Source organism: Comamonas suwonensis (assembly GCF_012844455.2).
Taxonomy (GTDB): domain Bacteria; phylum Pseudomonadota; class Gammaproteobacteria; order Burkholderiales; family Burkholderiaceae_C; genus Comamonas; species Comamonas suwonensis.
In genome coordinates, this window is sequence record NZ_JABBCQ020000006.1 from 172,213 (window position 1) to 226,719 (window position 54,507).

Here is a 54,507-nt window from a genome sequence, read left to right on the forward strand (position 1 = left end):
AATACTCTATCCACTGAGCTACAGCCGCGAACCCGTTAGATCGCTTGCACAACCAACAACAATTCAACAGGCGCAATTATGCACGGGTTTGATCACCCAAATCACAAACTCAGTCGAAATCCTAATCCAGACAAATAGACATCCACCGACATCGACCCCGCCTTGAGCAATGAGAAACTGCCTTCGGTCAGGGTCCAGCCATGGATGAGACCCACAAAAAGGGAGTGCAGGCCTAACGCAGCCTCCTCTGGCAACACTTGCAGCTGCACCGACTGCGCCTGGGCGGCTGCTGCCAGATCTCGCGCAAACTTCTCACGAGCTTCGGATGAATTTTTAACGTGTTGCAAGCGGACATCGGCCAGCTCTCCAACATATTCCATCTTGAAGAGCGCCGTTTCAAAGACCTTGCGCCTGCGCACATCCTCATCCAGACTCTCGAATACGTGCTGAATAGAGTGACGAATACGCTCTAGCGGTGGCAACTCGGCATAGCGGTCGTCACAGATTTCATCGAAAGGCAGACATATGCGCCCCAGCATGGAAACAAAGACATCCATCTTGTCCTTGAAATGCCAGTACACAGCACCTCGCGTCGCACCTGCACGCAACGCAATATCCCCAAGCGAGGTTCGGGATACACCTTTTTCAAAAAACACCTCTTCTGCTGCATCCAGCAGCTTGGTGCGCGTCTCATCTGCCTCTGCCTTGGTTCTTCGAGCCATTACTCACCCTTTTCATTACTCGCCTGCAGTAATGCACGACGAGAACCGCTTGTTTTGCCCGCCTTTACGCAGGCTTTTCAATTATACATTTATGCATGTATGTATAATTTCTTCAACACTGATGCACAAAGTTTTCCCTAGGGATTACTCTTAAATGAGCGCTCCAACCCGGACTGCGCTCTTTTCCTTTTTTCACAATGTCAACCGGAAGGACGTTCATGCACCCGATGTATGAAGAACACAAGGCTCTCGACAATCAGCCCAAATTTGCCGCCTCCTGCACACGCTCCATGGCCATAAGCCTTAGCCTGATTGCAGCTTTGGGCCTTGCCGCCTGCGGTGACAAAAAAGAAGATCCTCAAAAGGCACAAGCTGCAGCACAGGCGCAGCCACCCGAAGTGGGCGTGGTTACGGTATCTCTGCAAAGTGTGCCTTTGATTTCTGACCTCCCCGGCCGCCTCGAAGCCTCTCGTATTGCACAAGTTCGCGCCCGTGCAGCAGGGATCGTGCAAAAGCGTCTGTTCCAGGAAGGCTCTGACGTAAAAGCCGGCCAGCCACTTTTCCAGATCGACAACACGCCCTACAAAGCCAACCTGCAAAGCGCCCAAGCAACACTGGCACAAGCAGAAGCCAATCTGGCTCAGGCCTCTGCCACGGCTCGTCGCTACAAGCCCCTGGTTGAGGCCAATGCCATCAGCAAGCAAGAGTACGACACCGCCATCGCCAACGAAAAGGCAGCGCTCGCTCAAGTCGTCGCAGGCAAGGCCGCCGTTACAAATGCAAACGTCAACCTTGGCTATGCCAGCGTAACAGCCCCTATCTCCGGTCGAATTGGTCGTGCGCTGGTGACTGAAGGCGCATTGGTTGGCCAAGGCGAAGCCACGCAACTGGCAACTATCCAGCAGGTCAACCCACTGTATGTGAATCTGACCCAGTCATCTTCTGAAATCATGCGCATGCGTGAAGCGTTGGCTTCTGGCAAGTTAGCAAAAGTAGGTGACAACGCAGCCCGTGTCCACGTCTATTTGGACGATGGCAAGCAATACGCCCACACCGGCAAGCTGCTGTTTACCGATCTCTCCGTAGACCCGACAACGGGCCAAGTCAGCGTACGCGCAGAGTTACCTAACCCCGATGGAATGCTACTGCCCGGCACCTATGTACGCGTGCGCCTGGAACAAGCTCAGATTGAAAACGCGGTACTAATTCCTCAGCAGGCCGTAACTCGCAATGAAAAAGGCAACTTTGTCATGGTCGTTGCCGAAGATGGCTCTGTGGCCCCTCGCCCCGTGCAAATCAGCCAGTCCAACGGTAACAACTGGGTTGTGACATCCGGCCTGAAGAACGGGGAAAAGGTCATGGTCGATGGCTTGATCAAGGTTGGCATGGGTGCCAAGAAGGTCAAACCTGTGGAATTTAATGCCGCCCCGGCCGCTCAGCCACAGCCAGCACCAAAAGCACCAGAAGCACCCGCGCAAGAAAAACCCGCTGCGGCAGCTGAAGGCGCTGGCGACGCTCCAACGGCTAAATAACAGGCATACGATCCATGTCTAAGTTTTTTATTCACAGACCGATCTTTGCCTGGGTGATTGCGATTTTCGTGATCATTGCGGGCGTGATCTCCATCACAAAGCTACCGATAGCGCAGTTCCCATCGGTCGCTCCCCCTACCATCAACGTGACCGCGACCTATCCAGGCGCTACGTCACAGACCATGACGGACTCCGTACTGCAACTGATCGAGCGCGAAATCAACGGCGCGCAAGGTCTGATGTATATGGAGTCCTCGGCACCTGCGGGTGGTCAAGGTACCTTGACCGTCACATTTGCCCCCGGCACCAACCCTGACCTGGCTCAGGTGGATGTGCAAAACCGCCTCGCTCGTGTTCTGCCCCGTCTGCCACAGGTGGTTCAGGCCCTGGGCGTGCGGGTCGACAAATCCATGAGCAATTTCCTGATGATTCTGGCTTTTCAAGCCGCATCCGGGGAAACCTCTCGTGACGACATCGCCGACTATGTCAACCGAAATGTCGTGCCTGAAATCCAACGTCTGGATGGCGTCGGTAAGGCCCAGCTGTTTGCTGCGGGCCGCGCCATGCGCGTCTGGATCGATCCGGCCAAGCTGCAAGGCTTTGGGCTGTCGATCACATCCGTCAATGCAGCCATCGCCGCGCAAAACCAGCAAATTTCTGGTGGCGCTCTGGGCGACCTGCCCAGCACTTCGGGCACAAGCACCACGGCCACCATTGTTGTACCCGGCCAACTGACAACACCTGAGCAATTTGGCGAAGTCGTGTTGCGCTCCAACTCCGACGGCTCAACCGTGCGCCTGAAGGATGTGGCACGCATCGAGCTGGGTATCGAAAGCTACGCCTTCGAGTCCCGACTGGATGGCAAGCCTGCCGTGGCTATGGCTGTACAGCTGACTTCGACTGCCAACGCCATGGCAACGGCCACGCTGGTCAAGGCCAAGATGGCCGAGATGGAACCCTTCTTGCCTACCGGCGTGAAGTGGTCTTCACCGTATGACACCTCCAAGTTCGTGAAGATTTCCATCGAAAAGGTGGTGCATACGCTGATTGAAGCCATTGTGCTGGTGTTCATCGTGATGCTGATCTTCTTGCAGAACATCCGCTACACCTTGATTCCCACGATCGTGGTGCCTATTGCGCTGCTGGGTACCTTTGCCGTGATGTTGATGGTCGGTCTGACCATCAACATTCTGGCCATGTTCGCCATGGTGCTGGTGATTGGTATCGTCGTTGACGATGCCATCGTGGTTGTGGAAAACGTCGAACGCATCATGTCCGAGGAAGGCTTGTCGCCCAAGGACGCCACCATCAAGGCCATGGGCCAGATTCAAGGTGCCGTGGTTGGCATTACCGTGATTCTGGTGACTGTGTTCCTGCCACTCGCTGCATTCTCCGGTGCCACTGGCAATATCTATCGCCAGTTCTCGCTGGTGATGGCAATCTCGATCTTCTTCTCCGGCTTCTTTGCGCTGACGCTGACGCCCGCGCTGTGTGCCACCATGCTCAAGCCCATCCCCAAGGGCCATGCACACGACAAGAAGACCGGCCTGCTTGGCCCGTTCTACAACTGGTTCAACCGCAAGTTTGAAGCAGGTACGCAGCGCTACTCCTCCGCACTCTCCAGTGTGGTCAAGCGCTCCGTACAAGCCTTCATCGTCTATCTGGTTGTCATCGCGGGCGTGATCTTCATGTTCATGCGACTGCCAACCGCCTTCCTGCCCTCTGAAGATCAGGGCTACGTTATCTCGTTGACGCAGCTGCCTCCCGGTGCCACCCTGGAGCGCACCAGCAAGACGGTTGCAGAACTGGAGCAATTTGTACTGAGCCAGCCTGAAGTCGATCACATCATCAGCATTCTGGGCTTCAGCTTCATGGGTCAGGGTCAGAACGTGGGCCTGGCGTTCACCACACTCAAAGACTGGACTCAACGAACCGCCCCCGGTTCGGATGCCAAGTCCTTTGCTGATCGCACCATGGGTGCCATGTCCAAGCTGCGCGATGGTTTCATCTTCACGCTGGTACCGCCATCCATCTCTGAGCTGGGCAATAGCGACGGTTTCACCTTCCGCCTGCAAGACCGCAGCGGCAAGGGCCATGCTGCACTGCTGGAGGCCCGCAACCAGCTGATTGCCAAGGCCAACCAGAGCCAAGTGCTGGCTGGCGTACGCTTTGATGGCGTGGATGACGCTCCGCAATGGAAGGTCGACATCAACCGCGATGCCGTCTATGCCCAGCGCGTCAACATGAGCGATCTGGCCTCTACGCTGGCAACAGCCCTGGGGTCGTCCAACTCCACGGACTTCCCCAACAACGGGTTCATGCAGCGCGTGACCATTCAGGCTGATGCAACTCGCCGCATGCAGCCGGAAGACGTGATGCGTTTGACCGTGCCCAACGCACAGGGCCAACTGGTCGAGCTGTCCACCATGGTCAGCGCCAAGTGGATCAGCGGCCCCATGCAGCTGACTCGCTACAACGGCTACCCCTCCATGAGCATTACTGGTCAGGCCAAGCCCGGCTTTACCAGCGGTGACGCCATGAAGGAAATGGAACAGCTGGCCAAGGGTCTGCCTGAAGGCTTCAGCTACGAGTGGACAGGTCAGTCGCTGGACGAAAAGAAGGCTGGCTCCTCCGCCATGCTGCTCTACGCGTTCTCCATTCTGGCCGTGTTCCTGTGTCTGGCTGCCCTGTATGAAAGCTGGAGCATTCCACTGTCCGTGTTGCTGGTCGTGCCCTTGGGCGTGTTCGGCGCCGTGGCCGGTGTGCTGATGCGCGGCATGCCTAACGACATCTACTTCCAGGTCGCGCTGATTACGGTCATTGGTCTCTCGGCCAAGAACGCCATTCTGATTGTGGAGTTCGCCAAGGACCTGCATGCCGAAGGCAAAACCGCACTGGAAGCCGCACTGGAAGCGGGCCACCTGCGTTTCCGCCCTATTTTGATGACCTCGCTGGCCTTTATTCTGGGTGTGGTGCCTCTGTACATCGCCTCCGGTGCCAGCGCAGCCAGCCAGAAGGAAATCGGTACCGGCGTGTTCTGGGGCATGGTGATTGGCACGCCAATCTCCGTCTTCCTGGTGCCTGTGTTCTTTGTGACCGTGTTCAATCTGTTTGGCAAAAAATCCAAGCAAGACTCCAACGCCAATCCCCCGGCAGCAACTTCTGCAGCACAGGGAGGCTCGCAACATGAATAAGACCTTGCTACCCGTAGCACTGGCCGGCGCGCTGCTGGCCAGTGGCTGCTCCTTCATCCCCACGCTGGATCGCCCTGCCGCCCCGGTGGCAGAGCATTTCTCTGCCGCCAATGAGCAGGCGGGCGCTACAGCCGCAGCGGATATTCCCTGGCAGCAGTTCTTTACGGACCCTCGTCTGCAGCAAGTCATTCAACTGGCGCTGGACAACAACCGCGACCTGCGTGTGGCTGTGCTCAATATCGAGAAAGCTCAGGCCCAGTACCAGATTCAGCGTGCAGCCCAGTTCCCTGAATTCGGCGTTGCCGGCAGCGCCAGCCGCCAGCCCAGCACCATCACGGGCAGCTACGGCAACTCGTACATGGTGGGCTTGTCCATGCCCAGCTGGGAGATTGACTTCTGGGGCCGCATCAGCAGCCTTAAGCAGCAAGCTCTGGCCCAGTATCTGGCGACAGAAGAAGGCCGCAAGGCCGCGCAGATCAGCCTGATTGCCAATGTCGCCAACACCTGGCTCAACCTGCAGGCGGATGAAGAGCTGCTGGCCATTTCGCGCCGCACTCTGAGCACACGCGAGCAGTCCATCAAGCTGACCAAGCTGCGCCTGGATGCAGGCGTGACTTCCGAGCTGGACTACCGCCAGGCTCAGTCGCTGACCGAAAGCGCACGCGCCACCCTGGCCCAGCAGGCTGGTCAGCGCGAGCGTGATGTCAACGCCCTGACCCTGCTTGCAGGCCAGTCCCTGCCTGCCGATCTACTCATCAGCATGCAAGACAAACAGCTGCGCGAGCTGCCTGCACTGGCCGATGTGCCATCGGGCCTGCCCTCTGAGCTGCTGCTGCGCCGCCCTGACATCCGTCAGGCCGAGCAAAGCATGATTGCCGCCAACGCCAGCATTGGTGCGGCACGCGCGCTGTTCTTCCCGAACATCTCGCTGACCGCATCGGCGGGTTTTGTGAACTCGAAAGTCTCTGACCTGCTCAGCTCTGACTCTGCCGCCTTCACCATTGCGCCTTCGCTGTATCTGCCTATCTTCAACGCTGGCCGCAACCGCGCCAACCTGAAAGTGGCAGAGACCAACGAGAAAATTGCCGTGGCGCAATACGAGGGCTCCATCCAGTCGGCCTTCCGCGAAGTGTCTGACACGCTGGTGAACCGCCGCTCCCTGAAAGATCAGCTCGATGCCCAGTCGCGCCAGCTGGAAGCCGAGCAAGTTCGCTACAAGCTGTCTGACCTGCGCTACACCAACGGCGTGGCCAGCTACCTGGACTTGCTGGATGCACAGCGCTCGCTGTTTGCACTCGAGCAATCCGTGGTGCAAGTGCGCTTGGCGCAGCTGCAAAACCAGGTCAACCTCTACAAGGTTCTGGGTGGCGGCTGGACTGAGCCTGTGGCCAGCAGCAACGCTGCTGCCCCAGCGACGGGCACCCCATAAGCCGCAGTTTTTGCTGCCATCCACAAAGGCGTCTTCGGACGCCTTTTTTCATGGTCACCACAAATTGCCCTAGGTTGATCCAACTCAACTCCTTTATGCAGCGATCGTCAACCCGTATCGTCGTGCAGTGGCATTCTTAACCCTCACTTCTATAATGGTTTGTTAAACCCTATCCCACGATCTCAGAGGACTTCATGAGCGAGCAACACCACGAAGAAGCCCATACCGGCCCCATCAAAAAACCCAAGCAGCTGTTGCTGGCTGTCCTCTTCTCGTTTGTGGTGCCCATTTTTGTAATCATCGGCCTGGTCAAGTTCGTGACCTCCTCAGAGACAACAGGCCCTGGCACCGGCAATCCCGAAATGGCCAAGGCCGTGCGCCTGCAAAAAGTGGGCACGATTGAGATCCGTGATGCCAACCGCCCCCTGCGCGGTGGTGAAGAAGTCTACAAATCGCAATGCGCGGCCTGCCACGCCACTGGCGCAGCCGGTGCTCCCAAGTTTCAGGACACTGCGGCCTGGGGCCCACGTCTGAAGCAAGGTCTGGACACACTGGTCCACTCAGCTCTGGCTGGCAAGGGTGCCATGGCAGCCCAAGGCGGTGGCGAATTCAATGACACCGAAATTGCCCGCGGCGTGGTCTACATGACCAATGCCGCTGGTGGCAGCTTCCCTGAGCCCAAGCCCCCTGCCGGTGCGGCGGATGCCGCCAGTGGTGATCCAGCAGCCGCCGAACCCGCTGCAGCGCCTGCCGCTGAAGCCGCTCCCGCAACGGCTGCACCAGCGCCAGCTGCTGCATCGAATGTAGGCAAGAGCATCTATGACACAACCTGCATGGCCTGTCACAGCAGCGGCGTGGCCGGTGCACCCAAGTTTGGTGACAAGGCGGCTTGGGCGCCCTTCATCGCCAAGGGTATGGACGATATGGTGAAAAAAGCCACACAAGGCGTGGGTGCCATGCCACCCAAGGGCGGCTCTACCGCTTCTGATGCAGACTTCAAGGCCGCCATCCAGTACATGGTGGACGCAGCCAAGTAAACAGCGCCACAGTGGCTTAGCGGCTCACGCTTCAAACCATAAAACCGGTCTTGCGCCGGTTTTATGGTTTTTGGTCTCTAGCGCTTGATAGATAAGCGCAAGCAGCTATCAATTTTGCATAGCCTCTGGACTCAGCACAAAGCCAAACTGTGCGGGCAACAAGGCGCTGCTCGCCTCCTGCACCTCGGGCAAATCACCGCGTTCCAGCGCATTGGCGGCATCCAGCATGTCAAGGCTGTGCACCATGCCCAGACCTTGCGGCAGGGCGAGGAACAGTCGCCCCAGTTCATCCATCACTACCTGCTGCACCTGCGCCACTGACAGCTCCTGTCCGGTGTGGCTGTGCAGCTGCAGACCTTGCTCTGTGCTGCGCAAACGCCATATCCACGGGGCAGATTCCAACTCCACATACACGCGCTGGGGACCATTCTGAAAGTACCAGCGCCCATCAGCCTCGGCCAGATAGTTGCGGGCAATAAAGTCCGCCAGCTTTTCATGGCGCAGCGCATTGCCCTTGGCACCGGGTTGACCGCTGTTAAAAGCACCACAGGCCTGCGCCTGATCGTCACGCAGCCACCATTGCCCGCGTGCATCCAGGCCCAGCCAGCCACTGCAGGCGGGCACATTGGGCCACTTGGCCATGGCCTGCTTCACGATGTCATCCATTGGCTATCTCTCCTTGTTGTGTTGCGGCGCGGTGACCCACTGTGCCAGCCACTGGGTCACCGCCTGCGACATGGCCTGCACATGGGCCGGCCATGCGCCGCTGGCAAAACCTGCATGCCCGCCATGGGGTGGCTGCCACAGCTGCACCGATGCACTTACGTCACTCACCGTGGGCAGACTGTGCGCGGGCACAAACGGGTCATTCAGCGCATTGAGCAGCAGCAGCGGCACAGCCACCTGCTTGAGCAGGGGCTTGGCCGATGCACGAGTCCAGTAATCATCCGCGTTTTTGAAGCCGTGCACCGGTGCGGTAAACACATCATCAAACGCATGCAGCGTGCGCGCGCGCAGCAGTGCGGCCTTGTCAAACGCCCCCGGCGACTGCTGCCATTTACCCAGCGCCTTGGGCACCAGCGTGCGCATGAACATGGGCGTGTAAATCCAGCGGTTCAACCCCCGCCCCAGACTGATGCCACCCGCCACTAAATCGAGGGGAGCGCACACCACCGCAGCCCCTTGGATAAGCTGCGCCGCCGCCTGCTGCTGCACCCCAGCCCAGCGCGCCAGTGAATTGCCGCCCAGCGATATGCCCATGGCCAGCAAATCGCCGCTAGCGCCTTGCTGCAGTCGCCTCAAAATCCAGTCCACCTCATCCACATCCCCCGAGTGGTAGGCGCGCAGCAGTCGGTTGGGCTCGCCGCTACAACCGCGAAAATGTGGCACCGCCAGTCGCCAACAGCGCTGCGCACAGGCCAGCGCTGTTGCCTTGGCATAGTGACTGGACGATGAGCCTTCCAGCCCATGAAACAGTACCAGCGTGGGCGCATTCGCAGCCACTGCATGGCTTGAGAAATCGACATCAATAAAGTCACCGTCCGGCGTATCCCATCGCTCACGCCGCCACGGCTGTGGCAGCGCGCCCTTGGCCTGATAGCGAGCGCAGAGCGATGCCCAGATGGTCTGAACATGGCCCCCGGGCTGCCACCAAGGGGCACGGAATTGTTCAAAGCTCATGCCTGCCCCAGCCAGTCCCGCAGCTCTGGCTGCAAGCCATTCTTTGGCGCCGCACGCCAGATAAGCTCTGACGGCACGACCTGAATACCCGGCGGGCACCTGATGGGGAAAAAGTGAACATGCTTGCAATGCTAGCGCCACGCGGCGTCGGACAGGAGCACAGGTTCTGGGCGCACGTGCCAATATCAAGCCCTTATGCTATGGTTTCCGCATCTATTTCGTGACTGGAAACTCCATGAAACGCTGGCTCCTGATCATTGCGACTGCTGCCTCCATGCTCTCCCTCACGGGCTGCGGCTATAACGACTTTCAGCGTCTGGACGAAAAATCCAAGGCCGCATGGGGCGAGGTTCTGAACCAGTACCAGCGCCGCTCAGACCTGATTCCCAACATCGTCGCCACCGTCAAGGGCGAAGCCAGCTTTGAGCAAGACACGCTGACCAAGGTCATCGAAGCGCGCGCCAAAGCCACCTCCATTCAGGCCACGCCCGAACTCATCAACAACCCTGAAGCCTTCAACAAGTTCCAGCAGGCTCAGGGCGAACTCTCAGGCGCACTGTCTCGCCTGATGGTGGTGGCAGAAAGGTATCCAGACCTCAAGGCCAATCAGGCTTTCCGCGATCTGCGCGTGACATTGGAAGGCACGGAAAACCGCATCACCGTGGCCCGCAACGAATACATAGGCACCGTGCAGGCCTACAACATACTGGCGCGCAGCTTCCCAACCAACATCACTGCCAAGGTGTTCGGCTACGCCGTCAAACCCACCTTTACTGTCCAGAACGAGGCTCAGATTTCTCAGCCACCGGCTGTGGACTTCTCTCAGCCTGCGGCTCCAGCCACCGCCAAGTAAGCCATACGCGCTCACAAGGTTTACATGCAAAACAAGGCTCTAACCCTTATCCATCAAGCGCTTACAGCTCTTGTTTTGGCATGGCTTACGCTTTTTGCAGCCCTACCCGCACTGGCCCAAACAACGAACGGCGGAGTAGGATCACAACTCAAACCCGTGCCGGAACTCTCAGGCCGGGTCATCGACCAGACCCACACCCTCAGCAGCAGCGATGTGCAAGCGCTGAGCGAAAAGCTCAAAACACTGGAAGACGAAACGGGTGCACAGGTAGCAGTGCTGATGGTGGCAACCACCGCGCCTGAAGATATTGCTTCCTACACCTGGCGTGTCGCCAGCAGCTGGAAGCTGGGGCGCAAAGACATTGGCGACGGCAGCCTCATCGTCGTGGCAAAAGACGACAGGCGCATGCGCATCGAGGTAGCGCGCAAGCTGGAAGGGGCGATTCCCGATATTCAGGCGGGCCGCATCATTGATGGCGCCATGAAGCCGCACTTCCGCGCCGATGATTATGCGGGCGGGCTTTCTGCCGCCATCGATCAAATGAGCCTGCTGATTCGCGGTGAGAAGTTGCCAGCCCCGGCCCAGCAGCAAAGCCAGAGCAGCTCTTTGTCGCAAAACCTGGACTTTCTGCTGCCGCTGCTGTTATTCGGCTTCCCCATCGGCATTGCCATTGCCCGTTCTCTCTTTGGCCGGGGACTGGGCTCGCTGATTATGGGTGGCATCACCGGTGCAGCGGCCTATTTCATCACCACCAGTATGCTGGTGGCGGGAGTGGCCGCCTTCATCGGACTGATGTTTACGCTGTTGTCCAACCTCTCGCGAGGCGGCGGCGGTCCTTACATCAGCTCTGGCGGCGGAGGTGGCGGGAGCAGTGGCGGTGGTTTCAGTTCCGGGGGCGGCTTCAGCTCTGGTGGTGGTGGCAGCTTTGGGGGCGGCGGCGCTTCGGGAGATTGGTGAGATGAGCAATATTTTCCATCGCCTTGCACGTCTGGTGCGCCATCGCTGGGCCGAGCAACATTTGCGCAAGTCCCTGCCCGCCTCCACCCTGCGCGAGCTGGAGCTGCTGATTGCCAAAAGCGAGCTGGGCCACAGCGGCCAGGTACGCATTTGCGTTGAAGCAGGCCTGCCCTGGAGCTATATCTGGCGCGATGCCACGCCTCGCCAACGGGCGCTGTCGCAGTTTGCCAAGCTCCGTGTCTGGGATACCGAACACAACAACGGTGCCCTCATCTATTTGCTGCTGGCCGATCACGCCATCGAAATCGTCGCCGACCGTGCGCTGGATCGCACCATGAGTGCCGAGCAGTGGCAGACCCTGATCAGCGATATGCAATCGGCCTTCAAGGGCGGGCATTTCCATGTGGGGCTGGTCACGGCGCTGGAGCGGGTCAGCCGCCAGCTACAGACGCACTTTCCACGCAAATCCAGCCATATCGCTGACTCACGCAATCTGCCCGATGCGCCGGTGGTCGAGCGCCACCTGCCACACCGAGATCGCTGAGGCCTGTCAAGATTCAAACTTCATAGCTGTCAGCGCTTATTTATCAAGCGCTAGAAGCTAAAAAGCTGTTTAACCCAGCACATTACGCCCATAAGGCGAACACAACCACAGCACGGCAGCCACATTGATCAGCACCATGAGCCAGAACTCCTGCTGGAAACGGGTTTTGCTGCTTTTATGACGCAGCCACTGCTGGGCCAGCAAAGCGCCAGGCCAGCCACCCACCAACGCCATGGTCTGCAGCATTTTCTCTGGCGTGCGCCACTGGCCTTTCTGGGCAGACCATTTGTCTTGCCAGTAAGCCATGAAGGTCAGCACGCTCAAGCCCGCATACACCAGCCAGATGAAGCGCGGCACGCTCCAGATGCTGGCCGCGGTCAGCATCAAGACCAACCACAGAAGCAGCACGCCGTAGCTGAAACGGCTGGAGGCGTGCCAGCCCTGGGGCGCTCTGGCTTCTGAACGAGATGCGGGGCGACGGCTACGTGGCGCGGCTTTTGGGGCAGCGGCCACCGAAGTGGCAGCGCGCCACGCCACCCTGAGCGCACGTTTTTTGCCTTGCTCCATGCCCACAGCAAACTCCAGCCGCAGGCCGGGCCTGGGCCGCTGATCGGCAGAAGGACGCGGCTCAAAGGCACTGATATGCACAAAGAGCCGCCCGCCGTCATCGGCCTCGATCCAGCCAAAGCCCCGGTCATCGTTCCATTGACTCAAAGTGCCGCCATAGCGCATGTCTCTCATGTCTTTCCCTTGTTGTTTTGCCGTACTGAATTCCGCGCCATCGTCAGAAGGCTGGCCTGTTCTTCACAGAATCAAGTCAACAAACCCTGCGCCTGTGTTAGTTTCAGGGCAGTCGTCTCTTTTAAGAAAGCACATCGCATGAAGAAATCCTTGTTCTCTCTGGCCATCGTCAGCGCCGCCTTGGCGCTTAGCGCCTGCTCCTCCATCAGCCCCAAGGGCGCGGAGACACCAACGGCATACGACTACGCTTTGAGCTGCAAGCTCAAGGAAGATGACCCGAAGAAGTGCGAAGCCCAGATACGCGCCCTGTGCGATGACCCCAGCAAAGCCGTAGTACGCAAGTCACGCCATGTGGATCCCTTGGACAACTCCGTGGTCTACGCCTATCAGGCGGCTTGCAACGGCTAATTCACACACCTGCCGCCGGAATTTTGGTTATTTTTGAGCTCTAGCCCTTATATATCCAGCGCTACGCGCTTCCATATCAAGAGCAAACAGACATAAAAAAAGCCACCGCATGCGGTGGCTTTTTTGTGCCGAAGTTCCATGCCCGAAGGCATGTTCATCAACGCTTCTGGCGGAACTTGCGCAGAGCAGCCACTTGGGCGGCCAGCACGGCCAGCTCGGACTGAGCCTTGGCCAGGTCCAGTTCGCTCTTGGCGTTCTTCAGAGCTTCTTCTGCCGAGGCCTTGGCCGCGTTGGCCTTTTCCTCGTCCAGATCCTTGCCGCGGATAGCGGTGTCGGACAGCACGGTCACGCAGTTGGGTTGCACTTCCAAAATGCCACCGGCCACGAAGACAAATTCTTCGCTGCCATCAGGCATTTCGATGCGCACCGAACCCGGCTTGATGCGGGTGATCAGCGGTGTGTGGCGGGGGAAAATGCCCAGCTCGCCCGCTTCACCGGGCAAAGCGACAAAACGCGCTTCACCGGAGAAGATGGACTCTTCGGCACTGACCACATCAACGTGGATGGTGTTCATCTTTGCTCCTAGAAAAGGTTAAAAACTGGTCCTAAAACCTCCACGCCCCCAAGCCAGAAACGCCAAGCAAGGGCCGCCCCGCAGCGAGGGCGTTGTCCCCCTCCTTAAAGAGAGGGGGAAGCGGCAAAGCCGCTCAGGGGGTGAAAGTCAATTAGGCTGCCAGCTTCTTGGCCTTCTCGAAGGCTTCATCGATGGTACCAACCATGTAGAAAGCCTGTTCGGGCAGGTGGTCGGCTTCGCCAGCCACGATCATCTTGAAACCACGGATGGTTTCAGCCAGCGACACGTACTTACCGGGGGCGCCAGTAAACACTTCAGCCACGTGGAAAGGCTGCGACAGGAAACGCTGAATCTTACGAGCGCGGGACACGACCAGCTTGTCTTCAGGAGCCAGCTCGTCCATACCCAGAATCGCAATAATGTCGCGCAGTTCCTTGTAGCGCTGCAGCGTACCTTGCACTTGGCGAGCCACCTTATAGTGCTCTTCGCCAACCACTTGAGGGTCCAGCTGACGGCTTGTGGAATCCAGAGGATCCACCGCAGGGTAGATACCCAGCGAAGCGATGTCACGGGACAGCACCACGGTGGAGTCCAAGTGAGCAAAAGTCGTTGCAGGCGAAGGATCGGTCAAGTCATCGGCAGGCACATAAACGGCCTGGATGGAAGTGATCGAGCCCACCTTGGTAGAGGTAATACGCTCTTGCAGCTTACCCATTTCTTCAGCCAGAGTAGGCTGGTAGCCCACGGCGGAAGGCATACGGCCCAGCAGAGCGGACACTTCGGTACCGGCCAAGGTGTAGCGGTAGATGTTGTCCACGAAGAACAGCACGTCCTTGCCTTCGTCACGGAAGGCTTCGGCCATGGTCAGACCGGTCAGCGCAACGCGCAGACGGTTGCCTGGTGGCTCGTTCATCTGGCCGTAAACCATGGCCACTTTGGATTCGTTCAGGTTGGCTTGGTTCACGACGCCGGCGTCCGACATTTCGTGATAGAAGTCATTACCTTCACGGGTACGTTCGCCCACACCAGCAAACACCGACAGACCACCGTGGCCCTTGGCGATGTTGTTGATGAGTTCCATCATGTTCACGGTCTTGCCCACACCGGCGCCACCGAACAGACCCACCTTGCCGCCCTTGGCGAAAGGAGAGATCAAGTCGATCACCTTGATGCCGGTTTCCAGCAGTTCTTGCGAAGGCGACAGTTCGTCGTACGCAGGAGCCTTGCGGTGGATAGGGGCCGTCAGGGTCTGGTCCACATCGCCACGTTCGTCGATGGGGTTACCCAGCACGTCCATGATGCGGCCCAGAGTCGCCTTGCCCACGGGCACGGTGATGGGGTTGCCGGTGTTGGTGACCATCAGGCCACGCTTGATACCGTCGGAAGAACCCAGGGCAATGGTACGCACCACGCCGTCGCCCAGCTGCTGCTGAACTTCCAGGGTCAGGGCTGTACCTTCCAGCTTCAAGGCGTCATACACCTTGGGCACCTGGCCGTGGGCAAATTCCACGTCCACCACGGCGCCGATACATTGAACAATCTTGCCTTGTACTTGAGCCATTTTTTGCTCCAATCTGTTTGTTCGTTAAAGCCGTTTACACAGCGGCTGCGCCTGCCACGATTTCCGACAACTCGGTCGTAATCGCTGCCTGACGCGTCTTGTTGTAGATCAGCTTCAACTCGCCAATGACACTACCTGCGTTGTCGGTCGCGGCCTTCATGGCCACCATGCGCGCCGATTGCTCGGACGCCATGTTTTCCGCAACGGCCTGGTACACGAGGGACTCTACGTAACGAACCAGCAGTTCGTCGATGACGGTTTGAGCGTCAGGCTCGTAGATGTATTCCCAAGCAGTACCGGTCTTCTCGGCTTGCATCTTGTCGGACGACAGGGGGAGCAGCTGCTCCACCACCGACTCCTGCTTCATGGTGTTGATGAACTTGGTGTACGAGAGGTACACCGCGCTCAACTTGCCTTCAGCATATTGGTCCAGCAACACCTTGACAGGCCCGATGAGCTTGTCGAGATGAGGCGTGTCGCCCAGGCCTGTAGCGTGGGAGACCACCTTGGCACCGACTCGGTTCAGGAAACCCATTCCCTTGCCGCCAATGGCCACTGCCTCTGTCGCAATGCCCGCATCCTGCATTTCGCGCAACTTGTTGGTGACGATACGCAACACGTTCGTGTTCATACCGCCGCACAAACCCTTGTCGGTCGTCACTACGATGACGCCGACCTTTTTGGCATCGTTCACTTGCATGAACGGATGCACATATTCAGGGTTGGCTTCGCCAAGATGGGCTGCAATGTTGCGGATTTTTTCGCTGTATGGACGGGCTGCCAGCATCCGTTCCTGCGCCTTGCGCATTTTGGATGCAGCAACCATTTCCATGGCTTTGGTGATCTTCTTGGTGTTTTCCACCGATTTGATCTTGCCGCGTATTTCCTTACCTGCTGCCATGATGACTCCTCGCCAGTATTAAGCGAAGGACTTCTTGAATGCAGTAATGGCTGCAGTCAGTTCAGCTTCGTCCTTGCCTTCCTTGTCGAAAGCACGCTTTTCGTTCAGACGGTCGAGCAAGGCGCTGTAGCTCGTCTTCAGCAGCTGATGCAGACCAGCTTCGAAAGGCAGAACTTGCTTGACTTCGATGTCGTCCATGAAGCCCTTGTTCACTGCGAACAGCGAAGCGGCCATCAGAGCGGTCGACAGGGGCGAGTACTGAGCTTGCTTGAGCAGTTCAGTCACACGGGCGCCACGGTCCAGTTGCTGGCGGGTCGCTGCGTCCAGATCGGAAGCGAACTGCGCGAAAGCAGCCAGTTCACGGTACTGTGCCAGGTCGGTACGAATACCGCCGGACAGGCCCTTCACAACCTTGGTCTGAGCGGAACCACCCACGCGGGACACGGAGATACCGGCGTTGATCGCAGGACGGATACCGGCGTTGAACAGGCTGGTTTCCAGGAAGATCTGGCCGTCAGTAATCGAAATCACGTTCGTAGGAACGAAAGCGGACACGTCGCCAGCTTGTGTTTCGATGATAGGCAGAGCTGTCAGGGAACCGGTCTTGCCCTTGACTTCACCCTTGGTGAAGGCTTCGACGTAGTCGGCGTTCACGCGAGCGGCACGCTCCAGCAGACGGCTGTGGAGATAGAACACGTCGCCGGGGAAAGCTTCGCGGCCTGGTGGGCGGCGCAGCAGCAGCGAAACTTGACGGTAAGCCACAGCTTGCTTGGACAGATCGTCATAAACGATCAGTGCATCTTCACCGCGGTCACGGAAGTATTCGCCCATCGTGCAGCCAGAGTAGGCCGACACATACTGCATCGCAGCAGATTCAGAAGCGGTAGCAGCCACGACGATGGTGTAATCCATCGCGCCAGCTTGTTCCAGCGAGCGCACGACGTTCTTGATCGAAGAAGCCTTCTGACCAATAGCCACGTACACGCAGGTAACGCCTTGACCCTTTTGGTTGATGATGGCGTCGATAGCAACGGCCGTCTTACCAGTCTGGCGGTCACCAATGATCAGCTCGCGCTGACCACGGCCCACGGGAACCATGGAGTCGATGGACTTGATACCAGTTTGCAGAGGCTGATCCACGGATTGACGTGCGATCACACCAGGAGCAACCTTTTCGATCACGTCCGTCATCTTGGCGTTGATGGGGCCCTTGCCATCGATAGGCTGACCCAGAGCATTCACCACGCGACCGATCAGTTCAGGACCGACTGGAACTTCCAGAATACGGCCGGTGCACTTGACGGTGTTGCCTTCTGCGATGTGCTCGTAAGCACCCAGAATCACGGCGCCGACGGAGTCGCGCTCCAGATTCAGAGCCAGACCAAAAGTGGGCTGACCATCAGCGGCTGCTGGGAATTCCAGCATTTCGCCAGCCATCACGTCCGACAGGCCGTGCACACGCACGATGCCGTCAGTCACCGACACCACGGTGCCTTGGTTACGGACATCAGTGCTAGCAGCCAGACCTTCGATGCGGCTCTTGATCAGTTCAGAAATTTCTGCGGGATTGAGTTGCATGACTCTTTCCTTCTTTCTTGTGTGTTAGCCGAGACCTCAAGCGCATTACGCGGTGAGGGCCGCTTTCATTTGTTCCAGACGGGCCTTGACGGAGGTGTCCAGCACCTCGTCGCCCACCACGACGCGAACGCCACCGATCAGCGATTCATCCAGCTTCACGGTGAGATTCAGCTTGCGGCCAAAGCGCTTATTCAGCGTGGCGCCAAGCTCGGCCAGCGCTGCATCCTCAATGGGGAAAGCGCTGTACACCACGGCATCCGAAGAGCCGCTCTTGCTGTTCACGAGGCTGCGGAACTGCACTGCCACTTCGGGCAGCACGTCCAGACGGCCGTTTTCGAGGGCCACACGCAGAAAATTGCGTGCAGTCTCAGGCAATGCAGACTTGGCCACACCCGTAATGAGATCAAACACTTGCGTGCCGCTCACATTCGGGTTACCGGCCAATTGGCGCAATTGCGGATTGGCGGCAATCGCCGCCAATTCCTCCACCCAAGCGACAGTGCTGTTCAAATCCGCACCTTGATCGGTGCAGGCTTTGAACAATGCTTCAGCGTAAGGGCGGGCAATGGTGGCGAGTTCTGCCATTTCGTTGCTTCCTTACAGCTCTGTCTTCAGGCGGTTCAGCAGATCAGCATGGATACCGGCATTAACTTCCTTTTGCAGGATCTGCTCGGCACCCTTTACAGCCAGTACTGCCACTTGCTCACGCAGGGCTTCACGGGCAGCAATGGCTTGCTGTTCGGCTTCGGCGCGAGCAGCAGCAACAATCTTGTTGCCTTCTTCTGTCGCACGGGCCTTGGCTTCGTCGATGATGGCCTGGCCACGGCTTTCAGCGTCCGCAAGACGCGACGCCGTTTCATTGCGCGTTTGGGCCAATTCCTGCTCGACACGCTTGTTGACAGCGGTCAATTCAGTTTTGGCTTTGTCAGCAGCAGCGAGGCCATCGGCGATTTTCTGGGCTCGCTCATCCAAAGCTTTCGCGATCGGGGGCCACACGAATTTCATCGTGAAGATCACCAGGATCAGGAAAACAATGCACTGAACGAACAGGGTCGCGTTGATACTCACGGCAACACCTTTCTATTGAGTGTTGAACGGCGAGCGATTAAGCGACGAAGGGGTTTGCGAAAGCGAACAGCAGAGCGATAGCCACGCCGATCAGGAACGCAGCATCGATCAGACCGGCCAAGATGAACATCTTGGTTTGCAGTTCGTTGATCAGCTCAGGCTGGCGGGCCGAAGATTCCAGGAACTTGCCACCCATCAGAGCGATACCGATAGAAGCACCGATGGCTCCCAGACCGACGATGAAAGCGCAAGCCAGAGCGACCAAGCCGTTAATGTTTTCCATGATGATTCCTTAAGTAAGCGAAAGTGAAAGTGAAAAGGGAAACCTAGAGGGTTTAGTGAGCCTCATGCGCCTGGCCGAGATAAATCAGCGTCAGCATCATGAAGATAAAGGCCTGCAGGGTGATGATCAGGATGTGGAAAATCGCCCAGAGGGAACCGGCAATGATGTGGCCCAAAGGCAGCAGCATACCGGACAGCGACATGGCGGCAGCACCACCCATGAGCGCAATCAGCATGAACACGAGCTCACCCGCGTACATGTTGCCAAACAGTCGCATCCCGTGCGAAACCGTCTTGGCGAGGTATTCAATGATCTGCATGCTGAAGTTCACGATAGCCATGGGAACAGCCAGCAGAGGATTCTTGGGCATGCCGAAAGGTGCGGAGACCAGCTCGTGAGCCCAGCCGCCTGCGCCCTTGATCTTCACCGAGTACCAGAAGCACATCAGCAGTACAGCCAGAGCCAGGCCCAGAGTGGTGGACAGATCGGCGGTAGGCACAACACGCATGTAAGCATGCGAATCGCCCTGGGACACTTGCCACAGCACGGGCAGCAGGTCCACAGGCAGCATGTCCATGGCGTTCATGAAGAAGATCCACACAAACACAGTCAGCGCCAGAGGGGCGATAAATTTGCGCGATTCAGCGTTCTTGATGTTGGCCTTGGCCTGGGTATCCACCATCTCGACCAGCATTTCAACGGCCGCCTGGAAGCGACCGGGAACGCCAGCGGTTGCCTTGCGAGCAGCCAGCCACAGAATGAACAGACCGATAACGCCGCAAGCAGCCGCGACTACGATGGAGTCGAGGTTGATGACAGAGAAATCAACAATTGATGTCTGCTTGATGTTCTGCAGGTGTTGCAAGTGGTGAACGATGTATTCACTTGCAGTTGGGGCGTGCGCATCAGCGGCCATCGTCAACTCTCTTCTTAAGCTTCAGTTTTTCGGACACCGGATCGCACCAAAAAGGCAATCCAATACGTTTTCATTACAACAATCAAGCCGACCAGCAATGCCAGCCAGCTCAGGTTTGGAACCAGCTTGGGTGCAGCGACCAACATCGCTATACAGAGCACCAGCTTCACCAGCTCCCAACCAAAAATTCTTGCCATCGCAGCTCCGGAACTATCCGGCTGCTGCTTGGCCAAAGCTCTTGCAAACAGTGCGGTAGGCACTAACGCCGACAGAGCTCCATAGCCCGCCGACCAACCCACAGATGCCCTCCCCGTCACCAGCCAGGAAAGCAAGGTCACGACAACAGCGGCCATGGCCTGAACCACCACAATGCGCCAGACAGAAACCTGCGGAAAGCGCGAGCGCCAAACCGAAGCTTCTTGGGCAGTGAGGGGCTTGAAATCCTCAACTTCGTCCTCATCATCGAAATCAGCGGGCATGTTTGTCATGTTTTCTTTCACACCGCTGACCGAGCAAGAACCAGAAAAGACTTTTTATACAGCCTCTGATTATAAGTAAAAACCCCGCCACGAGGTAAGGGTTGATACCGTCATGTGTGAAAGGTCTTTTTCACGACCACAGGGTTGTCGCTAGCAGGCAACATTTTGCAACCCTGCTTCGCAGCGGCGCGAGTGTGCCTGAGTTGAAATACCTGATTACCCTGAATTGTCAGCCTCTCACTGGGGCCTTTGCCATTTCAGGAGGTTCACGCCCCGCCGATTAGGCCCACGCGCGCGAAGCTGTCAGGCGTGGCGCACAATCTTTCGTCTGTATTGGCCGTTTTGAGCGGCTTTTTTTCATCCCCGCCCAAGGATTACTCATGAGCGACACACCAAACACCTCTGCCGCCAACGAGAACGCTCAACCAGAAGACCCACGCAAGGATTCGCTGATTGAGTATCCGAGCCAGTTCCCCATCAAGGTCATGGGTGTCAAAAACGAGCATCTGGTGCATGAAATTACCCAGATCGCCAAGAAGTTCGATCCCAGCTATGACCCCTCCACCATTGAGCTGCGCCCCAGCTCTGGCGGCAACTACCTGGGCATCACCATCACCATCACAGCCACTAGCCGCGAGCAGCTGGACGACACCTACCGCGCACTGACCGCTCACCCGCTGGTGAAGGTTGTGCTGTGAGCGACGGCCAGACGACTGCATTGCCCCCGCCAGAACCCATGGACCTGCGCCTTCTGGGCCGCACAGGCTATGAGGCCTGCGTGGTGGCCATGCAGGAGTTCACACGCAAACGCGATGCGGGTACGCGTGATGAACTATGGATTTGTGAGCACTCACCGCATTTCACACAAGGGCTAGCCGGAAAAATTGAGAATGTTTTGAACGCTGGCGATATTCCTGTGGTCGCGACCAATCGCGGCGGGCAGGTGACGTATCACGGCCCCGGACAGGTGGTTGCCTACCCCCTGCTTGATCTGCAGCGCATGGGCTATTTCGTCAAAGAATATGTATACCGGCTTGAAGACGCTGTGATCCGCACGCTGGACCACTTCGGTGTCACCGGTCATCGCGTGGCCGGAGCACCCGGCATTTATGTGCGCCTTCAAGACCCGCGCAGCCACGCCATGTTGGAGCAACGCCCCCAGCACCGCGAGACGGGCAGCCCTGCTCCAGAGCCGCATTTCGACGGCCTGGGCAAGATTGCCGCCCTGGGCATCAAGGTCAGCCGCCACAGCACCTACCACGGTGTCGCGCTGAATGTAAACATGGATTTGGAACCCTACGGGCGAATCAATCCTTGCGGATACGCAGGACTGAAGACCGTGGATCTTTCTACAATCGGCGTACAGACAACCTGGGACGAGGCCGCACATGTGCTGGGTCGCCAACTGAAGGCGCGTCTCTCTCCCTGAAGGCAAGAACATGAGCACCAACGAAGTCGTGCGCGAAGCGCAATCCCAAGCGGATTACAACCCGCTGGCCAAGCAAAAGGCGGCAGCCAAGCTCTCGCGCATTCCCGTCAAAGTCGAGCACGCCGAAGTGCTGAAAAAGCCCGACTGGATTCGCGTCAAGGCAGGCAGTCCCACCACGCGCTTCTATGAAATCAAGGACATCCTGCGCAAGAACAACTTGCACACCGTCTGCGAAGAAGCCAGCTGCCCCAATATCGGCGAATGCTTTGGCAAAGGCACGGCCACTTTCATGATCATGGGCGACAAGTGCACACGCCGCTGCCCGTTCTGCGACGTGGGCCATGGCCGTCCTGACCCGCTGGATGTGAACGAGCCTCTGAACCTGGCCCGCACCATTGCTGCGCTGCGCCTGAAGTACGTGGTGATCACCAGCGTGGACCGTGATGACCTGCGCGACGGTGGCTCGGGCCACTTTGTGGAGTGCATCAAGAACATTCGTGAACTCTCACCCGAGACACAGATCGAAATTCTGGTACCTGACTTCCGCGGCCGCGATGACCGTGCACTGGAAATCCTCAAGTCGGCCCCGCCCGATGTGATGAACCACAACCTGGAAACCGCGCCGCGCCTGTACAAGGAAGCACGTCCCGGTTCGGACTACCAGTTCTCGCTGAACCTCTTGAAGAAGTTCAAGGAACTGCACCCCGATGTGCCGACCAAGAGCGGCATCATGGTGGGTCTGGGTGAGACAGACGAGGAAATCCTGCAGGTGATGCGCGACATGCGTGCACACAACATCGACATGCTGACCATTGGCCAGTACCTCGCCCCCACCAACAGCCACCTGCCCGTGCGCCGTTACGTGCACCCCGACACCTTCAAGATGTTCGAGGAAGAGGCTTACAAAATGGGCTTCACCCACGCCGCCGTGGGCGCTATGGTGCGATCGAGCTATCACGCCGACCAGCAAGCACACGCCGCTGGCGTTTAAGCGCTGATGGCGTCACAAAAAGCAGCCCTTACGGCTGCTTTTTTCATGCCTGATGCTAGTGGCAAGTTCAAGATCTGCACAAAAATAAAGCTCCTGAAAAAGGAGCTTGTTGCGATTGATAACTATGGGTTGAGTGGTTCATTCAAACTGAAGTCGATGAACAGCTTGCGCTAGCAGCTATGACTTTTGAAGAACCACCAGAGTCCACATCGAGAAAAAATGCCTGGCTAACCGGCAAACCGCTGGCTGGCAAAAACGACTGTGAGCTGAACAAGCCCGACGAGTCGCCCCACGATGAAACTGAGCCATGTAGCGCGGGAGCCCCACCAGAGATCTGCGCTACATGCTGGAATGCATCGTAACATCAAATGAGAATCAATCTCATATAAACCATAAAAAATGCCGGCTTTTTGCACCGGCATTTTTCTGAACACTTTCAATTCCAGCCAACTGGGGCGTGATGCTTGCTGTGCCCTCTCAGGGGAGCATCATTTGTGCCGGGGTGTCGCTGTCGAGCACCTCATTCGCCCAGGGCGCGAGCTTGCAGGAGTCTGCACGCAAAATTTCCTGCTTGACGGCCAGAATCTGCGCGGGGTGCATGGAAAAACTGCGCAGCCCCAGCCCCAGCAGCAGCCGGGTCATGCTCAGGTCCCCGGCCATTTCCCCGCACACGCAAACCTCTTTGCCTGCAGCATTGGCAGCGGCAATCACCTCGGCCACCAACCGCAGCACGGCAGGGTGCATGGGGTCGTAGAGGTGGGCGACGGCTTCATCGGCACGGTCAATCGCCAGCGTGTACTGGATCAAGTCGTTGGTGCCGATAGACAGAAAATCGAAATATTTGAGAAAGCTGCGCACCGTCAAGGCTGCAGCCGGTATCTCAATCATGGCGCCCAACTTGACCTTGCCGTAAACCAACCCGCGCATATCCAGCTCCGCCTGCGCCTGACGCAGCTGGGCCAAAGTTTGCTCAATCTCGCTGCGGTGCGCCAGCATGGGGAAAAGCAGCTTCACAGGCCCATGCACTGCAGCACGCAGAATAGCGCGCAGCTGGGTGCGGAACATCACGGGGTCGGCAAGACTCCAGCGAATGGCGCGCAGTCCCAGTGCGGGGTTGAGGTAGTAGTCCTTGGGCTGGGCTTTATCCAGCGGCTTGTCGGCCCCCACGTCCAGCGTCCGAATAGTGACGGGCATGCCATGCATGCTGCTGATGACCTCGCAGTAGGCGCGGTATTGCTCTTCTTCGCCCGGCAGGTTGCCGCTGCGGCCCATGAACAGAAATTCGGTACGAAACAGCCCCACACCCACCGCACCGGCACGCACGGCAGCTGCGCCATCGCTGGGCTGCTCGATATTGGCCAGCAACTCCACCCTCTGCCCATCCATGGTGAGCGACGGGGTAAAGCGCAGGCGCGCCAGGCGCTCGCGCTCCAGCTCGCTCTGGCGCTGGCGAAAGCTGTATTCCTCCAAAATGATGGGCGTGGGATCGACGATGACTACGCCCTCATTGCCATCAATGATGACCCAGTCGTCCTGGCGAATCAGCTGACTGGCTGCACGCGCGCCAACCACGGCTGGTATATCCATGCTGCGCGCCACAATCGCGGTGTGGCTGGTCTTGCCGCCCACGGCAGTGATGAAGCCCGCAAACACTTTGCTTTTGAACTGCAGCATGTCTGCTGGCGACAGGTCTTGCGCCACCAGCACTAGCGGAGTGTCTACCGTACCATCCAGCGACAGCTGCTGGCCACCAGCTGTGCCGACTACACTGGCAGGTGCCATGGGTGGAGAGATGGGACTTGCAGCACCCTTCATGTGGCGAAGAATGCGTTCGACCACCTGCTCCAGGTCGGCCTTGCGCTCCCGCAGGTACTCGTCATCCATCTCATCGAACTGGCGCGAGATGATTTCCAGCTGCGTGGTCAACGCCCATTCGGCGTTGTAGAGGCGGTCTGAGATCCAGTTGCGAATGGCTTCGGCCAGTGCCTGGTCCTGCAGCAGCATCAAATGCACTTCCAGCAACGCGTCCAGCTCGCCTGGCGCATCCTTGGGCACTTCCTCCTGCAGGCGGCGCAGTTCATCAATCACGGCATTGCGCGCCGTTCGGGCACGCTGAATCTCAGCCTCTACCTGATCTGGGCGAATGAAGTAGTGGACCACCTCCATTCGACTGGAGGCCACAACGACCGCACGCCCAATGGCAATACCTCGGGAAACAGCCAAACCGTGGATGGCAAATGTCATAGCGAATGCCCTTTCGCGAATCTCGCGATTGCTTTTTGCTTGCTTCTTGCTCTTATTTTTGCAGCGTGCAGCGCTTATTCCTACTGCATCACAGCACGAAAGTAGCGCTACCCTACAGTTAGCAGGGCACTCCCTGCTATCAAAAGAACTTATCGTTCAGCCGCACCGTGCGCGGTCAATCAACTGTGCAGGGCTGCAGCGTTTACTGGCCTTCGCCAAATTTGTCATTGATGAGCGCCACCAGCGCGTCCATCGCTTCTTGCTCCTGCTCGCCATCCGTTTCCATCTCCAGCTCAGAGCCAATCCCGGCGGCCAGCATCATCACACCCATGATGCTTTTGGCATTGATGCGGCGCTCGCCCTTGGTCAGCCAGACCTCGCAGGGATAACTGCCTGCCAGCTTGGTGAGCTTGGCCGATGCACGGGCGTGCAGGCCCAATTTATTGCTGATGGTGATGTGGGTCTTGATCATTGGAAGTTCGTGCGCCTTGATTTTGTCTTGAACTGCTGGCGACCTGCATCACGCCCTGACTGCCGCCCACCATGGCGCGGGAGACCAGGGCATCGAGTGACTCGTGCCGGTAACCGATAGAGCGCAAAAGCATAGGCAAGTTCACACCTGCCACCAGCCTTGCCTGCAACAAACCCGTCAGCCGCTGGGCGACATTGCAGGGCGTCGCCCCGAACAGATCGGTCAGCACCAGCGTGGGAGCCTCCAGCCCGCCATGCGCTACCAGCAAGGCCAGAGCACGCTCCAGCGTAGCTTCGGGGGCCTCTTCTGACGGGACATCCAGAGCCAGCAAATCATCAGCGCTATCCGCAAACACGTGCAAAGCGCATTCGCGCAATGCAGCGGCCAGAGGAGCGTGAGTGAGCAATAGGATGCGCGTGGTCATGTGGTCACAGTTCTTAATAGCAAATTATGGCGCGTTGGCGTCGCAAACAAGGTCAATGGGCAATTGAAGAGCAAAGGTCATGATCTAAATACACTCTTACTGCAGTTGCAGGCCTGAAAAGAACATCTCCGCCTCTGCAGGCCGTGCCTTGCTGCCATAAATCACTGCGTGGTAAACCCGCGCGCCAGCGCCCTCCAGCCGGGCAAACCACAGGCCATGCGCTACCACTTTCTGCCCTTTGGCGCTGATGCCCTCAAACGTCATACGCTCGGATTGCGGCAGGTTCAGCGCCCCCTTGGGGACCCAGAGCCCATCGCCCCTGGCATTGAGCTTTGTGGCAACACTTGTTGCGCCACCTTCAGGCCGCAGTTGCGCCAGCACCACCTGCTGCCAGTACATCAGCGCTTCTGCAGCGCGGGCAGGCTCGGTCACCGCAAAGCTGGAGACCGCATAGGTCGCGCCCTGTGCCTCGCAACCCAGGACCGACATTTGCACCTGGCCCAACCCCAGCTCCACCGGACGGCTGGCCGTCTGCGGATCGCAAGGCAGCAGCACTTGCAGTGGCGCATCTTTCAACTGCGTCGTGCGCCAGTTCAGCGCAGGACTACAGGCGACCAGCAGCCCGCCCGTGGCAAGCACAGCAGCAACCCAGAGTCCTGTTTTCTTCATGGCCCATTATCAACAGCCGCATGAGTGCGGCTTGCCCTGCAAGGCTAGGGATGACCCGTGGGTTAAGCAGTACAAACTGAACTTTGCCGCTGTTTTAGACACCAATCCACAAGATCAGCAAGGTGCTGATGTTTTGTGCACAATTCATCACTATGGCAAGCAAACATTGGATCGCAGGCGTTGTGGCCGCCGCCGTCATTGGCGTCGGCGCTTTGGTGTATTCGAACGCAGGGCAGACCACGGCCCCCCAATCCACATTCGTACTGCTGGATGGCAGCCAAAAGACGACCAACGACCTCAAGGGCAAGGTGACACTGGTGAACTTCTGGGCGACCAGCTGCACGACCTGTGTGGCCGAGATGCCCCAGATCATCAGTACCTACCAAAAGTACCAGGGCAAGGGCTTTGACACACTGGCCGTGGCCATGAGCTACGACCCGCCCAGCTATGTCGTGAACTTTGTCGAATCCCGCAAACTGCCCTTCCAAGTAGCACTGGACAACACCGGTAGCGTGGCCAAGGCCTGGGGCGATGTGAAGCTCACCCCCAGCACCTTCATCGTCAACAAGCGCGGCGAGATTGTGAAGAGCTACATCGGTGCACCCGACTTTGTGGAACTCCACAAGCTCATCGAAAAGCTACTGGCCGAACCCGCCAGCGTCTGAGCCTCGATCTCCAAAAAACATAGCTGCTTGCGCTCGTACCTGCTTGATCTCAGACTGAAATTGCTCTGAAATCCCATCTATACAAGCGCAAGAAGCTCACAAAAAAAACCGGCAATGCCGGTTTTTTTGTGGTCGCCCAATCCAGGGGCAGAGATTACTTGTTGCGGAAGCTGTCGTGACAGCTCTTGCAGCTGTTCGCGGCAGGACCAAAGGCGGTCTTGAGGTTATCCAGATTGCCCGTCTTCGCTGCGGCGTTGAGCTTGACGACCTCTGCCTCCATCTTGCCGCTCAGGTCATGGAACTTGGCCTGCTCCTTCCACACTTCAGGCTTGGCCTTGCCGCCTTCGGTGCCCGCGCCAAAGCCAGCCCATGGCAGCTTGGACATAAAGGCGACGACTTCCGCACTTTCCTGCGCACTCTTGGCATCAAAAGGAATCTTGCCATTGGCCATGGCGCCCAGGCGGCTGAAATGCGTACCCAGCACGCTCAATGCGCTCTGCCGGTACTTGATGGCGTCTTCGGATTTGGCAAATTGCGCAGAAGCAGGCAAGGCCGTAGTGGCAACCACAGCGGCCAGAGCCAGGGAGGAGAAAGCTTTCATCGGGTTATCCTTTCTTGGTTCAACAACAGGCCGCAAGCGGCTGCCTGCGCAGTATGGCAGAGGCTGATGAAAGCACGCACGGTGCCTCGAACGGGGTTTCCCACCCATCAGGGCACAATGCCTGTGCCTATCAGCACTGAATAAATATGACACAGCCCGCCACACCTGCCTCTGCCCTACCCCATAAAGTACGCATCTGGGATCTGCCAACCCGACTGTTTCATTGGCTACTGGCTGCGTGCATCGTGGCCCTGGTCATCACCGCCAAGATGGGCGGGAATGCCATGAACTGGCATTTGATATTGGGTCAGGTCGTTCTGGCTTTGCTGGTCTTTCGCATTCTCTGGGGCATGGTGGGCGGCTACTGGTCGCGCTTTGGCAGCTTTATTCCGTCGCCTGCGGCGCTGGGGCGCTATGTGCGCGGCGCATCGACAACGCAAGACCGTGCGGGTCACAACCCGCTGGGTGCACTTTCAGTCATCGCAATGCTCATTATTTTGATAGCGCAGATCGCAAGCGGACTCTTGAGTGATGACGAAATTGCCTTCAGCGGGCCGCTGACGCGCTTTGTCTCTGGCGATCTCATTTCTCAGGCCACCAACTACCACGCTCACTGGGGGCAGTATCTGATTTATGGCCTGGTCGCCCTGCACCTGCTGGCCGTCATTGGCTACAGCCTCAAAGGCGACAAACTAGTACCCGCCATGGTGACAGGAGACAAGCTGCTGGATGGACCTGTACCTTCTGCCCGCGACACCATGGGTACCCGGGTCCTGGCGGCGGTGTTGGCGGTTGTGGCCAGCGGCATTTCATGGTGGGTCCATCAGCTGGGTCAAGGCGCTGCTTTCTGAGTTCTGACGTCAACCATCCCGCTTTAACCATGCCGCGCGCTTGCCGCTACACTGAATCCTCTTTCATCATCGCCTAGTTGCCGTGGACAAGCCTGCCGTGGACTTGCTGACCCCCACTCCGGAAGATATGCACGCTGTGCGCCAGATCTTCCAGGAATATGCGGACAGCCTGAACATCGACCTGAAATTTCAAGGATTCGAAACCGAACTCGCCCACCTTCCTGGCGAGTATTCTGAACCACGGGGGCAGATTCTGCTCGCGCGTGTAGATGGAAGCATTGCAGGCTGCTGCGCCCTGCGCCCTCTGGACGATTGCGACTACCCCAACGCTGCCGAAATGAAGCGCCTGTATGTGCGCAAAGCCTTTCGCGGCGTGGGCCTAGGTCGCCAGCTGGTTGAAGCCATGCTTGATACAGCCCGTCAAGCGGGTTACGACCATGTGCTGCTGGACACCCTCGACGACATGGAGGCTGCCCGCAAGCTCTATGAAGAGCTAGGCTTTGAGTCCATCGAGCCCTACTATCACAACCCCTTGCAGGGGGCACACTATCTCAAGGCTGCTTTGCTTTAAGCCTCTGCGTAAGATCTCTTGAAACAAAAAAGGCATCCGAATCTGCATTCGGATGCCTTGCATTAATTCAGCGCTTGCTGAGGCCTGTGCTTACGCGGCAGGTCCAACCTCGTTAGGCTGCAGATACTGCGAGCCATATAGCTCCATCCTCGCGCCGGCCGTGCCATTGACGGCATAGGACAGGGCATGGCTCAGGCTGTCTGCAAAGTTGCCCTTGTACAGCTTAGCGCCTTGGTGCGAAAGATTGGAGTTGGCGTCAACATAGATATGTTCACCCATGCCGCTCCAGAGACGGCAAAAGCCGTAGTCCTCCGAGAGATAGCGACGCGTGACCGGGTCCACCATCACGTCAAAGAAGCGGTAGTGCAGGCCCTTGTCCTCCACGCCCACACTGTCTGCCGTGTACTGCAGTTCGGGGTAGTGCTTCATCATTCGCTCAAACACATTGCGTTTGATGACCATGAAACCTGTAGGTGCCTCATCCAGCTTCAAAAAGCCGTCAGGCAGCACCTCCACTTTGATACAGCCATCCTCATTCGCACTGGTGTTGACCGTGTAATGCGCATGTCGCACCAGAATTTCTTCGGCACTCAACCCTTCAGTCGCTTCACCCATTTCAGCCGGCCAACGATCACGCTTGAGCGGATACACACCAGCGGCTACGTCGTAGTCGCTGAGTAACAACCTGAGCGCAGCCTGCGCAGAAAAACCGATATCAGAGTCAATCCAGAACAGATGTGTCCAGTTTGGATTGGCCAAAAAATCGGCCACGCAATTGTTTCGAGCTCGAGTGATCAAACTCTCACCACGATGCAGATACACATCCAGCGGCATTCCGCACTCTCGCGCGGCGTTGGACAAATTCAGCAGGGAAATCACATAGTTGTGGAAATACTTACCGTCGTGACTGGGAGTCATCACGATGGGATGCATGTCCTTGAGGGCTGAGATATCCAACATGGGCGTTTATCAGGCCTTGGCTTGGGCCAGCATCGTGTCAGCACCGCTGACTTCGAACTTGCCAGGACCTTCCACATTCAGCGTAGCCACCTTGCCATCTTTGACCAGCATGGAGAAACGGTTTGCACGCAAACCCAGGCCCTTGCCGTTGAGGTCCAGAGTCAGGCCTGTCGCCTTGGCAAAGGCTGCATCGCCATCCGCAATCATACGCACCTTGCCACCGGCCTTCTGATCACGGCCCCAGGCCCCCATCACAAAAGCGTCATTCACAGCCAGGCACCAGATTTCATCAACCCCTGCCGCCTTGAACTCTTCTGCTTGGGCAATATAGCCTGGCAGGTGCTTCTCGGAGCAGGTGGGCGTAAAAGCGCCAGGCACAGCAAACAGCGCAATAGTCTTGCCAGCCAGAGCTTCAGGCAGCTTGACGGGGTTAGGACCAAGGCTGCAGCCATTTCCTTCCACTTCCACGTATTCCATCAAGGTCACTGCGGGCAGGGTATCACCAACTTTAATCATGACTATCTCCTTAGTTGCAAAGCATGGGCCGCTTATTGCGGCAGCCCAAATAAAAAAACGACCCACAGCATTGTGGGTCGTTTTTAGGGGCGTTGCAGCCGGGAAAGCCAGTTAGGCTTACACCAGAGCAGCCTTTTGCACCAAGCGGGTAGCAACCCAGTTCTTGGTCTTGGAGAGAGGACGGCTCTCGGTGATTTCAACCACGTCACCCAGCTTGTACTCACCTTGCTCGTCATGAGCGTGGTACTTGCTCGACTTGATCATGATCTTGTCGTACAGGGGGTGCTTAACGCGGCGTTCAACCAGAACGGTCACAGTCTTAGTGCGCTTGTCGCTAACGACCTTGCCAATCAAGGTGCGCTTGAGGGATGTTTTAGCTTCCGTCATGTCGGCTCCTTACTTGGCGGCTTGCTTTTCAGCAAGAATGGTCTTGGCACGAGCGATATCGCGGCGAGTAGCCTTGATAGTCGCTGTATTGCCCAGTTGTTGCGTGGCTTTTTGCATGCGCAGACCGAAATGAGCCTTTTGCAAGGACTTCACTTCAGCTTCCAGACCGGCCACGTCTTTTTGGCGGAGTTCAGCAGATTTAGTCATGTTGATCTCCTTAAGCACCAATGTGACGAGACACGAAGGTCGTGCGCAGAGGCAGCTTTGCAGCAGCCAGGCGGAACGCTTCACGGGCCAGCTCTTCAGGCACGCCTACGATTTCGTAGATCACCTTACCGGGCTGGATTTCAGCCACGTAGTACTCGGGGTTGCCCTTACCGTTACCCATACGCACTTCGGCGGGCTTGGTAGAGATTGGCTTGTCCGGGAACACGCGGATCCAGATACGACCACCACGCTTCACGTGACGGGAAATCGCACGACGTGCGGCTTCGATCTGGCGGGCCGTCAGACGGCCACGGTCAGTAGACTTCAGGCCGAAGTCACCGAAAGCAACGGAGTTACCACGCGTTGCAATACCGGTGTTGCGACCCTTTTGCTCCTTGCGATATTTGCGGCGAGCAGGTTGCAGCATCTTTATTCTCCTTTACCGTCCGCTGCAGCTGCAGCGGGCGCGTCAGTCTTGCGAACGCGCTTAACGGAATCAGCACCAGCGCCTGCAGGCTTGTCGCTACCGTCAGCGGGAGCGGCATTGGTGCCAGCGGGGCGGCGGCCACCACGGCCTGCGCCATCACGGCTATCACGACGACCATCGCGGCGAGGGCCACGTGGACGACGCTCGTCGTCAGGACGAGGAGTCTCAACGGCGGGCAGATCGTTACGGCCCAAGGTATCACCCTTGTAGACCCAGACCTTCACACCGATGATGCCGTATGTCGTCTTGGCTTCGGAGAAGCCATAGTCGATGTCGGCGCGCAGTGTGTGCAGAGGCACGCGGCCTTCACGGTACCACTCGGTACGAGCAATTTCGATACCGTTCAGACGACCGGAAGACATGATCTTGATGCCTTGAGCACCCAGACGCATGGCGTTCTGCATAGCACGCTTCATGGCGCGGCGGAACATGATGCGCTTTTCCAGCTGCTGGCAGATGGAATCAGCGATCAACTTGGCATCGATTTCAGGCTTGCGCACTTCTTCGATGTTCACAGCGACTGGCACGCCCAGACGAGCAGTGAGTTCCTTCTTCAAGGCCTCAATGTCTTCGCCCTTCTTACCGATCACAACACCAGGACGAGCCGAGAAGATCGTGATGCGGGCGCTCTTTGCAGGACGCTCAATCACAACGCGTGCAACAGCAGCGTTCTTCAGCTTGGCCTTCAGGTACTCACGCACCTTGATGTCTTCAGCCAGCATGCCGGCGAAGTCACGGTTGCTAGCGTACCAACGGCTAGCCCAGTTACGGCTTACAGCAAGGCGGAAGCCGGTAGGATGGATTTTCTGTCCCATATTCTTCCTTAAGGCCTCAGTTACCGACTGTCACATAAATGTGACATGTAGGCTTGCTGATGCGGTTGCCACGGCCCTTGGCGCGAGCAGTGAAACGCTTGAGCGTGGTGCCTTGCTCGACGTAGATGGTCGTAACCTTCAGATCGTCGATATCAGCGCCGTCATTGTGCTCAGCATTGGCGATAGCGGATTCCAGAACCTTCTTCAGGATCACAGCAGCTTTTTTCTGTGTGAACTGGAGAATGTTCAAGGCTTGATCCACCTTCTTGCCACGGATCAGATCCGCGACCAAGCGACCCTTGTCAACAGACAGGCGGACGCCACGGAGAACAGCACGTGTTTCAGACATGTTCTATTCCTTACTTCTTGGCTTTCTTGTCCGCTGGGTGTCCCTTGAAGGTACGAGTCAGCGCGAATTCACCCAGCTTGTGGCCGACCATCTGGTCTGTCACATAGACTGGCACGTGTTGCTTGCCGTTGTGCACAGCAATGGTCAGACCGATGAAATCGGGCAGAACCATCGAGCGACGCGACCAAGTCTTCACTGGCTTCTTATCCTTGGTGGCAACGGCTTTTTCAACCTTAGCCAGCAAGTGATGGTCAACAAATGGGCCCTTTTTGAGAGAACGTGTCATTTGCTACCCCTTACTTTTTACGACGCGACACAATCATTGTCTGTGTGCGCTTGTTGTTACGGGTACGGTAGCCCTTCGTCAAGTTGCCCCATGGGTCAACTGCATGACGACCTTCACCGGTCTTGCCTTCACCGCCACCGTGTGGGTGATCCACAGGGTTCATCACCACACCGCGAACGGTAGGACGAATACCCATCCAGCGCTTCACACCGGCCTTGCCCAGACGGCGCAGGCTGTGTTCTTCGTTGGCGACTTCACCGATAGTGGCGCGGCACTCAATGTGCACCTTGCGGACTTCACCCGAACGCATACGCACTTGAGCGTAGATGCCTTCGCGAGCCAGCAGGGTGGCAGAGGTACCAGCCGAGCGAGCGATCTGAGCACCAGCACCGATCTTCAGTTCGATGCAGTGGATAGTCGAACCCACGGGGATGTTACGGATTGGCAGTGTGTTACCAACGCGGATAGGCGCGTCGGAGCCGCTGACAATCGTAGCGCCCACTTCCAGGTTACGAGGAGCAATGATGTAACGACGCTCGCCGTCGGCATAGCACACCAGAGCGATGTGGGCCGTACGGTTTGGATCGTATTCAATACGCTCGACCTTGGCGGGGATACCGTCCTTGGTACGCGTAAAGTCAACCACGCGGTAGTGGTGCTTGTGACCACCGCCCTTGTGGCGAACAGTAATGTGACCGTTGTTGTTACGACCAGCTTTCTGGAACTGAGGTTCCAGCAGGGGGGCAAAGCCCTCGCCCTTGTGCAGGTGGTCGCGAGAGATCTTGACCGCGCCACGTTGGCCGGGGGTCGTAGGTTTGAGCTTAATAACAGCCATGATTACGCAGCCTCCCCAGACAGGTTCAGCTCTTGACCGGGCTTGAGCATCACGTAAGCCTTGCGAACATTGTCGCGACGGCCAACGGTCTTGCCAAAGCGCTTGGTCTTGCCCTTGGTGTTCACCACGGAGACGCCAGCCACTTCAACCTTGAACATCAATTCCACAGCGGCCTTGATTTCAAACTTGGTAGCGCTCTGCAGCACCTTGAACGTCACAGCATTGGACTTTTCAGCAACCATGGTGGCCTTTTCGGACACGATGGGAGCGACCAGCACTTGCATCAGACGACCTTCGTCAAACTTGGTAGTGCTCATGCGAACATCTCCTTGAGTTTGTCGATCGCACCCTTGGTGATGAGCACTTTCTTGTAGTGCACCAGCGACACGGGGTCAGCATAGCGCGGCTCAACCACGAACACGTTCTTCAGATTGCGGGATGCCAGGTACAGGTTTTCGTCGATTTCTTCGGCGATCACCATTACCGACGTAGACAGGTTCATAGCCTTGAACTTGTCAGCCAGCACCTTGGTCTTGGGGGTATCCAGCGTCAGGGAATCCACAACTGCCAGACGACCTTCGCGGGCCAACTGAGACAGGATGGAAGCCATACCAGCGCGGTACATCTTCTTGTTGATCTTCTGCGCGAAGTTTTCTTCAGGCAGATTAGGGAAGATGCGGCCGCCGCCACGCCACAGAGGCGAGGAGGACATACCAGCACGTGCACGACCAGTACCCTTTTGCTTAAAAGGCTTGGCAGTGGTGTGACGCACTTGCTCACGGTCCTTCTGAGCGCGAGTGCCTTGACGTGCGTTAGCACGGTAGGCAGTCACCAGCTGGTGGACCAGATCTTCGTTGAATTCACGACCGAACACAGTCTCGGGAGCATCGAACTTCGATGCAGCCTGGCCTTGTTCATTCAGGAGTTCGAGCTGCATTAGTTCGCTCCTTTGGAAGCTTTAGCCTTGATCGCTGGACGCACGGAGACAAAGCCACCCTTAGCGCCGGGAATTGCACCCTTGATCAACAGCAGTTGGCGTGCTTCGTCAATACGAACCACGTCGAGATTTTGAGTAGTGATGGTTTCGTCACCCATGTGACCGGTCATCTTCTTGCCGGGGAACACACGACCTGGGTCTTGTGCCATACCGATAGAACCGGGAACATTGTGCGAACGGCTGTTACCGTGCGATGCGCGCTGCGACGAGAAGTTGTGGCGCTTGATCGTACCGGCGTAACCCTTACCGATGGAAGTGCCTTGCACGTCCACCTTCTGGCCAACGCTGAACAGTTCGGCCACAGGCAGAACGGCACCAGCGGCGTACTTGCCAGCGGTTTCATCAGTTACACGGAATTCGCGGGTCACTTCACCGGCTTCAACGCCCGCCTTAGCGAGGTGGCCAGCAGCTGGCTTGGTCACGCGAGAGGCCTTGCGTGTACCGAACGTGACCTGCAGGGCCACGTAGCCATCGTTCTCTTGGGTTTTGACCTGGGTAACGCGGTTGTTAGAAACGTCCACCACTGTGACAGGCACGGAGTCCCCATCATCAGTAAACAGACGCATCATGCCCACCTTGCGACCCAGCAACCCCAGGGAGTTGCTCAGACTCATTTGTTTGCTCCAAAACTTTTGCCGCTGAAACTGCAATTGGCTCAGCGTTGTACCGTTGCCCATAAGGCTTAGCACACAAAAGAAGGTTAATAAAACTTCGCATCAAAGGCGAAGCCCCAAATTTTAACGCGAACTGCTTTTTCAAGCAAGTTCGCGTTAAACAAAGACCTTAAAAGCCTCTTTCGAGGCTTTCAAAACTCTTATTGCAGCTTGATTTCGACGTCCACACCTGCGGGCAGGTCCAGCTTCATCAAAGCGTCAACAGTCTTGTCAGTAGGATCAACGATATCCATCAGGCGCTGGTGCGTGCGGATTTCAAACTGATCGCGGCTGGTCTTGTTGACGTGAGGCGAACGCAGAATGTCGAAGCGCTTCATGCGTGTTGGCAGGGGCACTGGACCCTTGACAATCGCGCCGGTGCGCTTGGCAGTGTCAACGATTTCGGCTGCGGACTGGTCGATCAACTTGTAATCGAAAGCCTTCAGGCGGATGCGGATTTTTTGCTTGGACATTGATAATTCCTAGTTTGCTAAGAATTAAGCAATGATCTTGGCAACCACACCGGCACCAACAGTACGACCACCTTCGCGGATAGCGAAGCGCAGACCTTCTTCCATGGCGATAGGAGCGATCAGCTTGACAGTGATCGAAACGTTATCACCAGGCATCACCATTTCTTTGCCTTCTGGCAGTTCGATGGAGCCGGTCACGTCAGTTGTACGGAAGTAGAACTGAGGGCGGTAGTTGTTGAAGAAAGGAGTGTGGCGACCGCCTTCGTCCTTGGACAGCACGTACACTTCGGAAGTGAACTGTGTGTGGGGCTTGATGGAGCCGGGCTTGGCCAGAACTTGGCCGCGCTGGACATCTTCACGCTTGGTGCCGCGCAGCAGCAGGCCAACGTTATCGCCAGCTTGACCTTGGTCCAGCAGCTTGCGGAACATTTCCACGCCGGTGCAAATCGTCTTGGCAGTATCTGTGATACCGACGATTTCGATTTCTTCGCCGACCTTGATGATGCCGCGTTCGATACGGCCAGTCACCACAGTGCCGCGACCGGAGATCGAGAACACGTCTTCCACAGGCATCACGAAGGCGCCGTCGATAGCACGCTCGGGAGTGGGGATGTATGTATCCAGGGCTTCGGCCAGACGCAGGATAGCGGGTTCACCCTTGTCGGATTGGTCGCCTTCCAGAGCCAGCTTAGCGGAGCCGCGGATGATAGGAGTGTCATCACCGGGGAAGTCGTACTTGGACAGCAGCTCGCGCACTTCCATTTCGACCAGTTCCAGCAGTTCTTCGTCGTCCACCATGTCGGCCTTGTTCAGGAACACGATGATGTAAGGAACGCCCACTTGACGCGACAGCAGGATGTGCTCGCGAGTCTGGGGCATGGGGCCGTCAGCTGCGGAGCAAACCAGGATAGCGCCGTCCATCTGAGCAGCACCAGTGATCATGTTCTTCACATAGTCAGCGTGACCGGGGCAGTCAACGTGAGCGTAGTGACGAGCAGCAGTTTCGTATTCAACGTGCGAAGTGTTGATCGTGATACCACGAGCCTTTTCTTCGGGAGCGTTGTCGATCTGCGAGTAATCCTTGGCTTCGCCGCCGAAGTGCTTGGACAGCACAGTAGCGATAGCAGCAGTCAGAGTGGTCTTACCGTGGTCAACGTGACCGATGGTGCCCACGTTAACGTGGGGCTTTGTGCGTTCGAATTTTTCTTTTGCCATGATTTCTCCAAAGAGCAAAAACCTGTGTGATGTTTAAGGTCTGCACCCCATTGCTGATTCGCTCTGCACAGGAAACAGAACGGCATGAGATCGCAGACCGGCAAAATCGCGACAGCCCACAAGGAACTGTCGCGATCAGAACCCGAGATTATGACGGATTCGTCAAACCTGCGTCAATTACTTGGCGCGGGCTGCAACGATGGCTTCAGCCACGTTGCGAGGAGCTTCAGCGTAGTGCTTGAATTCCATGGTGTAGCTGGCACGACCTTGGGTCATGGAACGCAGCGATGTGGCGTAGCCGAACATTTCCGACAAAGGCACTTCAGCCTTGATGGCCTTGCCGCCACCAACCATATCGTCCATGCCCTGCACCATACCGCGACGGGAAGACAAGTCACCCATCACAGTACCGGCGTAGTCTTCAGGCGTTTCCACTTCCACAGCCATCATTGGCTCGAGGATGACGGGAGATGCCTTGCGAGCAGCTTCCTTGAAACCGAAGATAGCGGCCATCTTGAACGCCATTTCGTTCGAGTCCACATCGTGGTACGAACCGAAAGTCAGAGTGACCTTCACGTCCACAACGGGGTAACCAGCCAGCACGCCGGAAGTCAGGGCTTCGATCACACCCTTTTCCACCGCAGGGATGTATTCGCGAGGAACCACACCGCCCTTGATGGCGTCCACGAACTCAAAGCCCTTACCGGCTTCTTGAGGTTCGACAGTGAACACCACGTGACCGTACTGACCCTTACCGCCGGACTGACGAACGAACTTGCCGTCCACGTCCACAACCTTTTGGCGAATCGTTTCGCGGTAGGCAACCTGGGGCTTGCCCACGTTGGCTTCCACGTTGAATTCGCGCTTCATGCGGTCAACGATAATTTCCAGGTGCAGCTCGCCCATACCGGCGATGATGGTCTGACCGGATTCTTCGTCAGTACGCACGCGGAAGGAAGGATCTTCAGCAGCCAGGCGCGACAGGGCAATACCCATCTTTTCCTGGTCAGTCTTGGTCTTGGGTTCCACGGCCTGTGCAATCACGGGCTCAGGGAAGACCATGCGTTCCAGCACGATAGGAGCGTCCAGAGCACACAGTGTTTCACCGGTGGTCACGTCCTTCAAGCCCACGCAAGCAGCGATGTCGCCAGCGCGAATTTCTTCAACTTCAACGCGGTCGTTGGCCATCATTTGTACGATACGGCCGATACGCTCTTTCTTACCCTTGACCGAGTTCAGGACGGTTTCGCCCTTGCTCAGCACGCCGGAGTAAACGCGCACGAAAGTCAGCTGGCCCACAAACGGGTCAGTCATCAGCTTGAATGCCAGAGCCGAGAACTTCTCAGCATCGTCAGCCTTGCGCGACAGCTTCTTCTCTTCGTCGTCCGGATCAGTGCCGGTCACGTCGTCGATGTCCACTGGTGCTGGCAGATAGTCGATCACGGCGTCCAGCATGCGCTGAACACCCTTGTTCTTGAAGGCAGTACCGCACAGCATGGGCTGAATTTCAACAGCCAGCGTACGAGCACGGATACCCGCCTTGATTTCTTCTTCAGACAAAGAACCTTCTTCAAGGTACTTGTTCATCAGTTCTTCGTTGGCTTCAGCAGCGGCCTCGACCAAGTTTTCACGCCACTTGTTGGCAGTTTCCACCAAGTCAGCAGGAATCTCTTGGTATTCGAACTTCATGCCCTGAGATGCTTCATCCCAGATGATGGCCTTCATCTTGACCAAGTCCACAACGCCTTCGAACTTGTCTTCAGCGCCGATTGGGATCACCACGGGCACGGGATTCGCATTCAGGCGAGCCTTCATGCCGTCATAGACCTTGAAGAAGTTGGCGCCGGTACGGTCCATCTTGTTCACGAAGGCCAGACGAGGCACTTTGTACTTGTTAGCCTGACGCCACACGGTTTCCGACTGGGGCTGCACGCCACCCACGGCGCAATACACCATGCAAGCACCGTCGAGCACGCGCATGGAACGTTCCACTTCAATCGTGAAGTCCACGTGGCCGGGGGTGTCGATGATGTTGAAGCGGTGCTCGGGGTAGGACAGGTCCATACCCTTCCAGAAGCAGGTCACTGCAGCGGAAGTGATGGTAATACCGCGCTCTTGCTCTTGCTCCATCCAGTCGGTGGTAGCAGCGCCGTCGTGCACTTCGCCCAGCTTGTGGGTCACGCCGGTATAGAACAGGATACGTTCAGTGGTAGTTGTCTTACCTGCGTCGATGTGAGCCGAGATACCGATATTACGGTAGCGCTCAATGGGAGTCTTGCGAGCCATGATGGATCCTTGCTTGATCTTACGAGAGTGCCGCCTTGCCCGGCCTTGTACGCTGGGAGCAGCAGTTCTATATGGGGGCGCTCAGAATCGACACAAGGCCGCAGCAAGTTTTTTGCATGCGGCCCTGTATCTCGAGCGAGATTCCGATTAGAAGCGGAAGTGGCTGAATGCCTTGTTGGCTTCGGCCATGCGGTGAACTTCGTCACGCTTCTTCATGGCACCGCCACGGCCTTCGGTTGCTTCCAGCAACTCGTTAGCCAGACGTTGAGCCATGGACTTCTCGCCACGCTTGCGGGAAGCTTCCTTGATCCAGCGCATGGCCAGAGCCAGACGACGGACAGGACGCACTTCAACGGGCACTTGGTAGTTAGCACCACCAACGCGGCGGGACTTCACTTCGACCATGGGCTTGACGTTGTTGATAGCAACCACGAAGGCTTCCAGAGGATCCTTACCGGGGTGCTTCTTCTCGATCAGGTCCAGAGCGCCATAAATAATGCGCTCAGCAACCGCCTTCTTGCCGCCTTCCATGATCACGTTCATGAATTTGGACAGCTCTACATTGCCGAACTTTGGATCCGGCAGAATTTCACGTTTGGGGACTTCGCGACGACGTGGCATTTTTTACCTCTATCTTTGCTTCAGTTGGCATCTTTTCAGATACCGCGAGAGCTATTCAAAACTCTCACTTACTCGACCCACACAAAAATTTGTGCTTCGGGTCACTACGTTCGATCGCGCCAGTCAGGCGAATCAAACACCGTTTGTTTTCAAAAAACCAGGGCTGATTACTTAGCCTTAGGCTTCTTGGCACCGTACTTGGAGCGGGACTGCTTACGGTCCTTGACGCCTTGCAGGTCAAGAGAACCGCGCACGATGTGGTAACGCACACCAGGCAAGTCCTTCACACGGCCGCCACGCACCAGCACAACGCTGTGCTCTTGCAGGTTGTGGCCTTCACCGCCGATGTACGAAATAACTTCGAAACCGTTGGTCAGACGAACCTTAGCCACCTTACGCAGAGCCGAGTTAGGCTTCTTAGGTGTGGTGGTGTACACGCGAGTGCACACGCCACGGCGCTGGGGGCAGTTTTCCATAGCAGGGCTCTTGGATTTAACAACTTCTACCGTGCGGCCCTGACGCACGAGTTGGTTAATGGTTGGCATTAATAACGTCCCTAAACGTGAATTTGCTTCGTGAAAAGCGAAAACGTGAATCCCTTCGGAAATTCCGAAAAGCCCTCGAATGTACCAGCTTGAGAAAAATCGCACAACTGCTGCGGCGCAATAGCCCCGCAAGCCACCATTTTTTCAAGCGTGTACATCAGGCTCCCGCAGCTGGCAAAGGATTTCCCTTGTGCCAGCGAGGAGTCTTACTTGATCCAGAGGCGAATGGTGTCCCACAGGCGGCCGAAGAAGCCTGCCTGCTCAACCGCCTCAAGAGCGACCAGTGGCACTTCAGCAACAACATCAGCACCCGATTTGACCTTGAGCACGCCCATGACCTGGCCCTTGGCGATTGGGGCAATCAGTGGGTCTTGGCGCACGACTTCGGTGGTTAGCTTGCCGCCGGTACCCGAGGGCACGGTCACCACCACAGCGCCATCGGCCTTGCCGATCTTGACCGCATTGGCGGCCCCCTTCCAGACAGCGGGCGTGGCCACAGGCTGGTCCGCATCAAACAGCTTGACTGCGTCATAGGCGGTGTAACCCCAGTTCAGCAGCTTCTGGCTTTCGTTGGCACGTGCCTTCTCGCTGGCCGTACCCAACACGATGGACAACAGGCGGCGCTGGCCCACATTGGGCAGGTCGCGCTTGGCTGTAGCCACCAGACAGTAGCCGGCGGCGTTGGTGTGACCGGTTTTCAGGCCGTCTACCGTAGGATCGCGGAACAGCAGCGAGTTGCGGTTGTTGCCATTGGAGGCTGGCGTGCCCGGGTAGGCATAGTGCTTGGTGGCGTAGTAATGCATGTACTCGGGAAAGTCATGCATCAGGCGCTGCGCCAGGATGGACAGGTCGCGAGCCGTGGTCAGATGGCCGGGCTCGGTCAGACCTTCGGGATTCTTGTAGCTGGTATTTTTCATGCCCAGGGCTTTGGCCTGGTCATTCATCATCTTGACGAAGTTTTCCGCCGTGCCGCCCACGGCTTCTGCCAGGGCCATGGTGGCGTCATTACCCGACTGGATGATCATGCCGCTGACCAGATCGTTCACCGGCACCTGCATCTTGGGGTCGATGAACATGCGCGAGCCGGGCATCTTCCAGGCGCGCTCGCTCACGGGCATGCGCTGCTCCAGCGTGATCTTCTTGGCACGCAGGGCGTCAAACACCACGTAGGCAGACATCAGCTTGGTCAGAGATGCCTGCTCCACGGGAGCATCGACATCCTTGGCACCCAGCACCTGACCGGCGGTGACATCCACCAATAGGTAATTGCGGGCAGCAATTTCGGGAGGAACGGGGGCCGCCACCTGAGCCATGGCAAAAACAGGCGCGACTGCGGCAGCAACAGCCAGAACACGCAGCGTGGAATAAATGGGCTTCATGAAGAAAACTCTCGCTAAAGCAAAGGTAGGCGACGGTGATTCACCATCAAAAACAGCCAAAGCCAAGGATATACCTTGGCTTGGTGCTATGAAAAGGGATTGACCAAGACCAATGCGTCAGGGTTCAAAAAGGGAGTGCTTACTGCGACTTCAGATGGCGCACGACCAAGCTCTTGAGCAGAGGCAATTGTCCGTGAAAGAAGTGCCCCACCTGCGGAATCACGGTAACAGGCAGTATCTGCGGGCGTGCCCAGTCCATGACGGAAGACAGCTCGACAGTGTCATCGGCCTCGCCGTGAATGACCAGGGTGCTGTCATGCGCTGCAGCGGGCACGGGCGCGACCTCAAAGCGACTGGCAGCGGTGCCGACGAGCACGGCCTTGGCCACTCGGCCTTCATCCCACAATGCAGCCAGCGCATGGCTGGTGACAAAAGCGCCAAAGGAGAAGCCAGCCAATGCAATTGGCCCCTCGGGCGCAACCTGACGTATCACCGCCAACAAGTCCTGCAGCTCACCCTTGCCCGCGTCATATTCACCCGCACTGGCACCCACGCCACGAAAGTTGAAACGCACCGCCGTATAGCCGCACTGCACAAAGGCACGCGCCAGCGTCTGCACCACCTTATTGTCCATGGTGCCAGCAAACAGCGGATGCGGATGGGCAATGATGGCCACACCCTTGGGGCTTTGCCCGTCAACCAGTTGCGCGGGGTCACGCAGGGCTTCAATCACGCCGGCACCGCCGGTCAGCGTCAGTCGTTCAGTCTGAGAATTCACGATTGCTATCCTAGTTGTAGCTATCAGCGCTTACTGCGATTAGGCTGACTATCAAAAATACTTAAACAGGCTCACCCTAAGCTAGAGACACAGAGGAAGCGCGCCGCGCACCGAGGGCGTCGCCCCCTCAGGGGGAAGCCGCAAAGCGGCTCATGGGGTGCCAGTCACCGGCCGACGTTATCGGGCAGCACCAGTCGCTCAACCACCTTGCCGTTCTTGAGGTGAGATTCAACGATTTCGTCGATATCGCTGTCATCGATAAAGGTGTACCAGACCGCTTCCGGATAGACCACGGCCACGGGACCACCAGCGCAGCGGTCAAGGCAGCCCGCCTTGTTCACGCGCACCTGACCCTTGCCAGCCAGACCCTCTTCCTTCACGCGGCGCTTGCAATGGTCAAAGCCTGCTTTGGCCCCATGCAGGGCGCAGCAGTCCTCACCATTGGGGCGCTCATTCAGGCAAAAGAAAATATGGCGCTGGTAGTAGCCATCGGCATTGGCTTGGTTCTGGGTGTCACTCATAGTGCGGTCATTCTAGGCAGGCTATTGCCGCCTGGAAACGCGAACCACTACATACGCCAGCGTCACGTAAGGCCAGAGCCAGCCTAGCCACTGGCCCAGCCCGTAAAAGCGGATGAAACGCCCCTGCTCCCAGGCCTGCAGCGTCTGGGCAAAGTACACATTGGTGGGTGCCTGATTGAGGATGCTCAGGTGCAGCACCAGTACCAGCAGCAAAAGCACGGCGCAGATGCGGCGCGAGGCAGGCAGCGCAATCACGGCCAAGCCCAGGCCGCCCCAGATACCAAGACGCACCGGCAAATCCACCCATTCCCAGGCGTGAGCAGGACCCCAGCTCAAAGCGGCTGACAATGCCGTCACGCCCACACCCGCAGCCACCAACAGTCCCCCCGCCAAGACACGGCGCCCCATGTGACGCACGGCGCAATAGGCCAGCAGACAAGGCACCCACAATCCCAGCGTGACGCAGAACATCTCCGTCACCATGGAAAGCGGCGTCATCGCAAAGTCGCCCAGCGGCAGCCAGTCCTCAAACGGGGTATTGAGCAGCCAGTCCTGCAAGGTCTCATCCAGCCGCTCCAGCACCTGCCCCAGACCGAAGGGCACGGCCGCCGGGAACAGCAGCGCAAACGGCCACAGCGCCAGCAGCACCAGCACGCCCGCCCCGCCCTCGCCCAGCCACTGACTGCGAAAAGCGCTCCAGCGCGAGACTGCACCCAGCTTTTCCAGCAATGCGGCCAGCAGCGCGCCAATCAGCGTGCCACCGGAGTTGAGCACCCAATCAAGGTTAGACGGTACGCGGCGCGGCAGGTAAATCTGCAAAAACTCCATGCACAGCGACAGCAGCGTTCCTGCCAGAAAGGCCAGTGGCACGGCCAGCCGTGGCTTGCCCGAGCGCATCAGCGCCAGCGCCAGAAAAAAGCCCAGCGGCGCATAGCCAACGATATTGGTGTTGACGTCGAACCAGGTCCAGTAAGGCGGCGGGATTTTTGCGAACAGAAAGACGCGCGGATCAATCCCCTGAGCGCGCCAGCCATCAAACGGAAACAGGCTAGCAAACACAATGAGCACGGAATACACCAGCGCCAGCGGCCAGGCCGAGGTGTGGCGCATGGAGATCACCGGCAGCCCGGCAGCCTGAGTTACCGAAGGTTCAGACACAACAGCCCTTGTTCCGGTCAAGACTAGAAAGGCTTGAGCACCACCAGAATCACGGCGGCGATCAAGAGCACTACAGGCACTTCGTTGTAATAGCGAAACCAGCGGTGGCTTTTATGACAGGTGTTGTCCCCCAGCTTGCGCAGCAGCACGGCACAGCTGTGGTGGTAGCCAATGACCAGCAGCACCACGGCCAGCTTGGCATGCAGCCAGCCGCCCTTGAAGCCCCAGCCCAGCCACAGCCACAGGCCCAGCCCCAGCGCTGGCACGGCCAGCAGGGTGGTAAAGCGCAGCAGCTTGCGCGCCATCAGCAGCAGACGCTCACGCTCAGCCACCGAGCCCGGCGTGACCATGGCCAAGTTGACGAAGATGCGCGGCAAATAGAACAAACCAGCAAACCAGCTGGCCACGAAAACGATATGAAAAGCTTTGACCCATAGCATGGAGCCAGTGTAAGGGCCGCTGCCGTGCATCGCCCGCCGCAAGCGCTGTCTTTACCTGCAATGCGACTGCCGTCATGGATTAGTCACGAACCTGCCAGCCAAGGCATGGCGAATGGGGCACAATTTTCCCCATGCATTTGTCCAGCCCTACTCCATTCCCCCAGAATCGCCCCCGCCGTCTGCGCCGCGATGCTTTCACCCGCAATCTGGTTCGTGAGAACGTGCTGACGTCCCACGACTTCATCTACCCCGTGTTTGTGCACGAAGGCAGCCACAAGCGCGAGGCCGTGCCCTCCATGCCCGGCGTTGACCGTCTGAGCCTGGACCTGCTACTGCCCGTGGCCGAGGAATGCGTGAAGCTGGAGATTCCTTATCTGGCCCTGTTCCCCGCCATTGACGCCAGCCTGAAGACCCCCGACGGCAAGGAAGCGCTGAACCCCGATGGATTGATTCCCCGCGTCATCCGGGCACTGAAACAAGAATTCCCCCAGCTGGGCGTGATGACCGACGTGGCGCTGGACCCCTACACCAGCCACGGCCAGGACGGCATCCTGGACGAAAGCGGCTACATCATCAACGACGACACCGTAGAAGTGCTGGTCGGCCAGGCTCTGGCCCATGCCGAAGCCGGTGTCGACATGGTCGCCCCCAGCGACATGATGGACGGCCGCATTGGCGCTATCCGTGAAGCGCTGGAGCTGCAAGGCCACATTCACACCCGCATCATGGCCTACAGCGCCAAGTACGCCAGCGCCTTCTACGGCCCCTTCCGCGACGCCGTGGGCACCCGTGGTGCCCTGGGCAAGGCCGACAAAAACGTCTACCAGATGGATCCGGCCAACACCAACGAAGCCCTGCGCGAAGTGGCGCTGGACATCGCCGAAGGCGCAGACATGGTCATGGTCAAACCCGGCATGCCCTATCTGGACGTGGTGCGCCGCGTCAAGGACGAATTCAAGGTGCCCACCTTTGCCTACCAGGTCAGCGGCGAGTACGCCATGATCAAGGCCGCCGCCGCCAATGGCTGGCTGGACCATGACCAAGTGATGATGGAAGCCCTGCTGGCCTTCAAGCGCGCGGGTGCCGATGGCATCCTGACTTACTTCGCCATTGACGCCGCCAAGAAGCTGCGTGGTCTATGAATTTGATAGCTGCAAGCGCTTTACTGACTTGCACTTGAGACCAATTAAGGCATGATCCAACGGCTCAGAAGCTGCTTCTGGGCCGTTCTTGTATCCGCTTCCGCTACCCAAGGTGTTGTTGCCCATGCGCGTGCTGCATATCTCCCCGCTTTATGCCCAGCCTGTTGAAGGCCTGCCCACGCAGCCCGCCACCACCGGGTTTTACTGGGTTTCCTGCGCACGCTCCGAACTGGAATCGCAACTGCCCGCCATACAGGCCATGCTGACGAAGCTGGGCGGCTCACCGCTGGTCGATCTGCATGTCTCCGACCTGCTCAACCCGGCCATCCCTTCCAACTACGACTACACCTCGGTGTATGACGTGCTGGTATTTCGCCGCCTCGCCAATGCCCACCTGCCACCGCTGAACGGGCCACATGCCACAGACCCCGCAGCCAGCACCGCACCGGCGCTCACCCCACCCGCCATGGCTGCAGCCCCCCATTCACCTGCGGTGAATGCACCGCCTCCATCGCATCACTCAGCCCATGCGGTGCCAAAAGACCGCGAAGCGCCTGTGCTGCAGCGCGTAGAAACCCAGCCTGTGGGCTTTGCCCTGTATGACCAGATCCTGCTGTCTGTACACCCCGACAACTGCTTTGTGCTGGAGAATTTCTGGCAGCGCCTGATGGCCGGCCCAACCAAGAACGACAGCCGCCCCGTCACCGCAAAAATGCCCGTAGAGCCCGCCGATCTGATGCTGCGCATGGTCAACGGCATGGTGGACGGCTATCTGGACCTGCGCCGCACGCTGACGCGGCAGATTGATCACTGGCAGATCGCGCTGCTCAAGCCCCATAAGCGCTTCAGCAACTGGGCCAGCGTACTGGATGTGCGCCTGGCACTACACCAGCTCGATGAAATCTGTGAAGACCAGCGCGCCGCCATGCAGGACTGGACAGAGGCGCTGGAAGGCTGGCCGCCCGAGCACACAGCGGCACGCCAGCATGAGCGCGAGCTGCTGCGCGTGCGCTCACGCGATGTGCTGGAGCACATAGAGCGCGTGACCCACCATATTCACCGCATGGAGCAAAGCGCCGAGACGGCGGTGCAAATGCATTTCTCGGCCCAGAGCAACCGCGCCAACGACATCATGCGCACCCTGACCACGGTCACTGCCATCTTTCTGCCGCTCAATCTGATTGCCGGTATCTTTGGCATGAACTTCGAGTTCATCCCCTTTGTCCACAAGAAAGATGGATTCATCTGGGCTTTGCTGGCCATGGTCATCATCACCGTGGTGCTGGTGGCGTACTTCTGGCGCAGACGCTATCTTGAGAGCGAAGAGAAGGAATAAAAACACTCCTGAGCCGCTGTGCGGCCTCCCCCTCTCTGCTTCGCGGAGGGGGACGACAGCTTCGCTGCGGGGCGGCCCTTGCTAGCTGTCTCTAAGTTGAGGCATGCCTAGTCGCGGCATATTTTGAATCAAAACAGCTGCTTTCCCTTATCAGTCAAGCGCAAGCAGCTATTGTTTTGATATCAACCCAGATGCTGGGCAAAGAAGGCCAGGGTCCGCTCATTGGCCTTGGCCGCAGCGGCTGCGCTGTAAGAGCCGCGCTGGCCGCAGTTGAAGCCGTGGTCTGCTTCGTAGATATGGACTTCGACCTTGGGCTGGGCCAGCTTGAAGGCTTCCACAGACTCCAGCGAGATGTAGTGATCTTTGCTGCCAAAGTGGGCCAGCACCGGGCACAGCGCCTGACGGTTGGCTTCTTTCTCACCCGTCATGCCGCCGCCGTAGTAACAGACTGCCGCAGAGACGCTGGGCAGTGTGCAAGCTGCGCGCCATGTCATCAAGCCACCCCAGCAAAAACCCACCACGCCGACCTTACCACCAGGCACCAGCGTGGCAGCATGGGCAACGGCCGCTTCCACATCGCGCAGCACACCGGGTTCGGGCAAGGCCTCCACCGCGCCCTTGAGGGCGAAGCCCGTCTGCATGTCTTCTTCGGTATAGCCCAGCTCTACATTGGCTTTGACGCGCGCAAACATGGCGGGGGCCACGGCCACATAGCCCTGAGCGGCATAACGATCGGCCACGGAGCGGATATGCGAGTTCACGCCAAATATTTCCTGCAGCACCACCACGGCACCGCGCGGCTTGCCTTCTGGCATGGCCACATAAGCAGGAGTCTTGGCGCCATCTACGGCGGTCAGTTCAACAAAGCTACCCATATATGCTCCTATATTTGTTGCACTCATCGTAAGCCCGAAAAGCATCGACAAAGGATTTCATTATCTTTGGCGAATGAATGCTGTAATGCCTGAGTTAACCCGCTGAACTCGCGTTTTTTCGCTGGCCCGGCGTTTCACCACCCACAGACATACCGCAACCCATTGTCTACGCGCTGATGGTTCAGAAAAATTTCTGCGCTGCGATGGGCGGCACCCAACCCATAGCCGGGCAGCGCCTCAAGCCCTGCTCACCTGCACTGATGCACTGACGAATCGATCAAGCCACCGGAAGCCCCATGCCATGGACCTGAAGCCGCTCATCACACTGGTTGCCATCATCAACCCGCTGGCCATCATTCCGTTTTTCATCCACTACACGGCAGGCTTTAACGCAGACCAGCGCTGGCAAACCATTCGCACCGCAGCATTTGCGGCATTCTGCGTGATTGCGGTGTGTGCCCTGCTGGGTCTGCAGATTCTGCAGTTCTTCAATATCTCACTGCAAAGCTTTCAGGTCGGCGGCGGCCTGCTGCTGCTGCTCAGCGCCATGAACATGCTGAACTCGCGCCCGGCAGAAGACCGGCCCAACAACGGCACGCTGGAGGCCGGTGTGGAAAAAGCCGCCGAGGGCAACAGCATTGCCGTGGTGCCGCTGACCATTCCGCTGCTGACCGGGCCTGCCGCCATGTCCACCGTGGTGATCTACGCCGATCAGGCGCGCACCATCTGGCAACATGTGGCCCTGGTGGGCTATGGCGTGGTGGTGGCGGCGGCCATCATGCTGTGCTTTTCGCTGGCCAACCCGATTGCCCGCGTACTGGGCAAAACCGGCATCAATGTGATGACCCGGCTCATGGGGCTGATTCTGGCGGCGCTGGCCATTGAAGTGATGGCGGGCGGGCTGGTCAAAATTTTCCCCATCCTCGCCTCGCCCGCGATTTACCCTTGACTGCCTGAGCGGCTACGGCGCTTCCCCCAAAGGGGACGACAGCTTCGCTGTGTGGCGGCACTTGCTTGCTGTCTCTGATTGGGCCGCGCCGGTTTTATACCGTAGCTTCTGCCGCTTTTTCAGCGCTGCCGCAAGCACCGCCGCAGCCGGTAATCAGCTCATCAGGCAAAGCCTCAGGGGTCAGCACCGTGCCCGTAATCGGGTCAAAGCCTGCGCGGCGCATGTGCAGGGCCAGCGCGGCATCCATGTTTTGTGCGTGGTGGCTGAACCAGGGGCCAAGCTCGCCCGCCATGTGGCGAATCGAGCCCAGGTCCCCCTGACCGCCCTTGACTGCACCTTCACGCATCACGGCCAGCACCACCTTGTGCTGCTGGCTATGGCAGTTGCTTGTGGCAAAGCCCGTCGTCTGCATCCAGCGGTCTTCTTGGTCGAAGTGATGCTGGGTGTGCGCGATCAGCGCATCCCAAAGCGCACACAGCTGCTCGTCGCCAGCCGCTTCAACCTGCGCCAGCAGGGTGACGAACTCTTCATGCACCTCGTCCATGACGGGAAAATCGAGGATGAGAGCAGCATTCCATTCGAGGCTGGCCATGGCAGTTCCTTGTGCGTGGTGGTCGGGTTTGAGGACTCTGCAGCTTAAAAAGAAGGCAGCTTCCGGCCATTGACGCACATCAGAAAAGCCTCGCACACCTGCGCCAGAAGCTTGCCCAGAATCAACAAAGCCCTGCATGGCAGGGCTTTGTGATGTGAGCGCACTGAAAACCTATCGGCCGTACTTCTGCAACCAGCTGCTGAGCTGATTGGCCAGGTTATTGACGCTGGCAGCCATTGCCTGTGCGCCACCGGCGGCATCGCCAGTCACCGCCGGGGTCTGGGCACTGAACAACTGCTGGCCCAGCAACACATTGCCACCGCGGCGGTCTTGCGCAATCAGGCTAGCGCGGATGCGCACCACGGCCTGGCTGCTCTGAGCGCTGTCAAAAACCTGGCTGAACTCCACCACTTCAAGGCGCAGCAGGCCCAGCGGGCGCGTGTCATTGGGGTTGGCGCTGAGGTTGTCTTTTTCCGTGAGCACCGGGCGCTCCAGCGCCAGGCGGGTGCGCAGGCGCTGCTCCAGCATCTGCGCAGGCGGCAGGCTCCAGCGGGCACCTTGATAGGCGCGTTGCTCCTGCTGGTCGGCATAGGCCAGGCGGTAAAGCATGGCCGTGGAGTTGTCAGCCCCTGCAGGCGTCTGCACTTCCGCCAGTACCAGCGGCGGCGGAGCCACACTGGGCGCAGCGGCATTGGCCTGCGGCACTGCAGTGTCGGTCAGCCCAAGGTCATAGCGCACAGGCTGGGTGGGCGCTGTGGGCAGCGCAGAGCAGGCAGCCAGCACCAGCGCCGCAGCAGACAGAGTGGCAGCGCGCAGCAGAGCAGACGAAAAATGGAGAGGTTTTGCCATATCGGTTCCTGTGACGGTTTCGTCAGATCAATGCGCGGCTGCCGGAGCCACAAAGCCGGTCTCACCCGGGCCGGGCTGGCCCACGCCAGCACCATAGATGACGGACTGCGGGTTGTCGCCGATGCGGCTGGCCATATTGCTCAGGCTGCGCGATGCGCGCGAGAAATCATCGGCGGCGCGGTTCACGCGCGGCAGCGTGTTGCGGCCCATGGCGTCTGCGGCCTGAGACAGCGCCTGCGTGCCATCGGCAATTTGCTTGAGCGGGCCATCGGGGGCATTGATCTTGCGCACCGTGTCCTGCAGGCCATTGGCGACGCCGGTGGCGGCGTTACCGGCCTTGGTCAGCGACTCCAGGGTCTGATGTGCATCCGCAGTAATTTGCGGAAAGCCAGCAGCGGCCTTGTTCATGGTGCCAGCCAGTTGATTGACGCTGCCCGCAGCGGCAGCAATGTTCTGCAGCGCCTCGCTCATGTGCTTCTGGTTGTCTTCGCCCAGCATGGCGTTGAGGCGGCGTGAAATTTCATCAACCCGCTCCAGCAGCACCGGGCCTTGATCGGCCAACATGTTCAGCGGCGAAGACTTCATGCGCAGACGCGGCAGGCCGCTGGGGCCAGGCTTGATCTCCTCCGGCGCTTTGGCATCATCATCGAGCTGAATGTGGGCCAGACCCGTGACACCTTGGTAGCCCAGCTGGGCATAGGTGGCGGGGGTTACGGGCGTGTCCTCGCCCACTGCCACGCGAATCAGCACATTGCCAGGAATCTGCGGGTCAAAGCTAATGCGTACCACCTTGCCCACAGGCACGCCCTTGTAGCGCACCGTGGCCTGCGGCTGCAGGCCGCTGACGCCATCCTTGGTGGACATTTCATAGAGCTGGTACTCGCGGTTATCGCGCGTGAGCCAGACGGCCAGCCCTGCCAGCAGGGCTGCAACCACCAGCACAAAGATGCCGGCGGCCATGGCATGGGACTTGTTTTCCATCAGCTTTCCTCTGCGGCAGGGCCGCCTTGCACCGGGGCCATGGCGCGGCGGCCACGTTCTCCCTGGAAAAAGTGTTCGATAAACGGGTGCTTGACCTCAGCCACATCGCGTGGCGCGCCGGTCACCAGCACCTTCTTCTCGGCCAGCACGGCCACGCGCGTGGACAGCGCAAACAACGTATCCAGATCGTGGGTGACCATGATCACGGTCAGGCCCAGCTCAGCATGAATATCACGCAGCAATTCGCAGAATTCGTCCGAACCCTTGGGGTCCAGCCCGGCGGTAGGCTCGTCAAGCAGCAGCAGCGGCGGGTCCATCATCAGCGAGCGTGCCAGCGCCACGCGCTTGATCATGCCGCCAGACAGGTCAGCGGGCATGCGCGTCGCATGCTCGGGCTTGAGGCCCACCATCTGCAGCTTGACCATGGCCGCATCGCGCACCACGGCATCGGGCAGCGTGCCCTGTTCGTTCAGCGCAAAAGCAATGTTGTCCAGCACGCTGAAGGCTGAGTACAGCGCACCCTGCTGAAACAGCATGCCCACCTGACTCGCGGCCAGCTCGCCACTGATGACTTCGCGCGAGGGCCGGCCGCTGACCGTGACGGTCCCACGCGATGGCGAGAGCAGGCCCAGTATCTGGCGCAGCAGCACGGTCTTACCCGTACCCGAGCCCCCCACCAGGGTGAGGATTTCACCCGGGTAGACATCGAAATTCAAATCCTGGTGTACGGCAAAGCGCGACTCGCCCTCGCCGAACTCGGTCCACAGGTCAACCGCCTGTACCAGCGGCTGCACATTCTGTGGCGGCTGGTAACCACCTACGGCACCCTCGATACGACGGTTCTGCATTACCTCTGTCATCCACGCACCTCCAGTTCCACCCAACTGGCACGAGCCCGCGCAGAGACACCCAGCAAGGGCCGCCCCGCAGCAAAGGGATCGCGCCCCTTCGGGGAGGCGGCGAAACCGCACAAGGGGTAGTTCATCTTAAAACCCCACATTTCTGAAGAGGATGGCGAAGATCGCATCCACGATGATGACCATGGTGATGGAAGACACCACCGAGGCCGTGGTGCCGCGCCCCAAACTCTGGGTATTGGGTTCCACCTGAAGACCCCAGTGGCAGCCGATCAGCGCAATCAGCACGCCAAACACAACGGACTTGCCCATGGCCAGCGCCAGATTGCCGACCTTCACAGCCGCGGGCAAAGACTGCAGGAAGTAGGACGGCGTGATATCCATGGTCAGGTCTGCCGCCACCATGCCGCCCGCCAGCGCGGCCAGAATCGTCCACAACGACACCAGTGGCATGGACACGGCCAGCGCCAGTGCACGCGGCATGACCAGGCGATAGCCCTTGGAGATTCCCATGACCTGCATGGCATCGAGCTCTTCGGTCACGCGCATCACGCCAATCTGCGCCGTGATGGCAGAGCCGCTGCGCCCCGCCACCAGAATCGCCGCCAGCAGCGGCCCCAGCTCACGGATCAGCGAGATGCCCAGAATGTTGACGATGAAGGACTCGGCGCCGAACTGACGCAACTGCAGCGCCATCAGATAGGCCAGCACCACGCCAATCAGAAAGCCCACCAGCGCCGTGATGGGCAATGCCGTGGCACCCGTGGCATAGAGATGGCCCGAGATATCGCGCCAGGGGCCACGAAGCGGATTGCGCACCAGACGAATACAGTCCAGCAGCAGCTGACCGATCAGCCCAATCAACTTGGTGAAATGCCCGCAGGCACCAATCACCATCTGCCCCAGCTGATTGACCTCGCACATCCATCCCGAGGCTTCAGGCTTGGGTGCAGGCACATCGCTGAACTTGGCCACGCGCTCCAGCATGGAGCGCTGATTGGCGGTGGTCAGCAACTGATCAGGCCAGACCTTGCCCCATTGCTCCCACAGCAGCTGCGCGCCGATATGGTCGAACCTGACCATTTGCTGCAAATCCCAGGCAACGCCCTTGGGGACGGCCTTGATCTGCGGGGCCAGCTGACGCCAGATATGACGATCGCCCAGCTCCGCAGCACTCCAGCGGCCCATAGGCACGGCCCATTGCTGACCATCACGGGTCTGCAGCGGACATTGAGGTAGTTGGTCTGAGCTGGACAAAGAAACGCTTCCTAGGACATGAGGGAGGCTGGGTAACCAGAGGAGACCAGCATAACGCGCCAGCCCGATGCACACACAGAGCATGCCAAACGCAGCGCGTAGGCCGCTGCCGCATGAACGCACGATGATACCGCTGCAATTTTTATCAAAAAATCGCGAAAGCCGAAACCAGTATTGCGTGAGCTGCTTCAAAAACAGGAGTACTCAAGCGCTTTCCCTATCGACACCACCTGCTCCATCGCACTTAATGAATCAGCCTTTTTGCCTATGACCCCTGAAGGTTTGGCCTGCCCGCAAACCCGAATTCGGCCTGTATCTGGCCTTTGATCTGCCCATGAGTGACACCCAGTTTGACTACATCGTCATCGGCGGGGGCACAGCAGGTTC

General features: G+C 58.2%; 64 protein-coding genes and 1 tRNA gene (2 of these 65 cut by a window edge). 18 read left to right on the forward strand and 47 right to left on the reverse strand.

The genetic code is table 11. From position 1 onward, the window contains the following. Together HF327_RS08910 and HF327_RS08915 are read right to left on the reverse strand one after the other, a co-directional pair. Positions 1-28: transfer RNA gene (locus tag HF327_RS08910), tRNA-Arg, on the reverse strand; it reaches 48 nt to the left of the window's first position. 73 nt (positions 29-101) lie between these two features. Then, positions 102-722: a TetR family transcriptional regulator gene (locus HF327_RS08915; RefSeq protein WP_169107897.1), complete on the reverse strand. Its 621-nt coding sequence runs from the start codon at positions 720-722 to the stop codon at positions 102-104. Positions 723-949: 227 nt separating this feature from the next. Between HF327_RS08915 and HF327_RS08920 the strand changes: the two genes are divergently transcribed. The 4 genes from HF327_RS08920 (at position 950) to HF327_RS08935 (ending at position 7,914) form a co-directional block, all read left to right on the forward strand. Next, on the forward strand, positions 950-2,254 hold the full coding sequence (locus HF327_RS08920; protein WP_198460452.1) for an efflux RND transporter periplasmic adaptor subunit: 1,305 nt from the start codon (positions 950-952) through the stop codon (positions 2,252-2,254). Between the two features lie 14 nt (positions 2,255-2,268). After that, positions 2,269-5,448 (forward strand): efflux RND transporter permease subunit, encoded by a 3,180-nt coding sequence (locus HF327_RS08925; protein ID WP_169107899.1) that lies wholly within the window; start codon positions 2,269-2,271, stop codon positions 5,446-5,448. Next, positions 5,441-6,877, forward strand: coding sequence for an efflux transporter outer membrane subunit (locus HF327_RS08930; protein WP_169107900.1), 1,437 nt, complete (start codon positions 5,441-5,443; stop codon positions 6,875-6,877). Before HF327_RS08925 ends, HF327_RS08930 begins: the two co-directional genes overlap by 8 nt. 194 nt (positions 6,878-7,071) lie before the next feature. Next, a complete protein-coding gene (locus HF327_RS08935) occupies positions 7,072-7,914 on the forward strand; it encodes a c-type cytochrome (RefSeq protein WP_169107901.1) in 843 nt (280 codons plus the stop codon). A 108-nt stretch (positions 7,915-8,022) separates the two neighbouring features. Here the strand turns inward: HF327_RS08935 and HF327_RS08940 are convergent, their stop codons facing one another. Beyond that, positions 8,023-8,580, reverse strand: coding sequence for a DUF2946 family protein (locus HF327_RS08940; RefSeq protein ID WP_169107902.1), 558 nt, complete (start codon positions 8,578-8,580; stop codon positions 8,023-8,025). Between the two features lie 3 nt (positions 8,581-8,583). Further along, on the reverse strand, positions 8,584-9,594 hold the full coding sequence (locus HF327_RS08945; protein ID WP_169107903.1) for a YheT family hydrolase: 1,011 nt from the start codon (positions 9,592-9,594) through the stop codon (positions 8,584-8,586). Positions 9,595-9,829: 235 nt separating this feature from the next. On the opposite strand from HF327_RS08945, the gene HF327_RS08950 reads away from it, so the two are divergent. The 3 genes from HF327_RS08950 to HF327_RS08960 are packed head-to-tail and all read left to right on the forward strand — an operon-like array spanning position 9,830 to position 11,948. Then, complete coding sequence (locus HF327_RS08950; protein ID WP_169107904.1) at positions 9,830-10,447, forward strand: LemA family protein; 618 nt, start codon at positions 9,830-9,832, stop codon at positions 10,445-10,447. Positions 10,448-10,471: 24 nt separating this feature from the next. Then, positions 10,472-11,404, forward strand: coding sequence for a TPM domain-containing protein (locus HF327_RS08955; protein WP_169107905.1), 933 nt, complete (start codon positions 10,472-10,474; stop codon positions 11,402-11,404). A 1-nt stretch (position 11,405) separates the two neighbouring features. Continuing rightward, complete coding sequence (locus HF327_RS08960) at positions 11,406-11,948, forward strand: TPM domain-containing protein (protein WP_169107906.1); 543 nt, start codon at positions 11,406-11,408, stop codon at positions 11,946-11,948. Between the two features lie 69 nt (positions 11,949-12,017). Here HF327_RS08960 and HF327_RS08965 read toward each other — a convergent pair whose 3' ends face one another. After that, positions 12,018-12,689 (reverse strand): DUF1294 domain-containing protein, encoded by a 672-nt coding sequence (locus tag HF327_RS08965; RefSeq protein WP_236024107.1) that lies wholly within the window; start codon positions 12,687-12,689, stop codon positions 12,018-12,020. A gap of 138 nt (positions 12,690-12,827) precedes the next feature. Between HF327_RS08965 and HF327_RS08970 the strand changes: the two genes are divergently transcribed. Further along, a complete protein-coding gene (locus HF327_RS08970; protein ID WP_169107907.1) occupies positions 12,828-13,097 on the forward strand; it encodes a hypothetical protein in 270 nt (89 codons plus the stop codon). A gap of 157 nt (positions 13,098-13,254) precedes the next feature. Here the strand turns inward: HF327_RS08970 and HF327_RS08975 are convergent, their stop codons facing one another. From HF327_RS08975 to HF327_RS09015, 9 genes are all read right to left on the reverse strand, one after another. Beyond that, positions 13,255-13,671, reverse strand: coding sequence for a F0F1 ATP synthase subunit epsilon (locus tag HF327_RS08975; protein ID WP_169107908.1), 417 nt, complete (start codon positions 13,669-13,671; stop codon positions 13,255-13,257). Between the two features lie 151 nt (positions 13,672-13,822). After that, a complete protein-coding gene (gene atpD, locus HF327_RS08980; protein WP_099739904.1) occupies positions 13,823-15,232 on the reverse strand; it encodes a F0F1 ATP synthase subunit beta in 1,410 nt (469 codons plus the stop codon). 34 nt (positions 15,233-15,266) lie between these two features. Continuing rightward, entirely contained in the window at positions 15,267-16,133 is an 867-nt protein-coding gene (atpG, locus tag HF327_RS08985) for a F0F1 ATP synthase subunit gamma (RefSeq protein WP_169107909.1), read from the reverse strand. A gap of 18 nt (positions 16,134-16,151) precedes the next feature. Beyond that, entirely contained in the window at positions 16,152-17,711 is a 1,560-nt protein-coding gene (gene atpA, locus HF327_RS08990; RefSeq protein WP_169107910.1) for a F0F1 ATP synthase subunit alpha, read from the reverse strand. Between the two features lie 45 nt (positions 17,712-17,756). Then, the gene (locus HF327_RS08995) at positions 17,757-18,296 is read right to left on the reverse strand and encodes a F0F1 ATP synthase subunit delta (RefSeq protein WP_169107911.1); all 540 of its coding nucleotides are present in this window, start codon (positions 18,294-18,296) and stop codon (positions 17,757-17,759) included. Positions 18,297-18,308: 12 nt separating this feature from the next. Next, positions 18,309-18,779 carry a F0F1 ATP synthase subunit B gene (locus tag HF327_RS09000; protein WP_169107912.1) on the reverse strand — a complete coding sequence of 157 codons (471 nt, stop codon included), beginning with the start codon at positions 18,777-18,779 and terminating at the stop codon, positions 18,309-18,311. Positions 18,780-18,816: 37 nt separating this feature from the next. Then, complete coding sequence (gene atpE, locus HF327_RS09005) at positions 18,817-19,062, reverse strand: F0F1 ATP synthase subunit C (RefSeq protein ID WP_169107913.1); 246 nt, start codon at positions 19,060-19,062, stop codon at positions 18,817-18,819. Between the two features lie 52 nt (positions 19,063-19,114). After that, positions 19,115-19,978 carry a F0F1 ATP synthase subunit A gene (gene atpB / locus HF327_RS09010; protein ID WP_169107914.1) on the reverse strand — a complete coding sequence of 288 codons (864 nt, stop codon included), beginning with the start codon at positions 19,976-19,978 and terminating at the stop codon, positions 19,115-19,117. A gap of 14 nt (positions 19,979-19,992) precedes the next feature. Continuing rightward, positions 19,993-20,466: an ATP synthase subunit I gene (locus tag HF327_RS09015; RefSeq protein ID WP_169107915.1), complete on the reverse strand. Its 474-nt coding sequence runs from the start codon at positions 20,464-20,466 to the stop codon at positions 19,993-19,995. A gap of 371 nt (positions 20,467-20,837) precedes the next feature. Between HF327_RS09015 and HF327_RS09020 the strand changes: the two genes are divergently transcribed. Genes HF327_RS09020 through lipA form a run of 3 tightly spaced genes read left to right on the forward strand, consistent with a single transcriptional unit; the run spans position 20,838 to position 22,877 of the window. Then, a complete protein-coding gene (locus tag HF327_RS09020; protein ID WP_099739897.1) occupies positions 20,838-21,155 on the forward strand; it encodes a YbeD family protein in 318 nt (105 codons plus the stop codon). A gap of 38 nt (positions 21,156-21,193) precedes the next feature. Beyond that, the gene (gene lipB, locus HF327_RS09025; RefSeq protein WP_169107916.1) at positions 21,194-21,886 is read left to right on the forward strand and encodes a lipoyl(octanoyl) transferase LipB; all 693 of its coding nucleotides are present in this window, start codon (positions 21,194-21,196) and stop codon (positions 21,884-21,886) included. Between the two features lie 10 nt (positions 21,887-21,896). Further along, positions 21,897-22,877 carry a lipoyl synthase gene (gene lipA / locus HF327_RS09030; RefSeq protein ID WP_099739895.1) on the forward strand — a complete coding sequence of 327 codons (981 nt, stop codon included), beginning with the start codon at positions 21,897-21,899 and terminating at the stop codon, positions 22,875-22,877. Positions 22,878-23,354: 477 nt separating this feature from the next. Here the strand turns inward: lipA and ptsP are convergent, their stop codons facing one another. The 4 genes from ptsP to HF327_RS09050 all read right to left on the reverse strand — a co-directional run bounded on the left by ptsP (position 23,355) and on the right by HF327_RS09050 (position 26,686). Further along, complete coding sequence (ptsP, locus tag HF327_RS09035; RefSeq protein ID WP_169107917.1) at positions 23,355-25,121, reverse strand: phosphoenolpyruvate--protein phosphotransferase; 1,767 nt, start codon at positions 25,119-25,121, stop codon at positions 23,355-23,357. A gap of 202 nt (positions 25,122-25,323) precedes the next feature. After that, positions 25,324-25,593, reverse strand: a complete 270-nt coding sequence (locus HF327_RS09040) for an HPr family phosphocarrier protein (protein ID WP_169107918.1) — start codon at positions 25,591-25,593, stop codon at positions 25,324-25,326. Continuing rightward, a complete protein-coding gene (locus tag HF327_RS09045; RefSeq protein WP_169107919.1) occupies positions 25,562-26,017 on the reverse strand; it encodes a PTS sugar transporter subunit IIA in 456 nt (151 codons plus the stop codon). The genes HF327_RS09040 and HF327_RS09045 overlap by 32 nt, the downstream gene beginning before the upstream one ends. Before the next feature lie 96 nt (positions 26,018-26,113). Further along, the gene (locus HF327_RS09050; RefSeq protein WP_169107920.1) at positions 26,114-26,686 is read right to left on the reverse strand and encodes a hypothetical protein; all 573 of its coding nucleotides are present in this window, start codon (positions 26,684-26,686) and stop codon (positions 26,114-26,116) included. 152 nt (positions 26,687-26,838) lie between these two features. Between HF327_RS09050 and HF327_RS09055 the strand changes: the two genes are divergently transcribed. Then, a complete protein-coding gene (locus tag HF327_RS09055) occupies positions 26,839-27,351 on the forward strand; it encodes a TlpA disulfide reductase family protein (protein WP_169107921.1) in 513 nt (170 codons plus the stop codon). A 154-nt stretch (positions 27,352-27,505) separates the two neighbouring features. Here the strand turns inward: HF327_RS09055 and HF327_RS09060 are convergent, their stop codons facing one another. After that, positions 27,506-27,952 (reverse strand): c-type cytochrome, encoded by a 447-nt coding sequence (locus HF327_RS09060; RefSeq protein WP_169107922.1) that lies wholly within the window; start codon positions 27,950-27,952, stop codon positions 27,506-27,508. 146 nt (positions 27,953-28,098) lie between these two features. On the opposite strand from HF327_RS09060, the gene HF327_RS09065 reads away from it, so the two are divergent. Beyond that, positions 28,099-28,803 carry a cytochrome b/b6 domain-containing protein gene (locus HF327_RS09065; RefSeq protein ID WP_169107923.1) on the forward strand — a complete coding sequence of 235 codons (705 nt, stop codon included), beginning with the start codon at positions 28,099-28,101 and terminating at the stop codon, positions 28,801-28,803. 82 nt (positions 28,804-28,885) lie between these two features. Then, positions 28,886-29,374: a GNAT family N-acetyltransferase gene (locus HF327_RS09070; protein WP_169107924.1), complete on the forward strand. Its 489-nt coding sequence runs from the start codon at positions 28,886-28,888 to the stop codon at positions 29,372-29,374. Between the two features lie 90 nt (positions 29,375-29,464). Here the strand turns inward: HF327_RS09070 and HF327_RS09075 are convergent, their stop codons facing one another. From HF327_RS09075 to HF327_RS09180, 22 genes are all read right to left on the reverse strand, one after another. Next, positions 29,465-30,334 carry a hypothetical protein gene (locus HF327_RS09075; RefSeq protein ID WP_169107925.1) on the reverse strand — a complete coding sequence of 290 codons (870 nt, stop codon included), beginning with the start codon at positions 30,332-30,334 and terminating at the stop codon, positions 29,465-29,467. Positions 30,335-30,343: 9 nt separating this feature from the next. Then, positions 30,344-30,850, reverse strand: a complete 507-nt coding sequence (locus HF327_RS09080) for a peroxiredoxin (RefSeq protein WP_169107926.1) — start codon at positions 30,848-30,850, stop codon at positions 30,344-30,346. A 117-nt stretch (positions 30,851-30,967) separates the two neighbouring features. After that, complete coding sequence (gene rpsQ / locus HF327_RS09085) at positions 30,968-31,237, reverse strand: 30S ribosomal protein S17 (protein ID WP_099739886.1); 270 nt, start codon at positions 31,235-31,237, stop codon at positions 30,968-30,970. A 9-nt stretch (positions 31,238-31,246) separates the two neighbouring features. After that, positions 31,247-31,444, reverse strand: a complete 198-nt coding sequence (gene rpmC, locus HF327_RS09090) for a 50S ribosomal protein L29 (RefSeq protein WP_003059403.1) — start codon at positions 31,442-31,444, stop codon at positions 31,247-31,249. Positions 31,445-31,454: 10 nt separating this feature from the next. Further along, the gene (gene rplP, locus HF327_RS09095; protein ID WP_099739885.1) at positions 31,455-31,871 is read right to left on the reverse strand and encodes a 50S ribosomal protein L16; all 417 of its coding nucleotides are present in this window, start codon (positions 31,869-31,871) and stop codon (positions 31,455-31,457) included. Between the two features lie 2 nt (positions 31,872-31,873). Beyond that, positions 31,874-32,746 carry a 30S ribosomal protein S3 gene (gene rpsC, locus HF327_RS09100; RefSeq protein ID WP_099739884.1) on the reverse strand — a complete coding sequence of 291 codons (873 nt, stop codon included), beginning with the start codon at positions 32,744-32,746 and terminating at the stop codon, positions 31,874-31,876. Positions 32,747-32,762: 16 nt separating this feature from the next. Beyond that, positions 32,763-33,095 (reverse strand): 50S ribosomal protein L22, encoded by a 333-nt coding sequence (rplV, locus tag HF327_RS09105; protein WP_099739883.1) that lies wholly within the window; start codon positions 33,093-33,095, stop codon positions 32,763-32,765. Between the two features lie 10 nt (positions 33,096-33,105). After that, complete coding sequence (gene rpsS, locus HF327_RS09110) at positions 33,106-33,381, reverse strand: 30S ribosomal protein S19 (RefSeq protein ID WP_099739882.1); 276 nt, start codon at positions 33,379-33,381, stop codon at positions 33,106-33,108. A gap of 10 nt (positions 33,382-33,391) precedes the next feature. After that, a complete protein-coding gene (rplB, locus tag HF327_RS09115) occupies positions 33,392-34,216 on the reverse strand; it encodes a 50S ribosomal protein L2 (RefSeq protein WP_099739881.1) in 825 nt (274 codons plus the stop codon). A gap of 2 nt (positions 34,217-34,218) precedes the next feature. Beyond that, positions 34,219-34,533 carry a 50S ribosomal protein L23 gene (gene rplW, locus HF327_RS09120; protein WP_169107927.1) on the reverse strand — a complete coding sequence of 105 codons (315 nt, stop codon included), beginning with the start codon at positions 34,531-34,533 and terminating at the stop codon, positions 34,219-34,221. Beyond that, positions 34,530-35,153 (reverse strand): 50S ribosomal protein L4, encoded by a 624-nt coding sequence (gene rplD / locus HF327_RS09125; protein WP_099739879.1) that lies wholly within the window; start codon positions 35,151-35,153, stop codon positions 34,530-34,532. The genes rplW and rplD overlap by 4 nt, the downstream gene beginning before the upstream one ends. After that, complete coding sequence (gene rplC / locus HF327_RS09130) at positions 35,153-35,827, reverse strand: 50S ribosomal protein L3 (protein ID WP_169107928.1); 675 nt, start codon at positions 35,825-35,827, stop codon at positions 35,153-35,155. The genes rplD and rplC overlap by 1 nt, the downstream gene beginning before the upstream one ends. A 200-nt stretch (positions 35,828-36,027) precedes the next feature. After that, positions 36,028-36,339 (reverse strand): 30S ribosomal protein S10, encoded by a 312-nt coding sequence (gene rpsJ / locus HF327_RS09135; RefSeq protein ID WP_003059431.1) that lies wholly within the window; start codon positions 36,337-36,339, stop codon positions 36,028-36,030. 24 nt (positions 36,340-36,363) lie between these two features. Beyond that, positions 36,364-37,554, reverse strand: a complete 1,191-nt coding sequence (tuf, locus tag HF327_RS09140) for an elongation factor Tu (RefSeq protein ID WP_169107896.1) — start codon at positions 37,552-37,554, stop codon at positions 36,364-36,366. Between the two features lie 177 nt (positions 37,555-37,731). Then, on the reverse strand, positions 37,732-39,840 hold the full coding sequence (gene fusA / locus HF327_RS09145) for an elongation factor G (RefSeq protein WP_169107929.1): 2,109 nt from the start codon (positions 39,838-39,840) through the stop codon (positions 37,732-37,734). 147 nt (positions 39,841-39,987) lie between these two features. Then, entirely contained in the window at positions 39,988-40,461 is a 474-nt protein-coding gene (gene rpsG / locus HF327_RS09150) for a 30S ribosomal protein S7 (protein ID WP_099739876.1), read from the reverse strand. Positions 40,462-40,628: 167 nt separating this feature from the next. Further along, the gene (rpsL, locus tag HF327_RS09155) at positions 40,629-41,006 is read right to left on the reverse strand and encodes a 30S ribosomal protein S12 (RefSeq protein WP_012202325.1); all 378 of its coding nucleotides are present in this window, start codon (positions 41,004-41,006) and stop codon (positions 40,629-40,631) included. Between the two features lie 206 nt (positions 41,007-41,212). After that, the gene (locus HF327_RS09160) at positions 41,213-42,385 is read right to left on the reverse strand and encodes a D-alanyl-D-alanine carboxypeptidase family protein (protein WP_169107930.1); all 1,173 of its coding nucleotides are present in this window, start codon (positions 42,383-42,385) and stop codon (positions 41,213-41,215) included. 139 nt (positions 42,386-42,524) lie between these two features. Further along, on the reverse strand, positions 42,525-43,163 hold the full coding sequence (locus HF327_RS09165) for an alpha/beta hydrolase (protein WP_169107931.1): 639 nt from the start codon (positions 43,161-43,163) through the stop codon (positions 42,525-42,527). 164 nt (positions 43,164-43,327) lie between these two features. Continuing rightward, complete coding sequence (locus HF327_RS09170) at positions 43,328-43,684, reverse strand: (2Fe-2S) ferredoxin domain-containing protein (RefSeq protein WP_169107932.1); 357 nt, start codon at positions 43,682-43,684, stop codon at positions 43,328-43,330. A 21-nt stretch (positions 43,685-43,705) separates the two neighbouring features. Beyond that, on the reverse strand, positions 43,706-44,794 hold the full coding sequence (locus HF327_RS09175) for a VanZ family protein (protein ID WP_169107955.1): 1,089 nt from the start codon (positions 44,792-44,794) through the stop codon (positions 43,706-43,708). Between the two features lie 71 nt (positions 44,795-44,865). Then, positions 44,866-45,282, reverse strand: a complete 417-nt coding sequence (locus tag HF327_RS09180; RefSeq protein ID WP_169107933.1) for a CopD family protein — start codon at positions 45,280-45,282, stop codon at positions 44,866-44,868. Positions 45,283-45,413: 131 nt separating this feature from the next. Between HF327_RS09180 and hemB the strand changes: the two genes are divergently transcribed. Both hemB and HF327_RS09190 read left to right on the forward strand, forming a co-directional pair. After that, complete coding sequence (hemB, locus tag HF327_RS09185) at positions 45,414-46,424, forward strand: porphobilinogen synthase (RefSeq protein WP_169107934.1); 1,011 nt, start codon at positions 45,414-45,416, stop codon at positions 46,422-46,424. Between the two features lie 124 nt (positions 46,425-46,548). Further along, a complete protein-coding gene (locus tag HF327_RS09190) occupies positions 46,549-47,760 on the forward strand; it encodes a magnesium transporter CorA family protein (protein WP_169107935.1) in 1,212 nt (403 codons plus the stop codon). 182 nt (positions 47,761-47,942) lie between these two features. Here HF327_RS09190 and HF327_RS09195 read toward each other — a convergent pair whose 3' ends face one another. After that, complete coding sequence (locus tag HF327_RS09195; RefSeq protein ID WP_169107936.1) at positions 47,943-48,635, reverse strand: dienelactone hydrolase family protein; 693 nt, start codon at positions 48,633-48,635, stop codon at positions 47,943-47,945. A gap of 301 nt (positions 48,636-48,936) precedes the next feature. Here HF327_RS09195 and HF327_RS09200 point away from each other — a divergent pair, with 301 nt between their 5' ends. After that, positions 48,937-49,584, forward strand: coding sequence for a MarC family protein (locus HF327_RS09200; RefSeq protein ID WP_169107937.1), 648 nt, complete (start codon positions 48,937-48,939; stop codon positions 49,582-49,584). 94 nt (positions 49,585-49,678) lie between these two features. Here the strand turns inward: HF327_RS09200 and HF327_RS09205 are convergent, their stop codons facing one another. The 5 genes from HF327_RS09205 to HF327_RS09225 all read right to left on the reverse strand — a co-directional run bounded on the left by HF327_RS09205 (position 49,679) and on the right by HF327_RS09225 (position 54,120). Next, positions 49,679-50,176 (reverse strand): hemerythrin domain-containing protein, encoded by a 498-nt coding sequence (locus HF327_RS09205; protein WP_169107938.1) that lies wholly within the window; start codon positions 50,174-50,176, stop codon positions 49,679-49,681. A gap of 171 nt (positions 50,177-50,347) precedes the next feature. Then, entirely contained in the window at positions 50,348-51,025 is a 678-nt protein-coding gene (locus HF327_RS09210) for an ABC-type transport auxiliary lipoprotein family protein (protein WP_169107939.1), read from the reverse strand. Positions 51,026-51,052: 27 nt separating this feature from the next. Next, on the reverse strand, positions 51,053-52,006 hold the full coding sequence (locus HF327_RS09215; RefSeq protein WP_169107940.1) for an MlaD family protein: 954 nt from the start codon (positions 52,004-52,006) through the stop codon (positions 51,053-51,055). Further along, positions 52,006-52,866 (reverse strand): ABC transporter ATP-binding protein, encoded by an 861-nt coding sequence (locus tag HF327_RS09220; protein ID WP_407927031.1) that lies wholly within the window; start codon positions 52,864-52,866, stop codon positions 52,006-52,008. The genes HF327_RS09215 and HF327_RS09220 overlap by 1 nt, the downstream gene beginning before the upstream one ends. A gap of 126 nt (positions 52,867-52,992) precedes the next feature. Next, a complete protein-coding gene (locus HF327_RS09225) occupies positions 52,993-54,120 on the reverse strand; it encodes an MlaE family ABC transporter permease (protein WP_169107941.1) in 1,128 nt (375 codons plus the stop codon). Between the two features lie 334 nt (positions 54,121-54,454). Between HF327_RS09225 and HF327_RS09230 the strand changes: the two genes are divergently transcribed. Beyond that, positions 54,455-54,507 carry the start of a GMC family oxidoreductase gene (locus tag HF327_RS09230; RefSeq protein ID WP_169107942.1) on the forward strand. The gene runs 1,621 nt beyond the window's last position, so 53 of the gene's 1,674 nt are visible here — the first part of the coding sequence; the start codon lies at positions 54,455-54,457; its stop codon lies off the right edge, out of view.

What these genes read in the sequence shown, in the direction of transcription:
- HF327_RS08915 (WP_169107897.1), bottom strand. Translation starts at nt 722, where the DNA reads ATGGCTCGAAGAACCAAGGCAGAGGCAGATGAGACGCGCACCAAGCTG.
- HF327_RS08920 (WP_198460452.1), top strand. Translation starts at nt 950, where the DNA reads ATGTATGAAGAACACAAGGCTCTCGACAATCAGCCCAAATTTGCCGCC.
- HF327_RS08925 (WP_169107899.1), top strand. Translation starts at nt 2,269, where the DNA reads ATGTCTAAGTTTTTTATTCACAGACCGATCTTTGCCTGGGTGATTGCG.
- HF327_RS08930 (WP_169107900.1), top strand. Translation starts at nt 5,441, where the DNA reads ATGAATAAGACCTTGCTACCCGTAGCACTGGCCGGCGCGCTGCTGGCC.
- HF327_RS08935 (WP_169107901.1), top strand. Translation starts at nt 7,072, where the DNA reads ATGAGCGAGCAACACCACGAAGAAGCCCATACCGGCCCCATCAAAAAA.
- HF327_RS08940 (WP_169107902.1), bottom strand. Translation starts at nt 8,580, where the DNA reads ATGGATGACATCGTGAAGCAGGCCATGGCCAAGTGGCCCAATGTGCCC.
- HF327_RS08945 (WP_169107903.1), bottom strand. Translation starts at nt 9,594, where the DNA reads ATGAGCTTTGAACAATTCCGTGCCCCTTGGTGGCAGCCCGGGGGCCAT.
- HF327_RS08950 (WP_169107904.1), top strand. Translation starts at nt 9,830, where the DNA reads ATGAAACGCTGGCTCCTGATCATTGCGACTGCTGCCTCCATGCTCTCC.
- HF327_RS08955 (WP_169107905.1), top strand. Translation starts at nt 10,472, where the DNA reads ATGCAAAACAAGGCTCTAACCCTTATCCATCAAGCGCTTACAGCTCTT.
- HF327_RS08960 (WP_169107906.1), top strand. Translation starts at nt 11,406, where the DNA reads ATGAGCAATATTTTCCATCGCCTTGCACGTCTGGTGCGCCATCGCTGG.
- HF327_RS08965 (WP_236024107.1), bottom strand. Translation starts at nt 12,689, where the DNA reads ATGAGAGACATGCGCTATGGCGGCACTTTGAGTCAATGGAACGATGAC.
- HF327_RS08970 (WP_169107907.1), top strand. Translation starts at nt 12,828, where the DNA reads ATGAAGAAATCCTTGTTCTCTCTGGCCATCGTCAGCGCCGCCTTGGCG.
- HF327_RS08975 (WP_169107908.1), bottom strand. Translation starts at nt 13,671, where the DNA reads ATGAACACCATCCACGTTGATGTGGTCAGTGCCGAAGAGTCCATCTTC.
- atpD (WP_099739904.1), bottom strand. Translation starts at nt 15,232, where the DNA reads ATGGCTCAAGTACAAGGCAAGATTGTTCAATGTATCGGCGCCGTGGTG.
- atpG (WP_169107909.1), bottom strand. Translation starts at nt 16,133, where the DNA reads ATGGCAGCAGGTAAGGAAATACGCGGCAAGATCAAATCGGTGGAAAAC.
- atpA (WP_169107910.1), bottom strand. Translation starts at nt 17,711, where the DNA reads ATGCAACTCAATCCCGCAGAAATTTCTGAACTGATCAAGAGCCGCATC.
- HF327_RS08995 (WP_169107911.1), bottom strand. Translation starts at nt 18,296, where the DNA reads ATGGCAGAACTCGCCACCATTGCCCGCCCTTACGCTGAAGCATTGTTC.
- atpE (WP_169107913.1), bottom strand. Translation starts at nt 19,062, where the DNA reads ATGGAAAACATTAACGGCTTGGTCGCTCTGGCTTGCGCTTTCATCGTC.
- atpB (WP_169107914.1), bottom strand. Translation starts at nt 19,978, where the DNA reads ATGGCCGCTGATGCGCACGCCCCAACTGCAAGTGAATACATCGTTCAC.
- HF327_RS09015 (WP_169107915.1), bottom strand. Translation starts at nt 20,466, where the DNA reads ATGACAAACATGCCCGCTGATTTCGATGATGAGGACGAAGTTGAGGAT.
- HF327_RS09020 (WP_099739897.1), top strand. Translation starts at nt 20,838, where the DNA reads ATGAGCGACACACCAAACACCTCTGCCGCCAACGAGAACGCTCAACCA.
- lipB (WP_169107916.1), top strand. Translation starts at nt 21,194, where the DNA reads ATGGACCTGCGCCTTCTGGGCCGCACAGGCTATGAGGCCTGCGTGGTG.
- lipA (WP_099739895.1), top strand. Translation starts at nt 21,897, where the DNA reads ATGAGCACCAACGAAGTCGTGCGCGAAGCGCAATCCCAAGCGGATTAC.
- ptsP (WP_169107917.1), bottom strand. Translation starts at nt 25,121, where the DNA reads ATGACATTTGCCATCCACGGTTTGGCTGTTTCCCGAGGTATTGCCATT.
- HF327_RS09040 (WP_169107918.1), bottom strand. Translation starts at nt 25,593, where the DNA reads ATGATCAAGACCCACATCACCATCAGCAATAAATTGGGCCTGCACGCC.
- HF327_RS09045 (WP_169107919.1), bottom strand. Translation starts at nt 26,017, where the DNA reads ATGACCACGCGCATCCTATTGCTCACTCACGCTCCTCTGGCCGCTGCA.
- HF327_RS09050 (WP_169107920.1), bottom strand. Translation starts at nt 26,686, where the DNA reads ATGAAGAAAACAGGACTCTGGGTTGCTGCTGTGCTTGCCACGGGCGGG.
- HF327_RS09055 (WP_169107921.1), top strand. Translation starts at nt 26,839, where the DNA reads ATGGCAAGCAAACATTGGATCGCAGGCGTTGTGGCCGCCGCCGTCATT.
- HF327_RS09060 (WP_169107922.1), bottom strand. Translation starts at nt 27,952, where the DNA reads ATGAAAGCTTTCTCCTCCCTGGCTCTGGCCGCTGTGGTTGCCACTACG.
- HF327_RS09065 (WP_169107923.1), top strand. Translation starts at nt 28,099, where the DNA reads ATGACACAGCCCGCCACACCTGCCTCTGCCCTACCCCATAAAGTACGC.
- HF327_RS09075 (WP_169107925.1), bottom strand. Translation starts at nt 30,334, where the DNA reads ATGTTGGATATCTCAGCCCTCAAGGACATGCATCCCATCGTGATGACT.
- HF327_RS09080 (WP_169107926.1), bottom strand. Translation starts at nt 30,850, where the DNA reads ATGATTAAAGTTGGTGATACCCTGCCCGCAGTGACCTTGATGGAATAC.
- rpsQ (WP_099739886.1), bottom strand. Translation starts at nt 31,237, where the DNA reads ATGACGGAAGCTAAAACATCCCTCAAGCGCACCTTGATTGGCAAGGTC.
- rpmC (WP_003059403.1), bottom strand. Translation starts at nt 31,444, where the DNA reads ATGACTAAATCTGCTGAACTCCGCCAAAAAGACGTGGCCGGTCTGGAA.
- rplP (WP_099739885.1), bottom strand. Translation starts at nt 31,871, where the DNA reads ATGCTGCAACCTGCTCGCCGCAAATATCGCAAGGAGCAAAAGGGTCGC.
- rpsC (WP_099739884.1), bottom strand. Translation starts at nt 32,746, where the DNA reads ATGGGACAGAAAATCCATCCTACCGGCTTCCGCCTTGCTGTAAGCCGT.
- rplV (WP_099739883.1), bottom strand. Translation starts at nt 33,095, where the DNA reads ATGTCTGAAACACGTGCTGTTCTCCGTGGCGTCCGCCTGTCTGTTGAC.
- rpsS (WP_099739882.1), bottom strand. Translation starts at nt 33,381, where the DNA reads ATGACACGTTCTCTCAAAAAGGGCCCATTTGTTGACCATCACTTGCTG.
- rplB (WP_099739881.1), bottom strand. Translation starts at nt 34,216, where the DNA reads ATGGCTGTTATTAAGCTCAAACCTACGACCCCCGGCCAACGTGGCGCG.
- rplW (WP_169107927.1), bottom strand. Translation starts at nt 34,533, where the DNA reads ATGAGCACTACCAAGTTTGACGAAGGTCGTCTGATGCAAGTGCTGGTC.
- rplD (WP_099739879.1), bottom strand. Translation starts at nt 35,153, where the DNA reads ATGCAGCTCGAACTCCTGAATGAACAAGGCCAGGCTGCATCGAAGTTC.
- rplC (WP_169107928.1), bottom strand. Translation starts at nt 35,827, where the DNA reads ATGAGTCTGAGCAACTCCCTGGGGTTGCTGGGTCGCAAGGTGGGCATG.
- rpsJ (WP_003059431.1), bottom strand. Translation starts at nt 36,339, where the DNA reads ATGTCCAAGCAAAAAATCCGCATCCGCCTGAAGGCTTTCGATTACAAG.
- tuf (WP_169107896.1), bottom strand. Translation starts at nt 37,554, where the DNA reads ATGGCAAAAGAAAAATTCGAACGCACAAAGCCCCACGTTAACGTGGGC.
- fusA (WP_169107929.1), bottom strand. Translation starts at nt 39,840, where the DNA reads ATGGCTCGCAAGACTCCCATTGAGCGCTACCGTAATATCGGTATCTCG.
- rpsG (WP_099739876.1), bottom strand. Translation starts at nt 40,461, where the DNA reads ATGCCACGTCGTCGCGAAGTCCCCAAACGTGAAATTCTGCCGGATCCA.
- rpsL (WP_012202325.1), bottom strand. Translation starts at nt 41,006, where the DNA reads ATGCCAACCATTAACCAACTCGTGCGTCAGGGCCGCACGGTAGAAGTT.
- HF327_RS09160 (WP_169107930.1), bottom strand. Translation starts at nt 42,385, where the DNA reads ATGAAGCCCATTTATTCCACGCTGCGTGTTCTGGCTGTTGCTGCCGCA.
- HF327_RS09170 (WP_169107932.1), bottom strand. Translation starts at nt 43,684, where the DNA reads ATGAGTGACACCCAGAACCAAGCCAATGCCGATGGCTACTACCAGCGC.
- HF327_RS09175 (WP_169107955.1), bottom strand. Translation starts at nt 44,794, where the DNA reads ATGCGCCACACCTCGGCCTGGCCGCTGGCGCTGGTGTATTCCGTGCTC.
- HF327_RS09180 (WP_169107933.1), bottom strand. Translation starts at nt 45,282, where the DNA reads ATGCTATGGGTCAAAGCTTTTCATATCGTTTTCGTGGCCAGCTGGTTT.
- hemB (WP_169107934.1), top strand. Translation starts at nt 45,414, where the DNA reads ATGCATTTGTCCAGCCCTACTCCATTCCCCCAGAATCGCCCCCGCCGT.
- HF327_RS09190 (WP_169107935.1), top strand. Translation starts at nt 46,549, where the DNA reads ATGCGCGTGCTGCATATCTCCCCGCTTTATGCCCAGCCTGTTGAAGGC.
- HF327_RS09195 (WP_169107936.1), bottom strand. Translation starts at nt 48,635, where the DNA reads ATGGGTAGCTTTGTTGAACTGACCGCCGTAGATGGCGCCAAGACTCCT.
- HF327_RS09200 (WP_169107937.1), top strand. Translation starts at nt 48,937, where the DNA reads ATGGACCTGAAGCCGCTCATCACACTGGTTGCCATCATCAACCCGCTG.
- HF327_RS09205 (WP_169107938.1), bottom strand. Translation starts at nt 50,176, where the DNA reads ATGGCCAGCCTCGAATGGAATGCTGCTCTCATCCTCGATTTTCCCGTC.
- HF327_RS09210 (WP_169107939.1), bottom strand. Translation starts at nt 51,025, where the DNA reads ATGGCAAAACCTCTCCATTTTTCGTCTGCTCTGCTGCGCGCTGCCACT.
- HF327_RS09215 (WP_169107940.1), bottom strand. Translation starts at nt 52,006, where the DNA reads ATGGAAAACAAGTCCCATGCCATGGCCGCCGGCATCTTTGTGCTGGTG.
- HF327_RS09220 (WP_407927031.1), bottom strand. Translation starts at nt 52,866, where the DNA reads ATGACAGAGGTAATGCAGAACCGTCGTATCGAGGGTGCCGTAGGTGGT.